This is a genomic window from Bacillus lumedeiriae, assembly GCF_044891285.1.
GTDB classification, from domain to species: domain Bacteria; phylum Bacillota; class Bacilli; order Bacillales; family Domibacillaceae; genus Pseudobacillus; species Pseudobacillus lumedeiriae.
The window spans coordinates 1-57,006 of the sequence record NZ_JAUIYO010000002.1 but is presented as its reverse complement, the minus strand read 5'-3'; the positions used below and the strand labels follow the sequence as shown (position 1 = coordinate 57,006).

The following is a 57,006-nucleotide window of genomic DNA, read 5'->3' as shown; positions in this document are numbered from 1 at the left end:
TTCCTACTGAAAAACGAAGCAGGCGGTTACAGACTCCGTTTTGTATTCGCACTTCTTCCGGAACATCCGCATGTGTTTGTGTAGCCGGATAAGTAATAAAACTTTCAACCCCTCCAAGACTTTCAGCAAATGTAATCAGCTGCAAGTTTTGTAAAAAAGCATCGACCCATTCCGCAGATTCCAATCGGAAAGAAAGCATGCCTCCCCGGCCCGGATAAAGAACATCCGTCACTTCTGGACACTCCCCTAAAAAAGCAGAAAGCTGTTTAGCGTTTTGCTCATGCTGTTTCATACGCAAGCTTAACGTTTTCATTCCGCGCATTAATAACCATGAATCAAGCGGCGACAAAACAGCCCCGGCCGCATTTTGCATTTCCCCGACTTTAAGAGCAAGCTCTTCTCCTTTCACCGCGATCAGTCCAGCCAGCACGTCATTATGACCGCCTAAATATTTCGTAGCACTATGGATCACGATGTCGGCCCCTTGCGTTAACGGGCGCTGCAATAGCGGTGTATAAAAAGTATTATCAACAATCAATAGTAAGCCGTGCTCTTTTGCGAAAGCTGCTACTGCTTCAATATCTACTTCCTGCATTAGCGGATTCGTCGGTGTTTCTAAGAAAATGGCCTTCGTTTTCTCTGTTATCTTCTTTTTCGTTTCATCGATATGTTGAAAACTATCGTATGTAAACGATAATCCAAACTTTCTCCAGCCTTTTTCAAACAACCGGTATGTACCGCCATATAAGTCGGCTGAAACGATCCATTCCTCTCCTGGCTCTGCCAGCGCAAGAAGCGTCTGAATAGCTGCCATTCCCGATGAAAATGCAAAACCAGCGTCTCCGCCTTCTAAATCGGCAATCGCCTGTTCTACAATTTGGCGTGTCGGATTCCCCGTCCGTATATAATCATATCCCGTTGACCGTCCAATTCCTTCGTGACGATAAGCAGTTGAAAAATAAACAGGGGCGTTCACTGTTCCTGTCGCTGTTTCACTGCGGTTTCCAATTTGTGCTAACAGTGTGTCAATGTGTGTATGTGTCATGTTTTTTCCTCTCCTTCTATCTCCGTGACAAAAAAATAAAAGCCTTCTTAAGAAGAAGGCTTTTTTTATGATCTTCTCCTCATCTATCGGGGTGAACCCGCTGGAATTAGCACCTTGACTTTACATAGCCGGTTGCTGAAGCATCATAGGGCCAGTCCCTCCGCTTCTCTTGATAAGAACTTATAAAATTTTGGCTTTTTTTAAATGTACAGTAAAAAGATCAAAATGGCAAGAGTTTTTGTAATATTTTATTTTTTCGCAAATTGTTTATCGATCAAAGCTGAAAACTCAGGCTTTGTCTTTAAAAACTTTAAGTCATAAGAAGAGTCAGCAAACTGCTGTACGACTTCTTCATTTACATCAGATGTATACGTAATTCGTTTCCATGCACTATCTACTACGTCTTTTGCTAATTCTTGTTTCGTATCCTTTTTAATGGAATCAATCGTTAATTGCTTCGCTTCTTCCGGATTTCCATTGATAAAATCGATCGCTTTTTGGTGAGCATTCACGATTTTCTGCACAAGTTCCGGATCTTCCTTAATTAGCTTGCCGCTCGTCGCAAGGACAGAGTTAGGCAGCGTCGTACCGAAAGAAATTTCATCGCTGTCTACAATGATTTTTGCTCCTTGTTCTTTAACGAGTAAAGATCCCCAAGGCTCAGGAACAGCCGCTAAATCCACTTTTCCTGATTCAAATAAGCCGGCATATTGAGCTGGTTTTCCAGTTGTATGCTTCATACTGCCGCCAATACGGTTAGATTCAATGCCAAAATCTTTTACAAATGTTTCCATTTGAACGTCATGTGTACATCCTACACCAGGAGTGATAAATGTTTTTCCTGCAAAATCTTTAACAGACTTAATGCCGCTGTCTTTGCGCGCAACGATGACTGTTCCGCCTGAAGAACCTCCGGCAACAATTTTCACATCGGCTCCATTTGTAAAGTTATTCATTACCGGTCCAGGACCGACAAGCCCGGCATGAACGTCTCCTGTTTTCAATGCAACCATAAAGGCACCGCCATCTGGAAACGATTTATATTCGATATCCACATCTTCACCAAGCGCCTCTTCATAATAGCCCTTTTCTTTGGCAATCATTGCCGGCACGTGGTCAAGGTTTGGAAAATACCCGATGACCACTTTCTTCTTCTCTTCTGCTTTTCCTTCTTCTGCTGAGCTGCAGCCGGCTATTGCCCCGACGAGCAAAATCAATATAAAACTCAAATACCCCAGTTTCTTTTTCATTTGTTTTCCCCCATTGACATCAATTAGTTCGTTTCAAGGCCCCAGCGCCGCATAACATTTCTCTCCACCTTTTGAAAGAAAGCATAATCAACGATCGTTCCCACTACTCCGATTAAAATCATAACAGCAATGACTAAGCTCATATCTCCAAAGTCAGAAGCGTATTTTAACGTATAGCCAAGACCTGGTCCTGTACTTAAAATTTCACCAGCCATTAAAGCGCGCCAAGCAAAGGCCCAAGCAAGTCTAATTCCTGTAACTGCGTAAGGAATAGCAGCCGGAAAGATGACCCTTACGAATAAATCTAAGCTTCGTGATCCCATTGTCTGTGCCGCTCGAATGTACAGCGGAGCCACATTCTTTATCCCCATCCGCATATTGATCGTCATAACGAGCGTGCCGCCGAGAACAACGATAAAAATGACTGCTTTCTCATTCAAACCAAACCACATAATAGCAAGCGGCAGCCAGACAATACTCGGTACGCTTTGAAGAGCTAGTATGAGTGTGCCGAGCGTTTCATCTGCTGTTTTGGACTTAGCAAGCAAAATACCAAGTCCAATTCCTAACAATAAAGAGATGAACAAACCGACAAATAAACGCTGAAAACTAGCAGTTAAATCGAATATGAGTGTTCGATCTTCAAAGCCGCGGACAAGCGCCTGCCAAACATCTGTCGGCTTCGGCATCACATCTGCCGTCCATCCGCCTGCACGTACAATCCCTTCCCAAATAATTATCAATACGATAAAAAAAACAAGTTGTTTACTGATTCGCTGCATAAGCCAATTCCTCTTTTACGACTTTATCAATTTCATTTTTCAACAGCAGGTTGATTTTCTTCTCAAGCTGAATAACTTCTTTTTGATCGAATCTGCGCGGTCTTGGCAGGTCCACTGGAATATCCGCAATAATGGTTCCCGGCTGCGTTCCCATGACGATGATCCGATCGGACAATTTAATCGATTCTGAAATACTATGAGTGACAAATAAAATAGTTTTTTGTGTCTCTATCCAGATTCTCTCAAGCTCTTTATGCATCCGAGCTCTCGTTTGTTCATCCAGCGCTCCAAATGGTTCATCCATAAGCAATACTTTCGGATTCATTGCCAGCGCCCGCGCAATGGCTACACGCTGCTGCATACCCCCTGATAATTCATGCGGGTAATGAGAAGCGTAGTTAGACAGCTGCACCATTTGTAAAAATTTACGTGCTGTTTCCTTTGCTTCTTTCTTTTTCATTTCTTTTTTCAAAGGAAACATGACATTTTCTTCTACATTCAACCAAGGAAATAACGCTGCCTGCTGAAACACCATTCCCCGCTCTTTTCCTGGCTTTTTAATTGTTTTTCCTTCTAATTTAATTTCTCCGGAAGTCGCTTCACTCAAACCGGCGACCATGGACAGTAACGTCGATTTTCCGCAGCCCGAAGGCCCTAGTATAGAAACGAATTCGCCTTCTTCAATTGTTGCATTAATATCGACTAATACATCATTGACAACTTTGTTGTTAATAAATTGCTTATTTATACGATCTATGTGTAAAAACATCATATCACCATCTTTTCAATTATTCATATTTGTTTGATAGGATTTATTAGTATTATATACTGTATGTGCGTAATGTCAATTGTTTACTTAAAATTCTCGTAAAATAGTTAATTAAATTTTCTGACAGTTGTATTGATTATCTTTTTAGTATGTTATAAACTCTTCAATATGTTCTAAATTAATAGGCTATGTTAATGACTATTGTTTATTTTATCCCTTTGTTGATTGGAGCGCCTCTAGAGGAAATCAACAGAGAAGTTTAACAAAGCCAACTAATAAAGAGAAGGGGTCAATATGAAAACTTTAAAAGAAGAAGCATTGGAAATTCACCGCAGCCACCAGGGGAAATTGGAAACGACAGCTAAATTAAATGTAAGAAATTTAAAAGATTTGAGTTTGGTTTATTCACCCGGTGTCGCTGAACCTTGCCTGGAGATTCAAGCGGACAGTGAGAAAATTTATGAGTATACGATGAAAGCCAATACAATCGCTGTCGTTTCTGACGGTACGGCCGTTTTAGGGCTTGGAGATATTGGAGCAGATGCTTCTTTGCCGGTTATGGAAGGCAAAGCCATCCTTCTTAAGAACTTCGCCGGGGTAGATGCGTTCCCTATTTGCCTTGACACGAAAGATCCTGAAGAAGTGATTAAAACAGTAAAATTGTTAAAATCATCTTTTGGAGGAATTAATCTAGAAGATATAAAAGCGCCTAACTGCTTTCTCATTGAACAACGTTTAAAAGAAGAGCTTGATATTCCTGTTTTTCATGATGATCAGCATGGCACAGCGATTGTTACACTGGCTGGTTTGATTAATTCTCTTAAACTTGTTAATAAAACTTTCTCGCAAGTTAAAATTGTCATCAACGGAGCTGGCTCAGCGGGTATTGCCATCGCTAAACTGTTACATAGTTTCGGCGTAAAAGACATTATTATGTGCGATACAAGAGGAATCATTTACGAAGGACGCCCATTTGGAATGAATGCCATTAAAGAGGAAGTGGCCTCGTTCACCAATACGAACCAATTAGAAGGTACCCTTGAAGATGCAGTGAGAGACAGCGATGTCTTTATCGGTGTTTCCGCCCCAGGAGCGCTGACAGCAGAAATGATCGACACGATGAAGAACGATCCAATTGTATTTGCCATGGCTAACCCTCATCCGGAAATTACTCCTCCCGAGGCAAAAGCAGCCGGGGTAAAAGTGATCGGTACTGGACGGTCGGACTTTCCAAATCAAGTAAACAATGTTCTTGCGTTCCCTGGTATTTTCAGAGGAGCACTCGATACACGCGCTTCGGACATTAATGAAGAAATGAAAGCAGCGGCTGCCTATGCAATTGCTTCTCTTATTTCTGACAGTGAACTTTCAGAAGACTATATTATTCCTTCTGCCTTTGATGCCCGGGTCGCTCCTGAAGTAGCGGCTGCCGTTGCTCAGGCTGCTATGGATTCGGGTGTTGCCCGCAAACACATCGACGTTGATTCTTTACGGACGAAAACGTATCAGCTTTCAGCTATTCAAGTAAAACCAGCGGAAGTCATTTTAAATTAGGATCAATCACAGCAAAATAACCGGCGGGAAATGATCAAATCACTTCCCGCCGGTTATTTTTTCATCTTCTTCGCTTCTAGGAGAAATGTTCCGTCTGATCATTGAAGGCCGATTTAACCATTTCTAACCCATCAGCTGCTATATCCGAGCCGTTTAGATATATCTCGTCCGGCTTGAATCATGCGTTCACTTAAGTCCTCTATTCTTTCATCTGTCATCCGCAGCGTCGGGCCTGAAATACTAACAGCTGCTGCCACGCTCCCAGTATGATCAAACACCGGTGCAGCAATGCAGCGAATCCCCTCCTCATTTTCTTCTAAGTCAAGGGCATATCCTTTTCTCTTTACCTTTTCCAATTCTTTCAAAAAATCATCCTTTTCCACAATCGTATGAGAAGTATGAGGCGAGAGCCCTTTTCGCTCAATAATATCGAGCACGTCATCTGTCGGCAAATGAGAAAGAATCGCTTTACCGACAGATGTACAATGAACAGGAGCCCGCTTGCCGACCTTCGAATGCATCCGCAGCGTTTCACTGCCATCTAACTTTTCAATATAAACGACCTCTCCTTGGTCATAAACGACAAGATGAACCACCTCATTCGTTTCCTTTTCAAGCCCTTTCAATATCGGACTTGCTTCCGTGCGTACGTCAAGTGAATCAAGTAATTTTGAACTAACCGCAAGAAACATATAACCAAGCTGGTACTTTCCTGTTTCCTTATGCTGTTCGATATAACCATACTGACTTAAAGTAGCTAGTATACGAAAAACTGAACTTTTATTAATATCCATCCTCTTAGCAATTTCCGTTACACCAAGCCCCTGCTTCGAACTGCTCACAAGCTCAATGACATCAAGAGCCCTCGCCACGGACTTCACTACGTTTTCTCTCTCCAAAAACCTCTCCTTCTTTCCTCATAGAATGTTTTTGTTTTTTCGTCCGTTTGATAGCCCAAAATGATGAAAGAGGCTGGCCGTTAACCGGCCAGCCTTTCCTCCTTGCTCACAACGCGTTTTATTGAACGACACGGTGTTTATCTTTCGCTTCAAGACGACGTTTATGCAGAATAGGTTCCGTGTATCCATTCGGCTGCTCGTATCCTTTAAACACGAGGTCGCATGCTGCCTGGAACGCAACGGAATCATCATAATTAGAGGCCATTGGCCGGTAATCAGGGTCACCTGCATTTTGCTCATCAACGACTGTTGCCATTCGTTTCATCGTTTCCAGCACTTGCTCCTGTGTGCAGATGCCATGGTGCAGCCAATTAGCGATATGCTGGCTGGAAATACGGAGCGTAGCCCGATCTTCCATCAAACCAACATTGTTAATGTCAGGCACTTTTGAGCAGCCGATACCTTGCTCTACCCAACGAACAACGTAACCAAGAATACCTTGAGCATTGTTATCAAGCTCCTGCTGTATGTCTTCTTTACTCCAGCTTGGATTGTTTGCAAGTGGGATTTGTAAAATGTCATCCCTATAATCTTTCTTCTGTTGTTTCAGTTCATTTTGTACTTGCTTCACATCCACTTGATGATAATGAAGCGCATGAAGAACAGCTGCTGTTGGCGAAGGAACCCATGCAGTATTGGCTCCGGCTTTTAAATGGCCGATTTTTTGTTGGAGCATATCTGCCATCAAGTCAGGCATCGCCCACATGCCCTTCCCAATTTGCGCATGTTTTTGAAAACCTGCCTCAAGCCCTGCGGCTACATTCGATGCTTCATAAGCAGACAGCCAAACAGAAGATTTTATGTCGCCTTTTCGAATGACCGCTCCTGCCTCCATCGACGTATGGATCTCATCTCCTGTTCTATCAAGGAAACCAGTGTTAATAAAAGCAATTCTGTCTTTCGATTCTCGAATACAATTTTTCAAATTCAAAGACGTGCGCCTTTCTTCATCCATTACACCGATCTTCAATGTGTTTCTTTCCAAGTTCAGCAAGTCCTCGATTCGATCAAATAACTCACAGGCAAATGCTACTTCTTCTGATCCGTGCATCTTTGGTTTCACGATATAAATGGAGCCTTTGCGGGAATTGACAAGTTTCTGCGCATAGGAAATTGAATGCTTCGCAATCGCGCTCGTTATCACTCCATCAAGGATTCCTTCAAACACTTCATCCCCATTTTCATCAAGAATCGCATTAATGGTCATTAAATGACCAACATTCCGAACAAACATTAAGGAACGCCCCGGCAATTCAAATGTGCTTCCGTTCACTGACGTATAACGGCGGTCTTCATTCAGCCGGCGTGTCATTTGCTTTCCATTTTTCTCGAATGAAACGCTTAAATTTCCATTTATTAACCCAAGCCAGTTGCGGTAAACGAGGATTTTATCCTCTGCATCCACAGCGGCTACGGAGTCTTCACAGTCCACAATAGTCGTAAGGGCTGCTTCCATTAAGATATCTTTGACACCAGCCGCGTCCTTTTGGCCAATTGGGTCATGTTTATCAATTTGAATTTCAAAATGCAGCCCATTATTTTTCAGCAGGATCGCAGATGGCGAATGCGCCGTTCCTTGAATGCCTTGCAGCTGCTCTTGATGTTTCAGCCCTGTTTTACTTCCATTCTTTAATATGACGGCGAGTTTTTCTCCATCTACTGCATATTTGACTGCTTCTTTATGAGATCCGTTTTGGAGCGGCGCTGCTTCGTCTAGGAATTTCCGTGCAAAGGCGATAACTTTTTCTCCCCGTATTGGATTATAACTTCCCTTTTTCTCCGCGCCTTCCTCTTCAGAAATAGCGTCTGTTCCATAAAGAGCATCATACAAACTCCCCCAGCGCGCATTCGCCGCATTGAGGGCATAACGGGCATTATTCACTGGTACGACGAGCTGCGGACCAGCCTGTAAAGCAATTTCTTCATCAACATTTGCCGTTGTTACAGTAAAATCTTCACCTTCCGGCTCGATATAACCAATTTCCTCCAAGAAAGATTTATAGTTGTTAAAATCAAGTTCGTTTTCTTTATGCCACTCGTTGATTTTTTGCTGCAGATCATCACGTTTTTTCAACAGTTCGCGATTTCTCGGTGTCAACTCAGCGACAATACTGCTAAATCCATTCCAAAAATCCTCTGTTTCTACCCCTGTTCCTGGCAGTACTTCGTTGTTAATAAATTGGAGCAATTGTTGATCGACTTGCAAAGACCCTGCTTTTACATAGTTTTTCATTATTCTTCCTCCCTGTTTCTTATTACACAACGGTGTTTCATAAGTGTTATAAAAAAAGAGTAGCATAATAATCTGAAAATTTCAACTATTATAAAATAAAGGCTTATTTTGTAGAATATTTCCGATCCATTTTCCCGCACAGGGACCGAACAAGCAAGCCTTAATCACCACAAAAAAAAATGTCCCAAAGCCAAGCTTTTGGGACATTTTCTCAACCATAACGTCTTATCGTATTTACAACTTTACCCTTCTTTAACATTTGTTAAACACAAAAAATCACCTTTATGTGAACATTCATTCCGTTCATACAACATTACAAAACCACTTTTGACCGCCCATGATTATTTTCTAACGCCCCTTCCTGTTGCTCCAGGTGATAAATCTGTATCCCCCGGTCCATTGACACGCTCATCGTCAACTGCCGGTGTTTCTTTTGTGCTGCCGACATAGACAGCTTTGTGCTTCGCCTGTTGCTTTCTAAAGGATTCAAAGTCCAAATTTACCATTTGTTACGTTCCCCCTCTTCCTCTACATAAGGATCATGTTCAAATGCCGGCAAATCGCCAAATGTCGTCATAATCCCTTCCTCATCCAGTTCTTCCTCATACTTCTCATGTTGTTCATTCGGATAGATGGTGATATTCTTACCATTTATATCGACACCTACAAAGTTCTCATAGTCTTCTACGTATCCAATGTTCTCGTCTGAATCAATATACATATCATCATAGTGAGAAGGCGGGTCAACCAGGTCAGATGGCGTTTCTGATGTTCCCCAGCTCGCTACCTCCTGCCAGCTGTCTTCTGCGTCAAAAGCAACTGATTCATCTAAACTGTCATCAAAGTCAAACTTTCCAAATGGCGGCATAAGTACTTCTTCCTCAATTGGCCTGTCATGCGATACATTCTGTTCTGGTGAATGCTCAATACAATAAGTGGTGGCGGGCAGTACTGCGAGCCGTTCAAACGGAATCTCCTTCCTACAGACCTCGCATTTTCCATAATTTCCTTGATCCATCACTTCGAGCGCTTTATCAATATTCGCTAATGCCGTCTCTTCATGCTCATTTAACGCAATGTCTTTTTCTCTTTCATATAAGGCCGTTCCCTCATCAGCTGGATGATTATCATAGGTGGAAAGCTCTCCCATTGATTCTTTGTAATGCGTCCTTTCTAAATCAAAATGATCATTCATTTTAAACCGTTCTTCCAGCTCTCGCTTTTCCTTCTCCAGCTGCAGGCGCAACCTGGATAATTGTTCTTCCGTCATCGTATTGCACCCCCTTTTTTTGAAATGCTCAATCATTATGTAGTATGAGTAAAAACGGGTAACTTAATCAAACGCTTTGTTAAACCCCCGCTATTGATTTTCACTGGGAGTGCCCGGTTTCTATAGCCTAATCAAAAAGCTAAACGGAGAACAAAACGACCCTGCGTACAATCAGATGAATGTTTTGAAAAGATAGATCCAAACTAATAAAGTGAAATTTTGATGACAGAGGGGGGCTTTTTTTGCACGAAGCTTTCTTACACGTAAAACATAGACCTATTCCGCTGCCTCGTTCTCCGTGGATCATGACACAACTATGGACCGACTTATTATTTATGCATTGGGCTGTGGATCCACAAGCTTTAAAGCATGTTATCCCTGCCCCTCTGCAGCTCGATCTTTATGAAAAATCCGCATGGCTTGGAATCGTTCCCTTTAGAGTAGCCGGCATGCGCGCCCGAGGACTGCCGCCTCTTCCGTTTCTTCATTCATTTCTTCAATTAAATGTGCGCACATACGTTACATATAAAGGGGTTCCTGGTGTTTATTTTTTCAACCTGGACGTCAACCATTTACCATCTGTTTTTGGTGCCAGAGTTTTGTATTCATTGCCGTTTCGCTTCGCAAAAATGACAGCCTCCATAAATAGCAGCTGTCATTTTCAAAGCCTTTATTCTTTTGGAGGCAAAAAGGACGAACTGCATGTTTCATACAATCCTGTCTCTGATCCATATTTCGGAGAACCTGGAACATTTGAATATTGGGCAGCAGAACGCTATTGCCTCTTTACTGAAAGAAGAAACAAGCTATATCGCGGAGACATCCATCATACAAAATGGACACTTCAAAAAGCAGCTGCCGTTATTCACCGCAACACAGCTGCTTCCTTCCTGCCGCATACATATTTTCAGCAGGAGCCCATTCTCCATTTTTCCAAAAGCAAGCAGGCTTTCTTTTGGCCGTTACAAAAGGTATAAAAAAGAAGAGAGCAGTTTCAGTATTTGCTCCCTTCTTCTTTTCATCAATGTTCATTGGCCAGCGGCAAAAGAACGAATGCCGTTGTTCCTTCTCCTTCTGTGCTGACGAAATGAATGGTGCCTTGATGATTTTCCATAATTTTATAACACATCATTAATCCCAGGCCCGTTCCTTTTTCCTTATTCGAGTAAAATGGTTCGCCAAGCCGCTCCAGCCGTTCCTTCGGTATCCCAGTCCCTTCATCCCTCACTTCAATTGAGATCTGCTTATTAGATGTTACGGATGTTGTTATATAAATGCTGCCTCCCCCTGGCATCGCTTCAATCGCATTTTTTATTAAATTAATAATCACTTGTTTGATTTGTTTCGGTTCACAATAGACAAGAGGAGACCGCTCACAAAAAGAAGTATGAACTTCCACGTTGTGTAAAAGCGCTTCAGGCTCCATAAATTCCACGACCTCCTGCAGCACTTTATGAATGGCACTCAATTCTAGACGCATCTCTTGATGAGGCTTAGCCAGCATTAAAAATTCATTCATAATAAATTCAATTCTTTCCAATTCTAACAGCATAATATTCGTGTATTTATGATTCGTTTCTTGTGCCAGCAGCTGCATAAACCCTTTCACTGATGTAAGAGGATTTCTAATTTCGTGGGCAATACCAGCTGCAAGCTGCCCTACTGCATTAAGCTTATCCCATTTCCTAATCATCATTTCCCTTTTCTTCGAATCGGTAATATCCCTAGTAATACTAATATAACGATTAAACCTTCCATCCGCATCGGCAATTGGCGTGATCTTCGTACACACCCACCTTGGTTCGCTCTCTTTATTCCTTATGATCCGATATTCAAGTTCCCTTGGTGTATTCGTTGACATCGAAAAAAATTGAATTAGCTTTTGCACGTCTTCTGAATGGCAGTTCTCTAACATGATATGGGGATTTTCATAGAGGTGATCTATATCCGTGTCGAAAAGCTCCCCATATGATGGACTAATATAAAGAAATTTATTTTGTTTTAAATCAAAAAGAGTAACCATTTCAGTAATATTTCGAGTAATGTTGCAAATCAGTTTCTCCCGCTCAGCAATTATTTGATTTTGTTGTTCTATTAATCTTTTTGTTTTAAAGTCTTCTGTCAAGTCTTTCGTTGTAGTAAAGCATAGAAAGACACGGCCCGATCGTTCGTATATAGGAGACAATGTAACGGCTGCCAGAAATGTTTTTCCGTCCTTTTTCATCCTCATCGTTTGAAAAGTAACAGGCTTCTTTGTTTGGCACATTTTATCAATCATCCTGCGCCATTCATGCTGATATTGTTCTGGTATCGTCGGAAAAGTCTTTCCTACTATCTCTTTTTCTGTCCATCCGTACACTTGTTCAAACATTTCATTGATCACAAAAACCCGCCCGCATAAATCGACGGCTTCTCCCGGTTCTTCTGTATGGTTAACGATGAAATGCAGCCAACTCCCGTCTTCTTGGCAGCTGGGGTGCTTGCCTTCAAGAGACTCGGCTGCGACTAGAATCCAGCCTTGTTCTGTTTTTTCTGCCCGCTGCCAAAGTAAATGGCCGTATCCTCCGTCTTCATGAAAGTACCGGCTTGAAAATGAATTAAACTTGGATCTTTTCTCCAACAATAAAAGCCGTCTAGCCGCCTCTTCTCTATCTTCCTCATGAATCAATTGAAAGAGATACTTATTACCAGGTACCTTGAAATAGGATGGCATAAGCTTGTTAAACGCTGCATTGGCATATTTAATAATCCCTTGTTCATCTAACAGCAACAGGATCTCTCTTGCTCCTTCTACAAACCATGTTGCTATTTCATTTTCAATAGCCTGTTCCGCACCCGCTTTATTCATCGCCTATCCCCCTTTTTCTTTATTATGTAGGAATTCCCACCAGTTATCAGTATAAGAAATTCGACAAAATTAGACATAATCTTCAAACTCCCATAATAAAAAAACAGCTTCAAATAAAGAGAAGGCCTTCTCTTTATTTGAAGCCAATGAACCGTTTATGCCAGATTTTCTAAAATCACTTTCTTTAATTGATGGGCTGCTTCTTTTGCTGATTGGGCATGGCTGATGGCCGTGATGACGGATACACCATCTGCACCATTGGCTGCTACACTAGCCGCGTTATCAGCATGAATACCGCCAATTCCGACAAGCGGCACCGAAATGGAGGCTGCTCGAATGGCTTCAATTAATTTCGTTCCTTGTACCGGCTCCGTATCAGTTTTCGTTGATGTAGGAAAGACGGGACCTATTCCTAAATAATCTGCTCCGCCTTTGATGGCTTCTTGGACTTCTTCCAGCGTATGGGCAGAGATCCCTACGATTTTTCCAGGCATTTTTTCACGGACAACCGAAAGTACTTCATCGTCCTGGCCAATATGCACACCATCTGCTCCTAATTGAATGGCTAATTCTATATCATCGTTGATGAGAAATGGAATCGAATGGCTGCGGCAAATGGCTTGCAGCTTAGAAGCGAGCTTCAACTTTTCTTCTCCAGCCAAGGCTCCGGGCCCTTTTTCTCGGAATTGGAACAGCGTAATCCCTCCCGCAATCGCTTCTTTCAGCGTTTCCTCGGGATCTTTCACACAGTTAGGGCTCCCCATAATAAAATATACCCGCAGTCGTTCTTTCATCTTTTCTTCACTTATGCGCTGCATAATTGTCCGCCTCTTTTCTCTTAAACGCCCAATGATTCGTAGGTCCATGCCCTTGTCCGATATGCAAGTCCATTTCAATGGCTGCCTGCACATATTGCACAGCGATTTCAACGGCATCTTTGACCGCTGTTCCTTTCGCTAATTCAGCCGTAATAGCTGCTGCAAATGTACAGCCTGTCCCGTGTGTATTTTTCGTCGGAATACGACGGCTCGTAAATTGGAAAAATTCTTTGCCATCATATAGCAAATCGATCAATTCATCCCCATCATCCGCATGTCCGCCTTTAATGACTACATTTTTCACTCCTAAGCTATACAGCTTCTCTGCCGCTCGTTTGCGGTCATGGAGTGACTGAATACTCATGTCTGCCAGCACTTCCGCCTCTGGAATATTGGGTGTAATCACCATAGCAAGCGGCATTAAATGTTCTTTCAGTGCTTTGACGGCTTCTTCTCGTAATAAAGAAGCACCTCCTTTAGCGATCATGACCGGATCCACAACGACCTGCTCCCAGCCGAACCACGCAATCTTCCGTGCAGCGGCCTCAATAATTTCTCCGCTGAACAGCATGCCCGTTTTCAATGCATCAGTTCCCATATCCTGCCCAATCGCTTCAATTTGTGCTTCCACTGCTTCTGCCGTCATTGGATACACACCGTGCACACCGAGTGTATTTTGTGCGGTGACCGCAGTTAATGCAGACATCCCAAATACACCAAGCTCTTGAAACGTCTTTAAGTCTGCTTGAATGCCAGCACCACCCCCGCTGTCAGAACCAGCAATTGTCAATGCTTTACTTACTATCATTTCCTCCACCCCCGTCAATAATTATACAACTTGCTCAAATTTAGCTCCTGTTTCGATTTGTTCTTCGCCAACCTTCGCCAGCTGATTTAAAAACTCTATTTGAAAGCTTCCCGGTCCTTCTTCTCCCCGGATTTTCACTGCTAATTCAGCTGCTGTTCCATATACAGTTACTGCGGCCAAAGCCGCCAATGACACCTCTTCTTCCACCGCAGCAAACGCCCCGATCACAGAGCTAAGCAAACAGCCGGCTCCCGTTACCTTTGTCAATAAGGGATGTCCGTTATGAACGAGGAAGACAGAGTCCTTATCCGCGATGACGTCTGATTCTCCTGTAATCACAACCGCCGTTTTCCATTTTTCCGCTGCTTCTTTCGCAATGATCACTGGATCACCGTCAGACTCTTCAGCGTCAACCCCTTTAATTCCCCACTCTTTTCCTGTCACATGAGCCACTTCAGCCGCATTTCCCCTTAATACAGCCACTTTCACTTCTCTCATGATTCTTCGGGCCGCTTCTGTCCGGTAAGCAGTCGCTCCGGCCCCAACTGGGTCAAACACGACGGGTACACCTGCTTCATTAGCAGCTTTTCCCGCTAAGATCATCGACTGTACTTTCTCTTCATCAAGCGTTCCAATATTTAACACGAGCGCTCCCGCTAACTTTGCCATCTCTGCCACTTCTTCTTTCGCATAAGCCATCACCGGCGACGCTCCAAGTGCTAAAAGCCCGTTTGCTGTGAAGTTAGTCACAACCACATTTGTAATGTTATGTACGAGCGGACGTTGTTTTCTTACTTCTGCAAGCATGCGGGTAATTTTACTTTTATCCATATCCTCCATCCTTTCTAAAACAAAAGTCTTTGTTAAACCCACCTGATGATTTCCACTGGGGCACCGGGCGGCCCTGGAGCTTTCCGCGCTGCTGTCGCGTCTGCGGGATCTCCCGTGGACACGCTTTTCCCGCAGGGGTCTTGCGCCTTCCGTTCCAATCAACAATAACCATTAACATGGCCAAACAAAAAAAGCACAGTGCCGGCGCACGTGCTCTAAATTCTTGTCACATTCCCTGCGCTGGCATTATCCAACAGGTTCACACGGTCTGCAGCGGGATAGCTGCACTCTCAGCCGGCGTCCGCCAGCTCCCGGTTCACATTTTAGTTGTATTCAAATTGTACCTTGTATGTTTGAAATTTTCAATCTTTTGACAACCCGGCTGAATTTTAATAGGAAATCCCTCACCAATTGCAGGCAAAAGCGATTTTAGCGTGAAACTATCATTCTATAAACTTGGATATGCTTCCTGCTCTTGATAATATCGTGATAATTTCATAATCATTGCACCCATCCGCTCAAGTTCAGGCACGATCATGCGGGACACTCCTTCTTCCGTCAGCGCTTCCGCTGTCACTTTTCCCACTGCTCCGGCTAACGTATCAGAAGCAAAAGCAGCAAGCAGTTCATCCTTACGTCCTGTCTCTTTTGCATAATGGAATAAAAAACGAACTTGCACAGCTGTCGTAAAGCAGACGGCGTCTACCTCTTTGTCAATGATTTCATTCAGTGCTTTTTTCACCACTTCTTCTTCAGGAGCATGATGACGGTAAGGTAGCAAGCATTGAACAACTGCTCCTTTTCCTTCTAAAAATGCGATTAATGACGGTGCATTTTCTCCATGAAGCTGAACAGCCACGCGTTTGTTGGCAAAGTCTTCTTTTTCCAGTGCTCGGATCAGTCCAGCTGTCGTGCCGTCATCATCCACTGCAAGCGGTACAATTCCCAGTTTCTTTAAAGCGGCAAAAGTTTTGTATCCCCTGGCAGCCGCTTTTGCTCGTTGGATCACTTGTAAGAATTCTCCTTGTACTCCTATTTTTCCAGCTGTTTCGACTAACGCCTCTGTACCGATGCCTGTTGTAAAAATGACCCAGTCGGCCTGGCTGCTGATCAACTCTTTGATTTCCCCGCCGACCTGATCTTCCGCCAAAAATGCTGTTCCCTGTAACGGACGGACAAGCGATGCTCCTCCTTGTTTTTCAATAATTGCGCTCATTTCTTCTGTTTTTCTAGAGCCGGCAATAACAATTCTCTTTCCTTCAAGCCCTTTTCCCATCTCTCTTTCCCCTCTCATATGATCTATGATTCTATCATAACACAAAAACCCCACTAAATCGCTAGGTATACAGAGATTCAGTGGGGGTTATTTCTTTATTGAGCAATGTTGACAAACATATCCTCTAACTTCGGCTCATTTTTGATGAGTCCAGCTTTTTTCATCCAGTCACTCGTTTCTTGCCATGGCTGCTTTGACTGGCTGCCAAATCCTTCTTCTGATTTCATTTTTGGAAGCAGGATACTAAGGCTTTGTTTTTCTACTTCTTCAACAAGCGGAAAGTTTGCTTCATCTTGTTTGCTTAATAAAATCTGCAGCGCTTCATCCGGGTGTTCTTCAGTAAAAGCAAAGCCTTTCTCTGCAGCCCGCCAAAATGCTTTAATCGTATCTTGCTTCTCTTCCCACGTTTGATCACTTGTTACAGCTACAAGTTCATAAAAGCTTGGTACACCGTATTCTGTTGGATCAAAGTTACGCGTTTCAAAGCCTTCATGTTTCAATAGAGGGACTTCATGGTTAATGTAAGCACCCACGACTGCGTCCGCTTTTTTCGTAGTAATAGCTGAATTTAATTCAAATCCTACGTCCAGCATCTTTACTTTTTCCGGATTTCCTTTATCCTTCTCAACCATCGTATCGATAATCGCTTCGTTTAACGGGATACCCGTAAAGCCGACTGTTTTTCCTTCCAAATCTTTTGGTGTCTTAATCGGGCTGTCTTCTAGAAACATTACGTGGTTTAACGGCGAACGGACGATAGCGCCAACGGACTTCACATTTACCCCCTGGTCCGTCCTTGCCATGATGACATCAGGCTGATAAGAAATGCCAAGCGTTACTTTCCCAGCAGCGGCTAAAGTAATCGGGTCTGTCGGATTTGCTGGAAATTGAATATCGACATTGATTCCTTCTTCTTCAAAATAACCTTTTTCTTCTGCTGCATATAAAAAGCTGTGAACGGCATTTGGGTACCAATCAAGCATAATCGTGACATTTTCTTTATCTTTCGCCCCCTCTTCTGCTACTGTTTCTTTTTTATCCGTACCACCGGCATTACAGCCTGCAAGCAGTACAGCGAGTATAAGTACTAACCACTTCTTCATCCTGATTTCCTCCATTTTAATGATCTATTTTCTATGATTTTGACGATGATGAACAACACAATGCCAATAGCTGATAACAACACGATAGGCGCGAAAACCGCAGCTCCATCAAACTGTGTCATCATTCGCCGGCTGAAATACCCAAGCCCAGCCTGCGCCCCGAGCCATTCGCCGATTGCAGCACCGATCACACTTAATGTAACAGCTACTTTCACTCCCGAATAGAAGTGCGGCAAAGAGGATGGAACGAGCAATTTGATAAAGACCTCTTTTTTCCCCGCACCCATTGTCATCATTAGTTCTTTCAATTCTTTACTCCCAGATTGCAGTCCATCATATGTATTCACCGTGATAGGAAAAAACGTAATCAACACAGTTACGACTACCTTGCTCCAAATGGAGTAGCCGAACCAAAGAACAAAAATCGGCGCAAGTGCAATGATCGGAATCATCTGTGAGGAGATAATAATCGGGTAAAGCGCTTTTTCCACAGTCGGACTGATGCTCATCCAAACAGCGATCCCCGTTCCTAATAAAATAGAAATAGCCAGGCCTATGATGATAATCGCCAGCGTAGCAGGCAGATGTTCGAACAATAGCGGCTCTTTCAATTCCCATAACTTACTGAGAACGCCTGTCGGCGGCGGAAGAATAAACATCATGTTCATCCCCCGCGCTGCAGCTTCCCAAATGAACAGAAAAGCCGCAATTAATAAGGCTGCCGGCAGCATTCCTTTTACCTTTCTCACACTGTCACCTTCCCTCTCAGCTGCTCAAGCAAATGCTCCCTTAGCTCAATCATGTCCGGTTGATTTAAGTCTTGTAAATCTCTCGGTCTCGAGAGGGGCACGTTGACTTCTTCAAGTGTGTGAACAGGTTTTTCAGAAAAAACGAAAATGCGGTCAGATAGAAAAAGCGCCTCATTGACATCATGTGTAATAAATATGATCGTGTTTTTTCGTTTCTCCCACTGAGCCATCAGCCATTCCTGCATTGACAGCCTCGTAATGGCATCAAGTGCACTGAAAGGCTCATCAAGCAATAGTACATTGGAGCCGCTTAACGACGTACGCAAAAAAGAAACGCGCTGCCTCATGCCTCCTGATAATTCATGAGGAAAGCGATTCTCCATTCCAGCTAATCCGAATTCTTCAAGAAGAGGAACAATCTGTTTCCGGGCTTCTTCTTTATGAATGCCTTTTAATTCAAGGGGCAGGGCTGCATTTTCGAGAACCGTCCGCCATGGCATCAATAAATCCTGCTGAGGCATGTACCCGGCTTTTCCAAGCCTGCTTTCATGTATCTGTCCATTAATAAAAATCTTTCCTTCATCGGGATCTTCAAGTCCGGTAATTAATCTGAAAAGTGTACTTTTTCCTGACCCGCTCGCACCTACAATCGTAATAAATTCCTGATCATAAATATCTACATTTAAAGATTGAAGAATAGGGACAGAGCGCCCCTGCTTTTTTTCTTTATAGGAAAAAGTCACATTCTCAAACTCTAGAACTTTTTTATTCATCTCCAGGCCACATTTGCTCATTGTATGCCATATCCCAGAACATATACTCATAGCGGGTCGTATTTAGAAAGATTTCTTCCAATCGATCAAGCTCTTCTTCACTCTTTCCGGCTGTGTGTTTATCTAATAGTTCGATGCACCATACAGCCAGCTCGCCGAACTCTTTCGATGAGTACATTTTTATCCAGTCACCATACAGCTCATGTTCACTTGCACCTGGAATTTCATTCAGTTCCTTTCCAATCTCCCAGTAACTCCATGCACACGGCAACAGTGCAGAAATCAGCTCAGCAAGGGTCCCATTCTGACTGACATGGAGCATATAATGTGTATACGCAAGTGTAATTGGAGATGGCTTCGCCTGCTCCAGCTCTTCCTCTGAAATACCAAACCTAGCTGCATACTGGCGGTGAAGCGACATTTCGAAATTAAGAGTCTCATTCAATAAGGACGCAAACCTTCCCATCGTCTCCACATCCGTCGCTTTAACAGCTCCAAGCGCAAACACCTTGGAATAATCGATTAAATATAAATAATCCTGAACCATATAAAAACGGAATTTCCGCTGATCAAGCGTTCCATCGCCGATCCCCTTTACAAAAGGATGCTTATGATTTTGCCTCCAGATCGGTTGTAATTTCTCATGTAACCTTTCACTAAACTTCATTGATATACACTCCTTAGAATCTATTAATTGCAATGCCTAACTGCCTAGAAATGCGTATAGACGTTTGTTCATACATTTGCATGCGTTGTGCATCATTCCGGATTTTTTGTTCACACTTTTAAACCTTTATCCATCGTTAGAACAATAAAAAAACTGCTTCTCACAGGGAGAAGCAGTTTTATAAGTTCTTATTTTGCTGCAATGACAAAAAGAATTGCAGCTTAACATACTCACAATGCCTCTTCCCTACGCTGGCATGACCCAGTTCAGGTAATAAGGGTTAAGGTATTTCACCTTTCTCAGCTTATTAAAGCACCCCCAAGGATCAAACTATTTAATTAGACTTTACTTAGTTGTAACATACTTATAGCCTTACATCAATAAAATTCTGAATTTTTAAATAAATTAAAGCGATCATTTTATTTATCATTCACATGTATATTAATAGAAAGTTCATTTGCGGAAGGAGCTATGCTGCTGTGTATTATTTTTATCCGTATGGGCGTCCCTATGCTACTACATTTACAAATTATGATCTTCACCAAGCATTCATAAGACCTTATCCTACAGTCAATACAGTCTTCTTTAAACAGTCTGCCCAATCAATGAAAAGGCTCTTGAATGAAACAACTCTGCTTCTAAACAAGATAACGACTGACAATGATTTTGCCTTTCGCTTAATGGCTGCTGCTCAATCTTCTAACCGACAAGAAGTAGAACGGCTCATCCGATCGTCCGGAATGCTCACAAAAGCGGCTATTTCTTTTAATCCAGATTTTTTTCGGCTTGAACTACAAACAGATTCAGGGAATTTGCAATGTTGTAAGCTGGCCGTTTCGATTCGTTGGAATCAATGATTAGGACGATATTTCCAGACTTTCATTTTGACGATCCGTTTCACTAAAACAAGGCCAATCAATGATCCGGAAAGACTGCTGACAAGAAACGCAGGCAAAAAGAAAAAGGCGCCGACTGTCGTTCCCATCAAAATTTTTGCATAAGGCACAGCGAATAAAGAAGCAATTAGTCCCGTACCAGTTATTTCTCCAATAGAAGCCCCCCAAGCATGTCTCGTTTTTTGATAAATATATCCGGCAAGAAAAGCTCCAATCATTCCGCCTGGAAAAGCTAATAACGAGCCTGTCCCCATAAGGTTTCGAAGCAATCCAGTTACAAATGCGATAATAACCGCAGGCCCTGGGCCGAGCAGCACACCGGCCATCACATTGACCGCATGTTGAACAGGATATGCTTTGGCTATTCCAGCAGGAAACCAAATAAGAGAAGAGCCGAACGTCGCGATGGCCGTAAATAAAGCCATGTATGCCAGTTTTTGCACTTGGTTCATATACATTCCTCCATTATAAAAAGCCGAACCCTTATCTAGGCTCGGCTTTTGTAAGTGAAATAGTTTATGAATATACTACTTTCCTACGCTGGCATCACCCAGATCAGGTTCAAAGAGTTGAAAAACAATTCGCTTTTCTCTCAGCCTTTAACAGGCACCTCTAGTAGCTTTCCTATTAAGTTCATTTTCTATTATAGAATGAATTATATTGAATGGGAAGGTCTTGGCAGTGTAATTTTTCATTTATTGCGACATCTTCTTATATAAAGGCTTTGTTGATTCTCGCCTTCCTCGGGTGGTCCGGGAGCCTCCTCGCCGCTATCGCGCCTTCGAGGTCTCATGTGAACGCACAGTCTCCCGCCTTCCTCCAATCCACAATAGTGATTGACATAACCTATATAAAAAGCATGAGTACGGCTACCTGTGTCTTGCTTCTCTAAACCGTCGGCTTACTTCATCCCAGCAGACAACATTCCACCAGTTCTCTATATAATCCGCTCTTTTATTTTTATATTTTAAATAATAGGCATGTTCCCACACATCAAGAACGAGGAGCGGAACAATATCCCACTGACTTAAGTTTTGATGTTTTTCCGCTTGCAATATTTCCATCCGCTGTGCCTGCGGCGCCCACACAAGGATGGCCCAGCCTCCGCCTTCCACATGCTGCGCTGCTTGTGAAAATTGATTTTTAAATTCAGCGAAACTGCCAAATGAACGGGACATCTCACGCTCTAGCTCTCTTGATGGCTTTCCTCCTCCCTGTGGACACATCACTTTCCAAAAAATCGAATGCAAATAATGGCCTGCACCGTTGAACGCAAGCTCCCTTTCCCAATGTTTAACAAGCTGAAAATCATTCACTTTCCGTGCCTTCGCTAATTCTCGCTCTGCTTTATTTAAGCCATCTACATAGCTTTGGTGGTGCTTATCATGATGAAGCCGCATCGTTGGTTCATCAATATATGGTTCCAGTGCATTGTACGGATAAGGAAGCGGAGGAAGCCGATGACCGCCGATTGGAACTTGTTCCACTCTGTTCTCCTGCCCCTCCGAATCACAATCTGTAAACAGTTTTTCATGAAACTGTTGCCATTCTTGTGCCAATGCCCGAACCTCTTTTTCTACTTTATAACATTCTGTCTCATTAAGCGGCCCTGATAACCACTCGTCAATCTTTTCAATTTGTTCTTCCCAGTTTTTAATGAGTGCAGGATCGATAACTTCATTCTCCCAATTCGATAAATCATCACACCACTTTTTCGCTTCTTGCAAATAATGCTGGTACCGCTCCAACTAAACTCCTCCCTTCACCTGCTATTCTCAACATATGCATGCGCGGCATTTACGTTCTTATCGTCTTTTCCAAGCTTGATTATTTCTGATTCTTCCATTTCAAAAAAGCTGTCTGGCAGCCAACATACAGTTGACTGCCAGACAGCTTCTTAAGTGGGATATCCCTTCATCTCTCCCTGGTTTCTAAAAGCCTGTGCACCGTTCTCCTCAAAATCATAAAGAATGTACTTTTTCTTTCAACGTGAACTTTTTGACTGCTTCCAAATCCATATCGTAGCCAATCCCTGCTTGATCCCTAACTTGTATGACACCACCCTGTACAGTTACTTCCGGCTGAATAATATCCCTCTCCCAATAACGCGAAGAAGCTGCGGTGTCTCCCGGCATCGTAAAATGACTCAAAGTCGTAAGCGCAATATTATGCGCTCTTCCCACTCCCGCTTCCAGCATGCCTCCACACCAGACAGGTATACTGTTCTCCTTACAAAGATCGTGAATCTTCTTAGATTCTGTTAATCCGCCGACACGGCCAATTTTGATATTAATAATTTTACAGCTTCCAAGCTGCAGGGCTTTTCGCGCATCTTCATAAGAGTGGATACTTTCATCTAAACAAAGAGGCGTCTGCAATTCTCTTTGAAGCACAGCATGATCGACAATGTCATCCGATGCAAGTGGCTGTTCAATCATCATTAACTGAAACTCATCCAACTTCTTTAGTTCTGGAAGATCTTCCAGCCGATAAGCTGAATTAGCATCTGCCATCAGCAGAATATCTGGAAAAGAACAGCGGATTTCCCTTATGACATCAACATCCCAACCTGGCTTAATTTTTACTTTTATTCGTTTATATCCCTCGTCTACATGTGTTTTTATAATATGTAAAAGGTCATCAACGGTTTCTTGAATCCCGATACTAATCCCAACATCAATCGTTGTATTTTCTCCCCCTAAAGCTTGATAAAGCGGAATGCCTTTTCTTTTAGCATATAAATCCCAAACGGCTCCTTCGATCGCGGCTTTCGCCATATTATTTTTTTTGATTGGTTCAAATAAAGAGGTAATTTCATCTGGATGGGAGATATCTTTGTCTTTTAATAAAGGAATTAAGAAGTCTTCTATCATGTGCCAATTTGTTTGGAGTGTTTCCTCACTATAAAAAGGAGACGGAAAAGCAACGGACTCCCCCCAGCCAGACAAACCTTCTTCATCTTTCACCTCTACTAAAATAAACTCTTTGTTTTTCATTGTTCCGAAGCTCGTTGTAAACGGGAACTTCATTTCCATTTGTAAATGACGCAGTACGATTTCTTTTAATTTCATTGTTTTCTTCCCTTCTCGGCGTTCAATAGATGAACCTCATCACCTTGCCGTTTTCCTCACCCTCTCCTCTTATTGTACATAAAAAGAAAACAGACTGCCAAAAAGTCAATACTCCGCTGACTTTTAGACAGTCCCAAATAATATCTATGCCAGCGGCTTTTCTTCCTCTATAATTTCTTTTATCAGAACATTACGCTTTGCCATTTCTTCTATATATTTATCTCCTGGAACGATTTGCTCCGGCGGGTAGACACCGGTCTTGTCAATCGTTCCCTCAGCAATCATTTGTGCAACAATGGAAATCGTATTTGCCGTCGCTCTAGCCATGGCGGTTACGTTATGAACCGTATCCTTATATGTCGTCATTTCATATGTGCAGGCCGTCTTCCTTCCATCCTTGATTCCCTTTGTCTCTACTCTTAACAGAACAACATCTACTTTGTCTTTTAAATCGACAATTGGATCAAGTGCTTTCAACAAAACATCACGCGGTCTCACTTGAGTGCCGTTTACTTCTACAAAATAATCAGAGCGGGTTAAGTTTAAATCAACGAGCAATTTAAATTTTTCTGCATGCCCCGGATAGCGAATGGTTTTGTATTCTAAACACTCAAGATGCGGATACGAATATGAAAGTGTCGATGTTCCACCTGCTGTATGAAATGCCTCGAGCGGGCCAAACTTCTCAAAATGAATAGTTTCTATTTCAGACAAAGAAGGAATCTCTTGTTTTTTTCCACTCCTAATAATAAGAGATGGGTCTGTGTAATGATCGAACACTCCCTCCATCGAAAACACATGATTGTATTCAAATGGCGGTTCCGGGCGAAGCGGAATGCCTCCTACGTACAATTTAATCGATTCGACTTGATCAAGTTTGCCGGCACCATATCCCGCCAAAATATTAATCATCCCCGGTGCGACACCAAGATCCGGAATCAGCGTCACTTTAGCAGCTTTCGCTTCTTCCTTCATTTCCAACACCCGATCCGTTGCATGACCGATATGCCCGCCGAGATCGACCGAATGTACACCCGCTGCGATGGCCGCTTTAGCAACATCTACATTGAATGAATAAAATAACGCATTAATCGCAACATCATGCTTCTTCATTAAAGCAACGAGCTGATCTGTATTTGAGGCATCAACGAAAATCGCGCTTAGTTTTGGGGATTGCAGAACCCGGCAAGTTTGTTTCGCTTTTTCAACATCATAATCAGCTAATGTGACCTTAGCTACCCCTTTACATTGGACTAAATCCCTTGCCGCTTCTTTTCCCATTAGCCCCGATCCTAGTACGAGTACTCGCATGTTTCATTCCTCCCCATTTGGTTATTATTCTGTTTATGTAGTAGTATATGAAAGAAAAACCGGTTTCTTGATTCCTGTATGAAGACACAAGTAAAAACAGCTTCCTCTGACGCAGGAGGAAGCTGTTTTTACTTGTGTCTGTTAAATAATATTGTCGATTTAATAACAGTTAAGTTCGGTCACCTGGTACATCACAGCCTTCATCTGTGCAAACCGTGTCAGGGGCACCATCCCCAGATAGGTCTTGCAGCACCGGTTTCTCGTTTTCTTCTTCCCATACTTTTTGCAAAGCAGCAGTAAATGCTTCAACCGGCTGTGCTCCAGAAATAGCATACTTATCATTAAATACAAAAAACGGAACACCTTGTACACCAATCCTGCGAGCCTCTTCTTCATCTATCCGCACTTCTTCAGTCAAACGGTCAGTTGCCAAAAATGAAATCACTTCTTCTTTATTTAATCCGGCCTTCCCGGCGATTTCAGCCAGCACAAGATGATCACTTATGAGCAGAGAATCAGTAAAATACGCTTGCAGCAGCCGTTCTGTTACTTCCGCTTCTTTGCCTTTTTCCTCCGCAAGTTTCGCAAGACGATGGGCATCTAGCGTGTTTGCCGGCTTCATCTCATCAAAATTAAATGTTAAGCCGGCTAATGCCGCCTGTTCACCAACATTTTGATTCATTGCTTTTGCCTGTGCAATGCTCATCCCATATTTTGCAGCAAGCGCTTCATGAATACTTTTGTCCGTTTTCTTTGCAGCATCCGGAGCCAGCTCAAAGCTTTTAAACTGAATCGTTACTCCATCTTTGTGAGGAAACATGTTCAGCGCTTCTTCTAATCGACGCTTGCCGATATAACAGAACGGACAAACAAAATCTGACCATACACTAATTTTCATTATTACACCTCTTTTGAGAAGTCTTTGTTAGCCCCCTTGTTGATTTCCGCGAGAGTCTCGCGCCCTCCGCTCTAATCATCAAAGAGACAAGTCATTCACATAGCCCTTAAGAAAAAAGAGAGGAGTACGTATACTCCCCCCTTCTTCATTTATATTTATTCGTCAACTACTGTAACGCGCTCCATCACGTCGCCATTTTTCATTGCACGAACAGCTTCCAGACCAGAAGTTACTTTTCCGAAAACAGTATGTACTCCGTTCAAATGCGGCTGCGGCTCGTGAACAATAAAGAACTGACTGCTGCCGGTATCCTTGCCAGCATGAGCCATAGACAAGCTGCCTGCTTCGTGCTTATGCGGGTTTCCTTCTGTTTCACATTTAATCGTCGTTCCGCTTCCTCCCATTCCTGTGCCAGTCGGATCTCCTCCTTGGCTCACAAAGCCTGGAATGACGCGATGGAATATAACGCCGTTATAAAAACCTTCATTCGCTAACTTTTCAAAGTTCGCCACTGTATTTGGCGCTTCGTTAGGATATAATTCAAACTCAATTGCTTCTCCATTCTCCATTACAATCGTTCCTTTTTTCGCCATAAAAACCTCTCCTTTTTTACATAAAATGTTGTCAGTGTCTATCATACCGGACGAGCGATATAAAGGAAAGTAAGAGGTCTCAGTCATAAGGCAATTTGTAATATCCACATATACATCATTAGTATCTCTTGGCAAAATTAAGAAATTCTATTATTATCTTACTTTGAGGATAAAACGATATAACCTTTTTCTCATGAATGAAAGAAGGAAGTAATTCTATGAAAATATCTTTAAAATATTTAATCTTATTAGTTGTCCTCTTTTCCGTATTGCTCACACTTTTCAGCAGTTTATATGCCGGTTATCAGTTGGAAAGAGAAACACTAATCGAAAATACATTGGAAACAAATCGCGTATATGCGGAGAAACTGGCCAATACGACAGATGATTATTTAACATTCACTTTGCAGACATTAAAAATCAGTTCTGAAATCCTCGCTCCTTCTATGAAGAGAAATGAAGAAGCCCTTTTAACTGAAGTCAATCAGTTAAAATACCAATCGAATATGTTTAATTCTGTCGCTGTCGCTGATCAAACCGGTACTGTGATAGCTGTTTCACCTGAGAGTTTAGAAATTAAAAACAAAAAATTAAATTCCCCGGCAGCACTTCAAGCATTGAATGAAAAAAAACCGCTCATTTCTAAACCTTTCATATCAATCACTGGGCGGCTCGTTATTTTCATTTCACATCCCATCTTTGACCAAAAAGGGGATTATCTTGGTTTTGTAGGCGGAACGATTTATTTGAAAGAAAAAAGCATTTTAAATGAATTGCTGGGTGAACATTTTTATGATGATGGATCTTATGTATACGTTGTAGATGGTGATGGGAGGATTATTTATCATCAATCCCCTGACCGTATTAATGATGATGGTTCTACAAATCCTGTCGTTCAAAAGCTGATGAAAGGAAAAAACGGAGCCCAGCGAGTAATTAACACGCAGGGAAAAGATATGCTGGCAGGGTTTGCAGCGATTCCTACAGCTGAATGGGGGGTGGTTTCGCAGCGCCCCTCTGCCATGGCTCTCGCTCCTTCAAATGCCATGATAAAGAGCATGATCATAACTGCCTTGCCGCTCATTCTTATATCATTAATCATTATCTCACTTCTCCTAACAAAGATTATCCAGCCTTTGCAGCAACTTGCTTCATTAGCCGAACATAGCTCCCAGCATGATCAGAAACAAGATATTGCAAACATTCATGCCTGGTATTATGAAGCCATTCAGTTGAAAAAGGCACTACTGAGCAGTTTTCGCATTCTTCACGAAAAAGTAAGCGATTTTCAGCAGCAATCATCCACTGATCCTCTCACCGGACTACGCAATCGGAGAGCAATGAGTGAACATCTTGCTACACTAGCAGAGGGAAAGCGTCCTTTTGCTGTCATCCTTTTAGATATTGATTACTTCAAGAAAATAAATGACACATACGGACACGGGGTTGGCGATGAAGTGCTTATTTTCCTTGCCAGACTCATGAAAGAAACAGTCCGAGAAGGAGACATCTGCTGCCGTTATGGAGGAGAAGAATTTCTAATCATCCTTCCAGAAGCGGACACTTCATTAGCCGAACATGCAGCGGAAGAACTGCGGATTCACTTAGAACAAACGATCAGTCCAACTAGTGAAGTCATTACCATTTCAGCGGGAGCAGCTGCCTTTCCTAATGATGCGTCTACTCCTGCTGAACTAATTAACTTAGCTGACCAGTGCCTCTACCAAGCAAAACAAACGGGCAGAAACAAGGTCATCATACCGACCTTCTGATCACAAAAAAGCCTAAGACCAAAGGGGCCGCCCTCATAATAACAATACAATGGCTGGTGAAATGAGTAACAGCCATCTAATATATTATACGAGGAGTAAGACCTGGCCCTTTTGAGTCAATGCTAGGCTTCTAAACCATCCTTATATCCCTGCCAATATTCTTTTTGCTTTTTGCTTCTTATCCGGTTTTATAGCCCACAGTGTATAAAGAGCGGCAAACAAGCTTAAAACCGCAAACACGAAATATAAAAACCCAGGAATACTTTTTAGTAACACTGCTGTGAGAGGCGGGCCTGCTGCTACTCCTAAAAAACGCATGCTGCTATAAAAAGAGGTAATCGTTCCTCTTTCTTCTTTTGAAATGCCATCTGTAATTAGCGCGTCCAAACAAGGCAAGGAAAGACCGATTCCAATACTAGCTGCTGTCAGCAGCATAATCATGAAAACTAGTCCTATCTCCTGATTTATAAAAGCAAGTGCTATGGCTCCACCTCCGTTGCTAAATAATATAATGGAGCGCATGGTGGTTTTGTTACCGCCAATTTTCTTGCCGCACATGTAAGAAGCCAAACAAAGGAACAGCAAAGGGATCGCCAAAATGAACCCTTTCATAATACCCGTAATGTCATATTCACTTTCAAGGAGTGTCGATAAATGAAATAAAAAACTAAACAAAATAAACATATTCACACAGCCGATAACAAATACAGCCACCAGCCAGCGTCCATTGTGTTTAAAAGTATCTTTCATACCATCAATAAATTGCCGAAAGCTCTTTTTTTGCTTTTCTCCGCTATTTTCGGGTGTCCTTACAAATTTCATAATGAGAACAAGTGAGAGGAGAGAAAGTATAGGAATAGAAACAAACGGAAGATACCAGATCACCACTGCCAGCGCAGCCCCCAAAATAGGGCTTAACACTTTCCCGAACGTATTAGCTGTTTCAATAATCCCTAATCCTTTGCTCATTTCTTTTTCTTCCTTAAACATATCGCCGACCGTCGGTAAAACAACAGGAAAGGCACCAGCGGCACCGGCTCCCTGCAGAAACCTGCCAACTAGAATCATTACATATGGATCTTCCAATTTCCAGGCGGCCCATGCGGAAATAACTCCGCCTGCCGCAGCTAGAATTAAACTAGGTATCATAACTTTCTTTCTGCCGATCCTGTCAGATAAATACCCCGCTAGTGGAATAAGTACAATGGCAATTACTGAGTAAACAGTAATAATTAAACTGGCTTGAAACGCGGAAATACCCAGCTTCTTTTCCATAACCGGCAAGACGGGGATAAGGGCGGAATTCCCTAGTGTCATGGCTAACGGTATCGATGCTAGTGCAAAAAGATCCCACTTTTTTTCCTTCATAACGATCCTCCATTGCTTAAAATAAAATACCTAACACAGGAAGGTATTTCTTGTGATTACTGTCTCCTTCTATAGGGGAAATATACTGAACCCAAAACAACTAAAATTAAAATTAGTTAGTCCATATCAAAAAGCCTCATCCCTGCAGCTGCATAGCAGGAATGAGGCTTTCATTGGACTAACTTCAGTGCCCGGCCCCTCGAGGTTATAAGATGCACTGATTGCATGGCTGAAAAGTGCCATTTCATCAGTTCGGCTTATACTGGCCGGGGCTAAGAAGGCGCTTACGCTTTTCTTAGTTGATCGAGTGCTTGTTTTAGATCTTCCCAGATGTCTTCTTTAGCTTCGAGGCCGATGGATAGACGGATAAGCTCATCGGATATCCCCATTTGATTTCTCATTTCTTCAGGGATTCCTGAATGTGTCATCGTTGCCGGATGCTGAATCAGTGTTTCGGCATCGCCGAGACTTACCGCTATGTTGATAAATGATAAATCATTAAGCAGTTTTTGTGCCTGTTTTTTGCTGCCGTTAATTTCAAATGAGATTAAGCCGCCGCCCTTTCTCATTTGCTTTTGCATAATTTTATAATCATGACTTGCCTCATCACCTGGATAGAATACGTTCTTCACGGCTGGATGCTTTTTCAATTGTTCGACAATATAGGCCGCATTCTCGCAATGACGATCTAAGCGGACATGTAAAGTTTTCAATCCTCTTAACAAAAGCCACGCATCGAACGGGGAGAGCACACCGCCCACATCTTTTAACGTCGTTTTGGCAATTGTATTCATCATTTCTTTCGTTCCTGCTGCAAGGCCGGCAATCACATCTCCATGACCGCCAATGTATTTCGTGGCGCTATGCAAAACAATATCACAGCCGGATTTCAACGGCTGCTGCAAGTAAGGAGAAGAGAATGTGTTATCCACGACGACCGGGATACCGTGTTTCTTTGCCGTCTTCGCTACTAGCTCTAGGTCAATTAATTTCATCGTCGGGTTGATTGGTGTTTCTACATAAATACAAGTCGTTTCAGGACGAATTTGCGCCTCAATCTGCGCTTCTGTTTCCATCGCGCAAAAATCATGGGTAATTTGATACTTTTCGGCCATTAATTCCAGCAGGCCGAACGTACATCCATAAATTCCTTGTGAACATAAAATGTGATCGCCGCTCTTTGTTAAGGCGATTAAGATGGCGGAAACAGCTGCCATTCCCGAACCGAAAGCAAGCCCTGCTTCTGCCCCTTCAAGCTCAGCAATTCTTTCTTCTAATGCCCGCACCGTCGGATTTCCGATTCTTGAGTAAATATAGCCGTCTTCTTCCCCAGCAAAGCGCCTCTCTCCTTGCTCAGCGCTGTCAAATGAAAAAGTAGATGTTTGAAAAATAGGAGTGGTGAGACTGCCTAAATGTTCTTTTGCATCGTAGCCCGCATGAATCACTGCTGTTTCAATATTTTTGAACTTTTCTTTCATGTTTTCCGCTCCCTTAACTAAGTCGTACACTTAAAAATTTCCATTCATTTTTATTTTATATCAAAATTGTAAATTTGACATTGTTTTCTCCTATTTAAAAGGCTATGTTAAACTCCCCTGCTGATTTCCACTCCAATCGACAAAGGGCAAAATCAATAATAACGATTAACACAACTTTAAAAAAAGAGGTTAACTCAACTCCTTCTTGGTTTTGAGTTAACCTTTCTTGTCTAGTTTTCATTCATTGATAGCCAGTCATTTTCACTTTTTTTCGTACTTCTGCGATATTTTTCATTTTATTATCCCAGCAGGCCTGGCTTAAATCAACAGGGTATTCTTCAGGATTAAGCGACCGCTTATTCTCTTCCCACAGCAGCTGTAGATTTTCTTTGGCAAATGCTTGGATTTCCTTGATGTCCGGCTGAACGTACACCAGCTGCCCTTCCTTAAAGATATATTCATGCAGTTCTCTTACTTCAAAGTTCGTTACAAACTTGCTGATGAACGTATGCACCGGGTGAAACATTTTCAGTCGTTCTTCTTCCGCTGGATTTTCATATTCCATCGCTAAATAATCGCCTTCCGACTTGCCATTTTGCTTGTTAATAATTCGATATAGACGCTTTAGACCAGGGGTTGTCACTTTTTCCGGGTTTCCGGAAATTTTAATCGTATCTTCCATGATTCCTTCTTCATTTTCAATGGAAACGAGCTTATATACAGCCCCTAAAGCTGCCTGATCAAAAGCTGTGATCAGCTTCGTACCAATTCCCCAGCCATCAATTTTGGCTCCTTCTGTTTTTAAGCTCATGATAGTGTACTCGTCTAAATCATTAGATGCAATAATTTTTGTATGGTGAAAACCGGCAGCATCAAGCATTTTTCTTGCTTCTTTTGATAAATAAGCTAAATCGCCGCTATCTAAACGAATCCCTACAAAATTAATGCGGTCCCCTAGTTCTTGTGCTACTTTAATGGCCGTTGGTACACCTGATTTTAACGTGTCATACGTATCCACTAAAAACACACAGTCTTTATGGCGCTCAGCATATTTGTGAAATGCCGTATATTCATCTCGATACGTCTGAACAAGTGAATGGGCATGTGTGCCAGAAACCGGGATGCCAAATAATTTTCCAGCTCTAACGTTGCTCGTACTGTCAAAGCCGCCGATATAAGCGGCTCTCGTTCCCCAAATAGCAGCATCAAGTTCATGAGCCCGGCGGCTGCCAAATTCCATGGCTGTTTCTTCACCAACCACTTGTTTAATCCGGGAAGCTTTCGTTGCGATCAACGTCTGATAATTAACGATATTCAGCAAAGCCGTTTCAATAATTTGCGCCTCAGCAAGCGGAGCTTCTACTCTCAGGATTGGCTCGTTTCCAAACACCATTTCTCCTTCGCGCATCGCTTTGACTGTGCCGGTGAATGTCATTTCTTTCAAATAAGCAAGGAATTCTTCTCCATAGCCTAACTCATCACGCAAATAGTCAATATCACTCGCTGAAAATTTGAAATTCTTTAAATAATCTATGATTCTTTCTAACCCTGCAAAAATGGCATACCCGTTACCAAACGGAATCTTCCTAAAATACAATTCAAACACAGCTTTCTTTCCGTGAATGCCATCCTTCCAGTAAGTTTCAGCCATATTGATTTGATATAAATCTGTATGTAAAGCCAATCCATCGACTTCAAAACGTTTATCCATGTTCGTTCCCTCCACAATTCAATCGCTCTTGCTGCTAAACAATCTCAAAATGCCGCAGCGGTCTATTTAGTCCATCTTTTATGTGATGTTTTTCACTTATAAATGCTCTTAATGGGGCTATATTCATTGAATCGATACAATGTCGTTTTAAACTTAGAATTCCTCTGTGTTGTTTTAGGTTTCCCATCTTCATCAAGTACTTTCTCTAGAAATGGGAGTTTCGGTGCTTTGCGCCAAAAAAACGGCTCGGATTTTACCACTTCTTCTACAAGCTCTCCCGATACACATAAAACAATATGACGAAGTTCCGATAATGTAAATTCGGCAGGAAGGAATTCTTTTGCAAGTGTTGTTTGCAGCATTTCGAGCTGAATTTTCTTTAATGCATCCTTAATAATGAGTTTATGATCAAAAGCAAGCGCCAGCTCAAGCGCTTCTTGAATGTTAAATAATTGAATATCCATTGCATCATCGCCTGCTCTTCTGTCCGCTAACAAATGTTCCGGCACCGCTGCATAATGAGCATTGGAAATCAGCCATCCCCGCGGGTCACGGCCGTCCTTATCATACACCGCATAATGCTTTAAATGAATACCGCTTAAACCCGTTTCCTCTTCTAACTCTCTCATCGCCGCTTCAAGTGCTGTTTCATCCGGTCCAACAAATCCTCCCGGTAATGCCCACTTGCCGCCTTCAATGTTCGGCTTTCCTTCACTGTTCTTCAAAGCTCTCTTAATAAGCAGCAATTGAAGCGAGGTGTCGAATGGTGCACCCTCATCCTGCTTAATCGTAAAAATAACAATATCACTTGTGTATCCATCAGGTGTACGATACTGTTTACTATCATACTCCTTTAACGCTTCTTTGTGGGATATAAATTGATTCAACGTCTATTTTCACCTCAGTTATTATCCGCAAAGTATTAATGATTAATAAATCGTTAATCAAAATATACATAAAAGAATGGATAGAAACAACCTTTATTCAGTTTGTGTAAAAGAATTAGAACAGAAAATGCTGATGTTTTTGCTCGTATTAAATGAGCTCTGTCTCCATGAAATCTAGCAAAAGACTCCGTTTCGGACGAAATGAGTCAAAAATCGTTTTATTCACGCGGTCATTTAACATATCATTGTAAAAAAAGACAAAAAAAACGAGGCCTCTATGCCTCTATTTCCATCATTATGCACCTTTTTTTATTTTTGGGCGTTGACTGATCGCTCTTAATATTGATAATTTATCTTGAACCGTTAACATTCTCCAGCTTTTCACTTTTATTTTCATGCTGAATCCCACCTTTATATGAAATGATGAAATGTTTGACTTGTCCATGTTCGATCGTTTGCTGCTTCATCGCTATTTTATCCTCTTATTCTATAATTACTGTTTTTCATCAAAAATAAAACAAAATTCGTTCCACAAAAATTGACGAAAATCCGCAAAAAATTCAAAATCTTCTAACTAAAAGAAAAAATTAGGATTTGAAACACTGTGTATATGACCAACATGTTCTATATTCAGTGCTCCTGCATAGATTCGACAAGTACAGCTAAATCTAACATCTACTCTTCATTTCACCATTCAACGTTCCTAGTAAATACCAACGATATTCACTATCTGAAATAATCCCTCTGTTTTTTTTCATCTGAAAAGGGTAAATTAAAATTATCTATCATTTATTTTCATAATAGCCTAAAAAATTTGCCTTTAAACATTATTTCAGTAAGGAGCTTATTACTTATGACACTTACAAATGAGCAGCGGATTGAATTACATGGATTTAATAATTTAACGAAAACACTCAGTTTTAATATGTATGACATCTGCTACACAACAACAGAGGAAGAACGGACAGCTTATATCGAGTACATTGATGAGCAGTATAACGCCGACCGGTTGACGAATATTTTAAAAACAGTCGCAGATATGATTGGGGCTCACGTATTAAATGTCGCAAAGCAAGATTATATTCCCCAAGGAGCCAGCGTCACACTTCTCGTATCAGAAGGACCGATTGTGGAAGTGTCAGCGGAATCACTTGATGAATCGCCGGGACCGCTTCCTGATTCTGTTGTTATGCATCTCGACAAAAGCCATATTACCGTTCATACGTATCCTGAGTTTCATCCACACGAAGGCATCAGTACATTTCGAGCAGATATTGACGTCTCTACTTGCGGCGAGATCTCTCCACTGAAAGCATTGAATTATTTAATTCATTCTTTCGACACAGATATTATGACCATTGATTATCGAGTAAGGGGATTCACAAGGGATACGAGCGGATATAAACTTTTTATCGATCATGACATTAACTCGATTCAAAACTATATTCCAGACGAAGTCAAACAGCAATATGACATGATTGATGTAAATGTATATCAGCAAAACATTTTTCATACGAAATGCAAACTGCGAGAGTTTGACCTGGATAATTACTTATTTGGGCATACGACGGATGAGCTGTCTCCGGATGAAATAAAAGAAATCACAGAAAAACTAAAAATTGAAATGGATGAAATCTTTTATGGACAAAACATCCGGCAAGCAAAAGGGGTGCTGGATTAAGCAAAAAATAAGCCGCTGTTTCTCCTCAGCTGCAGGATGATAAAATGATTTTCGGGGCTGTTTAACACAAAAATTTGCAACGCTTATAAAACAGCTCTGAAAATCAGCAACATTTCATAACATAGCTTTCTCTTCGGAAAACAATAACTGTTTTATAGTAATCTGCTTCTTTTAAAGAGGGCATCATGCGGACTGCCACTGCTAGCTTTTCTCATACATACCGGAAGGTCGAATCAACTTAAATGTCCCTGTTCCCTTTGCTAACAGTTTCCCATCTTTATCCTTTATTGTTCCTTCCACAAAGGCCGTCTTGTATCCTCTGGAAAGAATCTCTGCCTCAGCAAAGAGCTCTCCACACGTCACTGGAGCTATATAATGAATCGCTAAATTAGTCGTCACACACCGCGTCTTCGTGACTGACCTCAATTGCATACTTTGAATGAAATCAAGGACAGAAGCGTACACCCCGCCATGCATTGTGTTGTTCGTATTTAGTAAATACTTTTTCACGTCCAGTTTAATTTTGACGTTTCCTTCTTCAAATCGGAGAATGTCCAAACCAAGATGATGAAGAAATGGACACTCCTTAAACTCTTGCACAATATCCTCAAGCTGCATGCTGCCATCCCCTTCGTTTAATCTTCTAATATGTTTTTTCCACCCTTATCCTACCTTACCTTTCCAAGTATGAGAATACAAAAAAAAGCATCCTTAGAGGACACTTTTTTACAGTACTTTGCTTAAAAATGCTTTTGTACGTTCATGCTGCGGATTGGAGAACAGCTCGGCCGGCTCATTCTCTTCGATAATGTAGCCGTTATCCATAAAAATGACACGGTCACCTACTTCACGGGCAAAGCCCATTTCGTGTGTGACAACAATCATCGTCATCCCATCTTTTGCCAGCTGCTTCATTACTTCAAGTACTTCGCCAACCATTTCAGGGTCAAGAGCAGATGTCGGTTCATCAAACAGCATGACTTTCGGCTCCATGGCCAGTGCGCGGGCAATAGCAACCCGCTGTTTTTGACCGCCGGATAAAGAATCAGGATATGCGAAAGCTTTCTCGGCGAGCCCTACTTTTTTAAGAAGAGCCATTGCTTTTTGTTCCGCTTCTTCCTTTTTCATTCCCTTTACGTTCATCGGAGCAAGTGTCACATTTTGCAGAATCGTTTTATGCGGGAACAAATTAAAATGCTGAAACACCATGCCGACCTCTTTGCGAATTTCATTGATATTTGTTTTTTTATCGGTTAAATCTTTACCAGTTACATACACCTGTCCGCCAGTGACTGATTCTAGCAGATTCAGACAGCGGATAAACGTTGATTTACCAGAACCGGATGGACCGATAATTACAACCACTTCCTGCGGTTTCACATCGAGAGAAATATCTTTCAGCACTTCATTGTCACCAAATGATTTTTTCAAATGTTTAACGGAGATCATTCTGTGTTCATTCTCCTTTCGATGTAATTCATTAAATAGGTCAGCGACAGTGTTAACACGAGGTAAATGGCCGCTACCGTAATGTACGGCTCCCATACTCTAATATACTGTCCCTGCGCCGCGCGTCCCCAATACATAAGCTCAGGCGCAGCGATAATAGCAGCAAGCGATGAATCTTTTAATAATACGATGAATTCATTACCAAGTGGTGGAATCATCCGTTTCACTGCTTGCGGCACAATAACAAGCTTCATTGCCTGAACGTGGGTCATACCAAGTGAACGGGCTGCTTCCATCTGCCCCTTGTCAATCGATTGAATGCCGGCGCGGAAAATTTCCGCAATGTACGCAGAAGCATTTAACGAAAGTGCGATAATAGCGGAGACGATCGGATTAGATGGAGATATAAACAACGGAACGACACCAAAATGAATGAGTAAAATTTGCACAAGAAGCGGAGTTCCACGGAAAAAGTTTACGTACCAGACAAATGGAAAGCGAATCCATTTGTTTGTTGACATTTTACCCAATCCGATAAACAGACCAAGAATGAGACCAATCAAAATTCCAGCAAACGATAATCCTAATGTTAAGAGAGTTCCTTTAATAAATAATGGCATATACTCTACGATAATATCTGTACGAAAATCCATTTACACTTCCCCCTTTCCAAGAAAAAAGCTGTCCACAGCCATAAGCCTAAAGTGGACAGCCATTCTCCCTTACTGTTTGGCCGCTTCTTTTAATGAATCTACATCGGGCTCTTTCCCAAACCATTTTTTGTAAATTTCAGCATATTTTCCGTTACTATATAGTTCATTCAGTGCTTTATCAAAGTCCGCCTTATATTGACTTCCTTTCGGGAAAACAATACCGTAATACTCTGGTTTGAACTGCTGATCATCGCTGACTGTTTTCACACCGCTGTCCGGATTGTTTTTCACGTATTCAAGAGCAACAGCAATATCAGTCACAGCCACTTGTACGTCACCGCTTTGTAAAGCCTGGAACATCAGTGCCGCTGTTTCGTATTTAGAAATAGACGGAGAATTTTTTCCAACGACCGATTCTGCGGAAAACTGGCCCGTTGTTCCATTTTGAACACCGATTTTCTTACCTTTTAAATCCTGAGCATTTTTAATATCTGTTCCTTCTTTAAATGCCATCATACTGATTGATTCAAAATAAGGAACAGAAAAATCATAGGATTTCTTCCGTTCGTCATTAATTGTGACACCGGCCATACCAATATCAAGCTGTTTGCTTTGCAATCCAGCAAACATAGCATCCCAACCGGTATTTTCAATATTTACTTGATAGCCTGCCTCATCCGCTGCTGCATTTAAAAGATCGACATCGAAGCCGCTCACTTTGCCTTTATCCATAAATTCAAACGGCGCAAACGTTGCTTCTGTTCCTACTTGTAACACTTTCTTCTCTTCTGATGTTTGTTTCCCAGCTGAATCTTCTTGTCCTCCTCCACATGCAGACAATACGAGTGCGCATCCTGCCGCCAGTGTTAAAAAGGACTTTTTAATTGAAATCTTCATGTTATCAACTCCTCTGATTATTTTACAAACTCTTTATCACCTGACAAAATAATAGCTTGCACAATAATAATTTTCAATGTTTTTTTATTTCTAAAATTTATATTTAAAAGGAATATTGTATTTCTATTCACTCCTCATTAATTATAATACTATAACGAAAATGCGCAAGTTCTTTCGGTTATTTTTTACGCTTTTCCTCTTCAGGAAAAAAAGAGATGAACTATAATCATCCACTTAAGATACAAGTAGTAGTTCTCTTATTGCCTATTTCCCCATACGCGTTATTCATCCATCTTCTTTACCCATTTATAATGTGCATTAAAACGAGCGTTTTATGAGGAGGGATCGAACAATTAAATACTTAAAAAAATCTGTAGAACACCATATATCATTTCAACATGAAGCATTCTCAATATTCATTTTCTATTCTCAGTTGTAATAACGGTAGACATCGTTCTTTTTCTTCGTTCAGGGGCTGGTTCGTTTTGAATGAGTTTCATCATTTCCTGCCCGATGGCCGTCACAAAGTGATGAAATTCAGCATCGCTTGCATAAAACACAGCCTGCCGGTAACCGGCTCCATCTTTTACGAAGTCAAATGACGGCTGATTGACATACCCTTCAAAATCAGCCAGCACCGCAGCCATAAATTTAATAAAGTAACTGACATGTTCCTCCTTACTTAAACGTAAAAACTCCTCCGCTGTCGTTTCATCAAAGGCCTTCGGGAGCATATAGACTTTTTCGATCGTGCCTCGAACTTGATTCTCTTCTGCCACAGCAATCAAATCGGCATTCACAAGTTTTTTCAAATGTCTATATAAAGATGCCTGAGGCACATCCGGCAGCTTTTCACTCATCTGTTGAACCGTCAGTCTTCGGCCATTGACGAGCGTCTGAACAATTTTCATGCGGACGGGATGAAGAAGTACTTCTCCTTTTGTTTCTTCCATCATTGATTCATTCCTTTCTATTATCATTATCAATAACGATAATGTTATTGATCTTAAATGTAAAGTGTTGAACAAATGACTCCTTCGTATAAACTTTTTTTAATCCACTGTTTTCTGAATACAAACAGATCGGCCCGAAAATACACCTTATTCTGGGCCGGTCTTTTAGTTACAATGATCACCATTGCATGAATGGTCAGAAAGATCAATTTGAATGGTCGTATGTTCAATATGAAATTGATCATGGAGCTTTTCTTGTGCTTCCCTAAGTACCGATTGTCCATCCACACCGGGATCAATAACGATGTGACAACTCAATGCGGGAAAATCAGACGTAATAGCCCACACATGTAAATCATGAATATCATTGACACCAGGCAAATTGAGTAAAGATTCTCTCACCTCAACCACATTAATATGCCCAGGTACCCCTTCCATCAAAATATGAATAGAGTCCTTTGTAACACGGATACCGCTAATAATGATTAAAATAGCAACAATCGCACTGGCAATCGGGTCAGCCATGTTCCAGCCAAAAAACATAATCATTAATGCGGCCGCTATCGCCCCAACTGAACCAAGAAGATCGCCGAGAACATGTAAAAAAGCACTGCGTACATTTAAATTCTCGTCTTTGTCTCCTTTCATTAAAATATACGCAGCAGCAATATTAACGAATAGACCAATAATTGAAACGATCAGCATCCCTACGCTCATCACTTCCGGCGGAGCCAGCATTCTTTTATACGCTTCCCATAAAATATAAATAGAGATCACAAGCAGAGTGAGTCCATTAATGAAGGCCGCTAGAATTTCAAACCGTTTATAGCCAAATGTCTTGGATAAACTGGCTCCTTTTTCACCAAATTTTAAAGCCAAGTAACTAAGACCAAGTGCCGCTGCATCACTCAGCATATGACCCGCATCTGACAATAATGCCAAACTGTTCGTCAGAATTCCCGCAACTACTTCCACGACCATATAAACAGCGATCAGCATAAACGACCACTTTAATGCTTGTTTATTATTGCTTGAATGATGATGCCCGTGGCTATGACTGTGATTATGGCTATGTGAATGACCCATTGAAACTCCCCTTTATATGAATATATGCTCATATGTGTATGTTATTTCAAACATCTCTTTGTTGTTCAAGCTTTTTTAAATCAATACGATACTTTATTTCCACTCGAAAGCCGCCGGTTAGTCATAGTTTATCCAATCTTTCCTTACTATAAAGGAATAGAATCTATTCATATATCTACAGATAAATGGGATTCAATAACCTTTTCAGGGGAAAATAAATTCAAAAAGGAGTGTGGAATCCTATGACAAATGAAGATAAACAAACATCTGAAGGTTTGAATCAAATCTTTGAAATCATTAATGCAAAAGGGGACGAAGGAGAATTAAAAAGAATTGTGAGTAAGGGCCATGAAGAGCCTATCGTTTGCAGTGACGAACTCTTTTATAAAGATTTAAGAGCTATTGTCGATGATACAGTCCGCGAAAACGAATGAACAAAGAGACAGCGAGGTGGAATTTGTGTACAAACTGCTGACCCATAATGATTTAGATGGTGTTGGATGCGGTATTTTAGCGAAGCTCGCTTTTGAAAAGCAAGTGCAAGTCCGCTATAATTCCGTCTCTAGCCTCAATTATGAAGTAGAATGGTTTTTGGAAAACGGGGATAAGAAGACTTTTTTATTGATTACGGATTTATCCGTAAATGACGACAATAAAACAAGGCTTCACGAATTCCATCTTTCCGGGGGCAAGCTGCAGCTGATCGATCATCATAAAACCGCTCTCCATTTTAATGAATATGATTGGGGGCATGTTGTTGTAGAAGATGAAGAGGGAAAATTAACATCTGCAACTTCGTTATTTTATGAATACCTTATCAAACATAAATTAATTGAACCTTCGCAGGCCATCGCCGAATTTGTAGAACTCGTTAGACAATACGATACGTGGGAATGGGAGAAAAATGACAATCAGGAGGCACGAAGGCTAAATGCCCTCTTCTTTTTAATTTCCATAGAGGAATTTGAAGAAAAAATGATCAGCCGCCTTCAGTATCATGATCGTTTCTTTTTTGATGAATTTGAAGAAAAGATCCTCGATATGGAAGATGACAAAATCTCACGCTATATCCGCCGAAAGAGACGAGAGCTCATACAAGCCAAAATTAATCAATCTTTCGCTGGCGTTGTCTATGCAGAATCATATCATTCAGAACTGGGAAATGAACTCGGAAAAGAAAATCCGCATCTCGATTATATAGCAATTTTAAATATCGGCGGCAAGCGGATTGGATTCCGTACCATTCATGATCACATTGATGTATCCGAGATAGCTGGTCAATATGGAGGAGGCGGTCATGCGAAGGCCTCCGGATGTCAAATGACAGAAGATGCGTACAAAAAATTTGTGACCGAAACGTTTCACCTCACACCATTGCGTGAAGACGCTAAAAGAAATCGTTATAATGTAAAAGAATCTTCATTCGGTGCCCTTTATGAAGATCCATCAGGAAGCACTTTCCTTCTTCATTGCCTCAATGAAGAGAAATGGGTGATTCATCATGAGGATAAAGTGTTCGAGAATACTTTCCTAAGCTTCCAAGAAGGAGAGAGGTTCCTAAAAAGACAGTATGAAGCCGCCCTTGCAAAGGATGATGTTTTTGTCGATTACTTGAAAGCGCTAATCAGAAAAAAATAAATAACATACCTAGGCAGACTATTGATAAACGTTCGCTTTCTTCGCTGCTCTCGGAAAGCGATCGCATGCAGCGGGATTCAACAAGGGAGTTTAATAACCGTAAAAATCCCTCTAATTGCCGAAGCCCTAGTGGCTTTTCTTCTCATTTATGGTACTCTTGTAAGGAAGAATAGGAGCGATAACAAATGATAAAAATTGAAATTCCACAGCCTGACCTTATAATTATGAAAAAAAACCAAGAAGGAGATACGAGTGAAGCCGAAATAGCTAGAGAATACGGCTTTATTGACTATCATAAAATTGCCCGCGACAAAGGCGGCGTGTACATGTTTTACGATATTCACGATGAGCTAATGTTCGTTGGTAAGGCAAGAAAACTGCGAATGAGAATCCGCAAAAGTTTTGAAGATTCAGTTTCACCGATTAAAATGCATAGAGATGACGTATATAAAATTGCTGTTTGCTATGTCGACGACCCGATGGAGCGGGAAATCTATGAGACGTACATCATTAATGCACTCAAAGCAAAATACAATATCGACAAAGCTTTTTTTAGATAAACTACATGTTCGTATGAGAACAAGCCCGCCTGTGAACTGCAGGCAGGCTTGTTTATTTTTGTGCAGCAATCCAAACGATTCATATTTATATTTATAGACTGTTGTCAATAAACGCTGTTGTTTGGTCATTATTTTTCAATTCGCGGCAAGTAAATACTGCACCACGGCCGGTAATTTATCGGGAACAACATTCGTTATATTGGTTAATTAACCTCTTTTCGACAAGTTTCATTTGTCGAAAAGAGGCATTTAACGAATAGTGTCGATAAGTTCCCTATTCCTTTTCTTGCCTTTCTTTACAGCGTCTGTTATCGTTAAGAAGAATTATTTTTGTTCGAAGAAGAAGAATAAGTGGAAATACTTTTCGTCTAAAGATTTGAGCAAGGATAGTACCATAGATGTGCTAGGCACACGAGGAGGAAACGTAAATGGAACAAGGTAAAGTAAAATGGTTTAATTCAGAAAAAGGATTTGGATTCATCGAACGCGAAGGTGGAGACGATGTATTCGTTCACTTCTCAGCTATCCAAGGTGAAGGTTACAAAACTTTAGACGAGGGTCAAGACGTTACTTTCGAAACAGAACAAGGCCAACGCGGCTTACAAGCAGCTAACGTTCAAAGAGTATAATTATTAACAATGATCTTGTTCATTCCCCACTCTCATGTTGTCATTCAGAGTGGGGAATTTTGTTTGTTTTCTTATAGTAATCTTTTATGCGATCGCATTGGGAGGAGATGATACTTGTTGTCATTCATATTAACCATCCATATTGCTACAGGTGTTATTTGTCTGCTGACGGGATTGTTTTCTGGATTTTCTAAAAAGAAAAAAGGAAAACATACGCTATTTGGCCAAATTTACTTTTGGTCTTACTCACTTGTTTTCCTCTCGGCTGTCATTATGGCCATCCTTCATTGGGAAGAAAGTGCCTACCTCTTTTATATCGCCCTTTTTTCTTTTTCACTTGCTTTACTCGGCTATTTCTCCGTGAAGAAAAAATGGAAAAATTGGCTAAGTACACATATTGGCGGCATGCTCGGTTCTTATATCGGCATCGTAACAGCTACGCTCGTCGTTAACAGCCACCGAGTCCCTCTTTTAAATGAAGTGCCTATACTTATTGTTTGGCTGATGCCGACGATCATCGGCACTCCAATAATTATTAAAATTGGCAGCAAATACACTCCTAAACGCAAAAAAAATAGCATGTTGATGTGAGCATAACAAGTGATAAGTTCATTATCCTAAATGGAGAAACTTTGTTGTTTTTTTGTTAACAAAGTGCAAACTGTTATTTTCCACTAAGTTGATTGTAGAGGAAGGCGCAAAGACTCCTGAGGGAAAGCAAAGCGCCTGGGACGGAAATCAACAGACACGTTTAAAAAACCATACAAAAAAGAGAATGCCCCTAAAAGTCATATTCTTGGGACATCCTCTTGTTGACTATTAACGAGCAATCACACCGCACGCAATGCGATCTCCAGCATCGCCTGCCGGCTGAGACTTTCCATCATCTGGCTTTGCGTGGATAACAAGAGCAGAACCGTCTTCATCTAATAAGGAATTCTCTTCCCCACTGACCAACGTAACATGTTCTGCCGTTACTTCTGTTTTCACAGTACCGTCTTCACCTACTTCAAGGTTTGGCAAATCGCCAGCATGAGATCCTTTCTCATGATCCATTCCATGACTGGCACCTGTCGGATTAAAATGTCCTCCAGCTGATTCAAAGGCCGGTCCGTCACATTTTCCTGTCTCGTGAATGTGAAAACCATGAGCACCCGGAGGTAAATCAGAAGCTTCCACTTTAATCAACACCCCTGTGTCTGCCTGCTCCAATTTAGCTGTACCAATTTTCTTGCCGTCACTGTTATTTAAATCAATCGTTAATGAGTCTGTTGTGCTTGCCTTTTCTCCTCCTATTTCATCTGCTCGTTCTTCCATAGTTGTCGTATCCGTTTCCTGTGTTACTGCCCCCTCGTTTTTGTTTGTGTCATTCGCTGCCTGATCGTTCCCCTTGCCGCAGGCACTAAGAACGAACAACATCACCAACACGAACGTAAAAAAGAACATTTTTTTCATGCTTATCCCCCATTTACAATAAATTATGTACACATAAGCACTTTACACGCTTTTACTCATATTTAAACATATTTGGATTAATATCCCTCATATTAAATAACTTTTTATTTCTCTTCTTTGACACACGCTCTTATTCATTTATCAGCATTTACAGTATTTCTCGCTCATATAAATAAGCTGAGGTGAAAATAATGACAGTGACAAACAGCTATTTATTTACAAAGGAAGAGATGACTAACCCTGATTTAGTACCAAGGTGGGTGATAGAAGAGTATCAAAACTTTCATAATGTCGTGACAAACCGAACATTCCCCTGCACGTTTGGCATGTCAGCTCAAAAAAAGGGGGAGCTGCGTTATTCGTATATTAGTCACGATGACTGGTCACATCTGCCGCAGGCACTAGAAGCATTCATTTCGTTATTCGGCAGCACAAAGCCCCTAATCCGTCATGGCTTCTTCTTATTTGTTGAACCGGAAAAAGAAGAAAAGCCACTTACTTACTATCGAGAATATTTTTGGAACATTTTGCAGTTCTTACATGAGGCAGACACAAAGCCTTGGCCGGGCAATTATCCAAAAGATCCTGACCATCACCTATGGGCCTTTTCCTTTGCAGAAGAGCCATTTTTCGTATTTGGCAATACACCTGCTTACAAACAGCGGAAAACGCGTGACCTTGGCAAAAGTCTCATTCTTGGATTCCAGCCGCGCAGAATTTTTGAAGGCCTAGAGGGAACCACACCAAATGGCATTCTATCCCGCGAAAGCATAAGGTCGCGTGTGGAAAAGTGGGACAATCTTCCGAAACACCCAAATATCAGCCACTATGGAGACCCAGAGCATCGAGAGTGGAAGCAATACTTTATCGGCGACGACATTCAGCCAATAGAAGGCAAATGTCCCTTTCATCATAAATAAAAAACGAAATACATCAGAAATTTTCATTGCTTTTGACTATAAGCCTTCAACCTTTCCACTATATGGTCTAATGTTCTTCTTTGCTGCAGAGGATTATTTTTAGATGAAATAAGGTAAAGTAAAATGAGGTGATGTCACATGAAGCAGACACAAACTTTAAGCGAGTTTATTGAGTTTGCTCAATCTGCAAGTAAAAACGGGCAATTATTTATTAGCCAGCAGGAAAACTATCCATCAGGGGTATCGCTTGGGGATGAAGATATGGGAGGCATCGGCGTTGAGATGCATGTCGACATGCTGCTAGCCGCTCCCGAAAAAGCGATTCATTTTGAGAAGACGTATAACGACCTCAATGAATACGAAGAAACAATTATGCAAATAAAAGCAATTGAACAATCACTCCCTTCGCAAAGAATAAATTCTTCTGATATGGAAAAGGTGATACAAAAACATTCGCAGTGATGATGACGTGTAAATAGGATAGATAGAACGACAAAAGAGAAGAGGTTTCCTAAAAAGATTTTGGGACACCTCTTCTTTATTTTTTATCCAGACTATGTCAGCACACCGTCCGGTAGTTTTTAAAGTTTCACGTGCACTTTCTAATAAAAACAATGTTACACTTTAATCGTTAAGGAGGGATCTGAAATGAATCCAATTATTTTATTTGATGGCGAATGCCACTTTTGCGATTCCAGCGTACAATTTATTATAAAACATGATCCCGAAGAAGCCTTTCGTTTTGCGTCCCTGCAAAGCGACACAGGTAAAAGGCTGTTAGCAGCATATCAGGTGCCGCCTGACATAGACAGCATGATTTTAATTGAAAAAGACAAAGCTTATCAAAAATCAGCCGCAGCCCTCCGCATCTGCAGGCATTTGAAAGGCGTCTGGAAATGGTTATACGTCTTGATTCTCATTCCCCGTCCGATTCGAAATACCATATATGACTTTATTGCAAGAAACCGCTACAAATGGTTTGGCAAAAAAGAAAGCTGTATGCTGCCATCCCCAAGTGTACGGAAACGCTTTATATAAGTAGGCACGTATCCACAAGGCAAATCAACCATCCTGTGTAACAGTGACGAATACAACAGCGAAATTCCGCATAATAATGATGAGAACTTCATTTGGGACAAGGAAGGAAGATTCGTCATGAACAGTAAACCTAATGTTTTTCTGCTAACTTTTCTTTTCGTTATTCTTATTGCTGCATTCAGCTTCGATTTTTCTTCCCGTGGATTTTTAGATAGCAAAAAAATGACCTTTCAAGATAGTACACCTGCCATGGCTGAATCAAAAGAACAAGAAGAACCCTATCAATCTAGCGACTTTGAATTAGAAGAGAAAATAGTAAACGTTGAAGAAGTAAATGGTTACACAATAGAAACTTATCGTGAATATGAAATCTATAAAGACGAAAAAGGAAACGTCAAACAAAGTATTCCTACGTCAAACTTTAACTACATCCGTTACAAAAACTAAAAAGAACCAAAGTACGTTCACTTTGGTTCCACGTATGATCGAATTAGGCTTTTAATTTGATTCGCTGCAATCTTAATGCGTTCAACACAACAGAGACAGAACTTAATGCCATTGCTGCGCCAGCAACCCACGGAGCCAGAAAACCGAATGCCGCGACTGGAATGCCGAGCGTATTGTAGCCGAACGCCCAAAATAAGTTTTGTTTAATGTTGCGAATCGTCATTTTGCTCATATAAATGGCATCCGCAATGCTGTTTAAATCGCCGCGGATCAATGTAACATCAGCGGCTTCCATCGCTACGTCTGTACCAGTGCCGATCGCCATACCGATATCTGCGACAGCCAAGGCCGGTGCATCATTTATTCCATCCCCGACCATTGCTGTTTTCTTGCCCGCCTGCTGCAGTTTCTTTACTTCCTCCGCTTTTCCTTCGGGCAGCACTTCAGCAATGACATGTTCAATTCCTACTTGGTTAGCGATTGTCTGTGCCGTCTCTTTGTTGTCGCCAGTAATCATGATCACGTCAAGCCCCATGCTTTTTAAACGGGCAATCGCTTCCCTAGATGTCTCCTTCACCGTATCAGCTACAGCAATAATCCCGGCAAATTTGTTATCAATAGCGCCTAACATGGCTGTTTTCCCTTGTTTTTCTAATCCCTCTACGTCTTTTAGATAGAAGGTTACATCTACATTCTCTTTTTCCATCAGTCTGCGTGTACCGACGAGCACATCATGCCCTGAAACTTTCGCTCGAATACCGAAGCCTGGCACCGCTTCAAATGTTTCTGATGATCCTAATGCCATTCCTTTTTCTCCAATGCCTTCAACAATCGCTTCAGCCAGCGGATGTTCAGATTTCCTTTCAGCTGCCCCAACAAGCTTTAAAAACTCGGCTTCCTGCTGTCCTTCAGCTAAAATAATGTCTGTTAACACTGGCTTTCCGTTTGTCACCGTTCCTGTCTTATCAAGAATAATCGTATCCAGCCTATAAGTTGTTTCTAGGTGCTCGCCGCCTTTAAATAAAATGCCATATTCTGCTGCCCTTCCTGATCCCGCCATAATAGATGTTGGCGTAGCAAGACCAAGTGCGCATGGACAAGCAATGACAAGAACAGCAATCAATTTTTCAAGCGCTTCTGCAAAATCACCAGGTACGACAAGGAAATACCAAATAAAAAAGGTAATAAGCGCAATACCAACAACAACCGGCACAAAGATTCCCGACATTCGATCGGCCAGCCGTTGAATGGGGGCTTTAGAACCTTGTGCTTCTTCAACGACCTTTATAATTTGTGCAAGCGCCGTCTCTTTACCGACTTTCGTTGCTTTTATTTTCAAAAAGCCATTTTTATTCAGCGTTGAACCAATCACAGCATCCCCTGCTGATTTATCGACCGGCACACTCTCTCCTGTAATCATTGATTCATCGAGAGCTGAATGTCCTTCAATGATTTCACCGTCCACTGGTACCTTTTCTCCCGGTTTGACAAAGACAATGTCATCTATAACGACTTCTTCAACAGGAATAACCATTTCGACTTCGTCTCTAACGACCGTTGCTGCTTTCGCCTGAAGCCCCATTAATTTCTTAATCGCTTCTGAAGAACGCCCTTTCGCCTTTGCTTCAAATAACTTCCCGAGAACAATGAGTGTAATCAACACAGCACTCGTTTCAAAATAAAGAGAAACGATATGTCCATCTGATCCGATCGACCCAATACTTAAATAAAGACTGTAAAAATAAGCTGCAGACGTACCGAGTGCGACAAGGACATCCATGTTGGCACTTTTATTTTTTAACGCTTTATAAGCGCCTATATAAAATTGGCCGCCAATAATGAACTGTACAGGCGTCGCCAAAGCAAGCTGCATCCATGGATTTAAAAATAGATCCGGTACCCAAATAAATGATGTAAATGTAAAGTGGCTAACCATTGCCCACAATAACGGCAGGGATAAAACGGCGGAAAAAATAAATTTTCTCGTTTGCCGCTGAATTTCTTTCTCCTTATGATTGACCTCTTTACCCGACTGCTCTTCCTTGCGGGTAAGTATATAACCGAGCTTTTTAATCGCTTCTTCCATGTCTGAAACAGATACTTCTTCGGGATTGTAATTCACAAGTGCTGTTTCTACTGCAAAATTGACACTCGCATGATTTACGCCTTCTACTTTATTCAGCCGCTTTTCAATTCTTGCAGCACAAGCAGCGCACGTCATGCCCGAAATAGTGAATTCTACTTTGTCATTGATCACTTCATATCCTAATGATTCGATTTTCTCTGTAAACTGCTGCTTATCTATTTTGTCTGGGTTATATGTAACCTTCGCTTTTTCTAAGGCAAGATTGACGTTTGCTTCTTCCACCCCGTCCATCCGATATAAGCCTTTTTCAATTCTCGCCGCACAAGCCGCACACGTCATTCCGGCTATTTGAAATTGGACCTCTTTCGTACCAGTCATTCTTCTCACTCCTTTTCATTATACAGGGGTAGGGTATATTTTCGTTCAAAAGAAATCGTGCTATTTTCAGCACGATCTCTTGTTACGATTGTTCGACATCAAACCCTTGTTCTTCGATTTCATTTGTAATGTCCTTAATAGAAACCACTTCAGGGTTGAATGATACACCTACTGTTTTTTTATCTAAATGAACTTTAACAGATTCGACTCCATTTAATTGCCCAACATTTCCTTCAATCGAGTTCACACAATGACCGCAAGACATCCCTTGTACGTTTAATGTAACTTGTTCCATTTTTTTCGCCTCCTGATTCTTCTTTATGTTCACTTTACTATACCCTTGTAGGGTAAAAAAATCAACATATTCTCATTATAGTTATTCCCTTTTAAAAAATGAAATAAACTAGGCTGCTTTTTTTATGACTTGGAAAACCGTTCAAATACTTCCATTAATTCAGCAATCGCTTCCTGGCCATCTCCCTGTTTAATAGCGTCTGATACGCAATGATTCGTATGTCGCTCCAGCATACCCATGCTTACTTTTTTCAATGCTGCATTAATCGCTGAAATTTGCACAAGAATGTCTACACAATATCGGTCGTTTTCAATCATGTTTTGAATTCCCCTTACTTGGCCTTCAATCCTTTTCAAACGATTAATGAGCTGCTCTTTTTCTATCTTGTTCCTGTAAGTGACCGTCTTCATTTCTTCGTGATGATCTGTCATGCTAGCTTTCACCTCACTTCATTTCTGTTTATCTCTATTTACCATATGGGGGTATTATAACCTTTGAGGAAATTGTATCACAGCAAACGGAATAATGCACGTCGAATATCATTGTTCCTAATAACAGAAAAAACGACTGCCCCTTGACAGTCGTTTTGACGTAAAACAGTTACCGATGAGACGTGCGATCAATTTCACCATGCTTATTCAAAAGATCTGCCGTATTAGAAATACGTTCCACCATCGTATGGAATTCTTGGGCACTGGCTGATTGTTCTTCTGTTTGAGCAGCGATTTCATGGATTGATTCATGAATCTTCAAAATTTCAAGCTGGGCTAGTTCCAGCTGCTTTTGAATATCTTCTGCTGCCGAATTACTGTTGGCTGCCATTTTACGTATTTCATCAGCTACGACCGAAAAACCTCTTCCATATTCTCCCGAACGAGCCGCTTCAATCGAGGCATTTAACCCTAAAATATTAGACCTTGAAGCAATTTCCTTCACTTGTTGAATAACTCTTTCTACATTCTTCATATTATTTTTCATCGTCTCTGATTGTTGAGACAGTTCTTGAAGTTTATCGGCAGAAGCATTCGATGTAGCCGCAATTTCTTCTGAAAAAGATGTCATTTGGTTAATAACCGAGCCAAGCTCTTCCGCTCCTTTTCGAAAATCTGCCATCTTTTGATTAGAAACAACGGCCGAGAAAGCACCAATCACCTGACCATTTTCCTTAATAGGGGTGCAGGTTGCTATATAAGGGATACCCAGCAAGTCCGCAGAGACCTCTTCGCGGAGTTTTTGTCCCGTTTGTAACACCCTGTAAGCGGCGGATTTTTTATACTTTTGCATACTTTCTCCCACTTTTAGCTTTAAATCTATGACCTCTCCTGGTACATACCCAATGATGCTTTCCTTGTCCGATAAGATCAAACATGTATCATCGGGATAACTTTGTTGAATAGTTGGCAAATGATCCACCATTTCTTTTAATTTATGTGACAATACGTTCTACCCCCTTGCTAGTTAATTAAATATTAACACGATTCAACCGGCAAATCCACGGAATTAGACGCACTCAAATAGACCTATTTTCATAGATATGTAACAGTCGTTATCCCCTGCTTCCGAAGTCTATCTACATGACGACGCCGCGCTTTTCCATTCGTATCGGGCTTACTTCTGACCAGCCTTTACTTTTAATTCCATCACAAAAGTATAGCGAAGCAGGCCGCCATAGTATTCCTTTAAACTCGAAATATTAAATAGTGCAACGGTGTTGCAGACGTATGAATAAGTCGGATTTTGTTTTTGTAGCTGCTGCATGATGAGAGCAGCCAGCTGTTTCTGGAGCAGATTCCCTCCATCATTCGGATAAACACTCAATATTTCCTGGTAAATAATACTCGACAATTCTTTCTCTGACATCTCATTGTCCCATCCCAAATGCTCTTGATCAATTGGATATTCATATATGCACATCGCCTGATATTGACATAAAGAAATCCCCTGCCTTTATGGAAGGGGAACACTTTTTATCGCTTCGTATTGCTATGCTTGGCTCGATCCTCAAGCTGGGATTTCGGGCTCATATCCCTGCTTCCTCCATCTGCATACCCTTGTGGATTCACCCCGCTGAATGCTTTGTTGCCTCGGTTTTTATTTTTGCTCATAACAAGACACCTCCTGCTATTACTATTTACGTAAAATGCCGGCGATAGTACGGAAATTTATTACACTCTGCTTTCAAACATTGGCTTTGATAATCAGAACTAAAAAGGGCTAAACTAAGGTCCACGATAGGTTTTTTATTAACTGTCGCAAGGAGAGGATCTACATGGCAACGAGACAATCAGTAGAGGATTGCTTACAACAATGCAGAAATGCACTTGAGTATGCAGCACAGCAGTATCAACAAGCTTCTATGCAGGAACATGACAATGATGGAAACTTTGTTCAAGGCCAGTTAATGCTTGAAGAAGCTTACAATGATTTAGATAAGCTTCTTCTCAGCGCAAATGAACAGCAAAGAGAACAGCTTCACCGAATGAGATTACAGATCCAACAAATGCAAAACAACATGATCTTATTGAATCACTAAAAACCAAGACAGACCCAAATACAAGCTGTCAGACCCTGCATCAACAATATATTGAGGGCGGGGTCTGACATATTTAGGTCAACTTTATTGAAGGAGAAAATGATGAATATCAATCAGATGATGGATCAGACAAAAAAGACATTCAGCCAGGCTGTTGCTTACGTAAAAGAAAAAACATTTGAGTTAACCGGCACACCTGCCGCCTCTGTTTCAGAATTGGCAGCTTTTATCCCTACTCACCATGACACAAGAAAAGCAACTAAAACTTTTTTAGGCATGAATTTTACCTTGTATGAATTAGAAACAATGGGCATTCGCTATTATTTAGAAATGAAAGGTCCGCGTATTTTGCAATTGGATGCAAATACAATGGATCATAACATCGTCTCTTATCGTTCGTATAGAGATCAACATACGCTGCATACCCCAATTAGATTTCCCTAAAGACGCTATGGGATGCACTCAAAAAAGAGACTGCCTCGCAATGGGTTCGATCCCGCTAACGATATACAATATATCACTAGTACGGAATCAAACACTCTCATTGGAGTCGGTCTCTTTCTGTTAAAAATTATTATAAATTCCCTATTGCTTTTCTTCAGGAATCAGTAAATTTAAGAGGACTGTCGCTAGAGCCCCTACTGTAATTCCTGAGGATAAAATATAATTCGCCCAATCGGGAACACTATACAATACATCCTTAGGCAAAGTGGATGCAGCAATCGTTAATAAAATCGGTATACCGATAACGATCATATTGCGGTCATCAATCACAATCGGCTGAATAACTTTCATTCCGTTTGTGACAATGGCTACACAGACGATTCCAAAGATTCCGTTAATAACAGGTTCCGGAATACAAGTAATCGCTGTAGATAATTTAGGAATAAGACCGAGGCAGACGAGAATCAATCCACTGGCCATAATGACCATTCTACTTGCTACACCAGTAATAGCCAGAAGTCCAGCGTTAGATGAGTAACCAGTCATCGGTGTACTTCCAAAAAGCGAACCGACAAAACAGCCAAGACCTTCTCCAAAAGAAGCGCGGTTTAAACGTTCTTCATCAAGCTCTTTGCCTGTAACAGTAGATACAACAAACCATGTTCCTGTCGTTTCCATTAAAATAATAAAATAAACAAGGATCATTGTAATAATAGCACTTACATCAAATACTGGCTTTCCGAATGGGAACAATGATGGTAAAGCAAACCAACTAGCTTCTTTAACAGGTGAAAAATCAACACCACCGAAGAAACTTGCCGTAATCGTACCAACAATAATTGCAATAATAACAGAAACTAAACGAAAGAACGTACCAATGCCGCGTTTTTGACGGCCAAACAGCATACAAATAACTAGCACTACAGCGGATACTGCCGCTACAAGAATGTTTTCGCCAATATTGCCTGGCGCGTTATAAACATTACTTAAACCGATTGGCATTAAGGCAATTCCTACGATAATAATAACCGTGCCCCCAACGAGAGGCGGAATAATTCTTCTTACTGTTTTAGCAAACCATTTTAACGGATAACCAAGAATGGCAATAATAATAGCGCCCGGAATGAGACTTCCGGCTATCGCACCAAGTCCAAGCTTCCCGCCGATGGCTGCTATAGCGCCGATTGGTACATAAGATGGGCCTTGAACGACAGGCAGCTTGATTCCCATACCCGTTTGAATCAATGTAGCTAAACCTGTTGCTAGAAAGCACATTTGAATAAAAAATGAAGTATTTTCCGCGCTTAATGCAAGGAGTCCCGCAACGATGATCGGTGCGATATACAAATCCATCGCCAATACATGCTGTAAACCAAGCACAAAGGCTTTTCCATAGCTGACCTTATCATCTACGCCGATAATAATATTATTTCCTGCTTTATTTTCCAATATAAACCTTCCTTTTGTTTATGTTTTTTATTTGCAAATGGATTATATAAAAAAAATACTTGTTTGTATACAAAAAAAGCGAACATTTTTTTGCTTTTTATTTTTTAAATTCGTGTTTATTATTGACCAATTGCACAATTGTTATTAAAATGAAGGAATGAATTTGATTCGGAGGGATAAAACAACATGTTGCAAGACGACGTACTGTTGCAGGACTGGATTGTAGCCTGCCGTTCAGAAGACGTAAAAGAAAAACCTGTACAAATTATTCTTATGGGAGAGCGCCTGGCCATTTTTAGAAACAGCGAAGGCGTGCATGCTTTTAAAGATTTATGCATTCATAGAGGCGCTGCTTTATCACTTGGAGAAGTGAAAAATGATTGCCTCGTTTGTCCTTATCATGCCTGGGAGTATAACGCTCAAGGCGAATGCGTGAAAATTCCACAGCTGCCAGAAGGAAGAGCGATCCCTCAAAAAGCAAAGGCTTCTTCTTATGCTTGTATGGAGAAGTATGGATTTATCTGGGTGAATCTAGCCAACAATAAACCAGATTTATTCCGCTATGAAGAAATGGAAGGCACAGACTTCCATCATGTCATTTGGGGACCGCAATCCGTGCAGGCTAAACCTCCACGGGTTGTAGAAAACTTCCTTGATGTCGGCCACCTTGCAATTGTTCACGAAGGATCTTTAGGAACAGAAACTCACCGTGAAATTCAGGACTACGCTGTTCATTGGGAAGACGGCCGGATTTACTCTGATGAAATCGCCATTTTCCAACCTGACCCAGATGGTTCCGGTACACCAAAATATGTGTATTATACGTATGAAATTATGCGTCCATTAACGGTGAAATTCACAAAAAGAGATCGTGAAAAGGATACGTTAATGACTATTATGCTGACAGTACGCCCTGTTGATGAGCATTCGTCTGTTGCTTATGGCATTCTTTCCTTTAACTATGATACAGGGTTAACAGATGAACAGATCATTAAATTCCAAGACGATATCTTTGCTCAAGATAAACCAGTTGTTGAAAACCAAAAACCAGAAGAGCTTCCACTTGATTTACAAGTTGAACTTTCTCTTATCTGTGACCGTGTGAGTATCGCTTATCGACAATACTTGAAGAAACTCGGCGTCGTTTTAGGAACATCTTAATCATCAACAAAAAAATCGGACATGCGTCCGATTTTTTTGTTTTTAAACGCCTTATTCATTCAGACTCTTTATCTTTTCGTTCCCTTAAAATATCTTGAATGATTTCAATATGAACAGATGCCCATGACTTTTCATGAAAATGAAGAATCACACTAATCACAATGACAAAAATGTAAATGAAAATAAAAACAATCCAAAGCACACTTCCTTCATTAAAGAGAAACTGCTGTAATTGTTTAGAAAATAGTAAGAAAAGCCATGGAATCGTCGATACAAAGATAGGAATTGTCCCCGAACCATTCTTCTCTTTAACCACACGATAAAAAATTTTTCTTAATGTCCCGCTGTCAATCGAGCGATAAAGAGTTTGAATTTCATCAATTTCTGCTAATTCCTTCATGTGCTGAAATGATGGATCCTTCTTAGATTCTTTTCTTAGCCGAAGGTACATCTTGTGAACATCCCCACGAAAAGAAAACATCTCTCTATCCCCCTTTACATTCATTCTTAGTAGAAGACTTTCCATGTGCGTTTTCATTTATTCAGAATTCAATAAACAAGTACGTTCTTTCAAAATAAAAAAAACGGAACATGATCCGTTTCAGCAAAAAAGTATCTTTATGAATAACTACCTTGTTATCGTATCAAAATAACCATTACGGGAAGAACTGCACCCTTTGAAAATGATCTGTAATCATTCATATTTCAAAAAGCCTTTTGGCAAAGACAAAAGGCTGCTCTAAATTACTTTTTATAGAAAAAGCGATCGTTTTTCTATAAAAAACACTACAGGGAGGATTCATCATGAACAAAGAAAAAAACTTTAATCGTAAAAATCGGAAAAAAGAATTGAATACAGACAATTTAAACGTGGAGTTTGCACAAGAAAATGATGCACAGTTTCTAGATAATAACATTAGAAATAATCGGAAGAAAAACAACTTAAACAATCGTTAAACCATCGTATTAAAACAATTGAAAGCAGCCAACAAATTAGCTGAACTTGACCGGCAAAACCATGCATAGCGAATGAGATGAATTCCGTAATTATCAAGTGAAGGTTCAAAAGCTTTCAGCTTTTGAACCTTTTACACCTATATTTACATATAAAATGCTATTTATTTTTTGGCAGAGATTTTTTATAACGCTGATGAATATTGTTCTGTTTGTACGTGCCTGTCTCACTGAACTCGATCAATTCCATCGACAGTGCTAAATAACGTTTTGCAAACAAGTCAGAGAAATGCTCTTTCATAATATCAAACAGTTCATCGCATACCGTTTTTTTGACACCTTCTGGACGTCCAGCGCCGATTTTCAACGCGGCATGGACGAACGCGTCGTCTTCTGTCCCGTCAGCCACGCAGTAATCATGCAGTTCAATCGCACGGGAGCGGATGCCTCCAATCGGAAACACACCATCGTGAGAAATCAGCGATTGATTAATTTTTTTAAGAAGAGCCGGAATGTCCGCCTCCGCTTTAATGTTATCTGTATATTCGATAATAAAATGCGGCATGGAATCTTCCTCCCT

Annotated in this window: 61 protein-coding genes and 3 riboswitches (1 of these 64 only partly in view); of the genes, 18 read left to right on the top strand and 43 right to left on the bottom strand. The window is 41.2% G+C overall.

Going from position 1 to position 57,006, the window contains the following annotated elements:
* From QYG89_RS03840 to QYG89_RS03825, 4 genes are all read right to left on the bottom strand, one after another.
* On the bottom strand, positions 1-1,045 hold the 5' portion of the coding sequence (locus QYG89_RS03840; RefSeq protein ID WP_404314749.1) for a methionine biosynthesis PLP-dependent protein. 62 nt of this gene lie to the left of the window's left edge; only the first 1,045 of its 1,107 coding nucleotides appear in the window; its start codon is at positions 1,043-1,045; the stop codon falls past the left edge of the window.
* A 76-nt stretch (positions 1,046-1,121) separates the two neighbouring features.
* Positions 1,122-1,224, bottom strand: a riboswitch (SAM riboswitch).
* Positions 1,225-1,293: 69 nt separating this feature from the next.
* Positions 1,294-2,295 carry an ABC transporter substrate-binding protein gene (locus QYG89_RS03835; RefSeq protein ID WP_404314747.1) on the bottom strand — a complete coding sequence of 334 codons (1,002 nt, stop codon included), beginning with the start codon at positions 2,293-2,295 and terminating at the stop codon, positions 1,294-1,296.
* Between the two features lie 23 nt (positions 2,296-2,318).
* The gene (locus QYG89_RS03830; RefSeq protein WP_404314745.1) at positions 2,319-3,077 is read right to left on the bottom strand and encodes an ABC transporter permease; all 759 of its coding nucleotides are present in this window, start codon (positions 3,075-3,077) and stop codon (positions 2,319-2,321) included.
* Entirely contained in the window at positions 3,061-3,846 is a 786-nt protein-coding gene (locus QYG89_RS03825) for an ABC transporter ATP-binding protein (protein ID WP_404315615.1), read from the bottom strand. The genes QYG89_RS03830 and QYG89_RS03825 overlap by 17 nt, the downstream gene beginning before the upstream one ends.
* Before the next feature lie 294 nt (positions 3,847-4,140).
* Between QYG89_RS03825 and QYG89_RS03820 the strand changes: the two genes are divergently transcribed.
* Positions 4,141-5,400 carry an NAD(P)-dependent malic enzyme gene (locus QYG89_RS03820; RefSeq protein ID WP_404314743.1) on the top strand — a complete coding sequence of 420 codons (1,260 nt, stop codon included), beginning with the start codon at positions 4,141-4,143 and terminating at the stop codon, positions 5,398-5,400.
* 131 nt (positions 5,401-5,531) lie between these two features.
* Here QYG89_RS03820 and QYG89_RS03815 read toward each other — a convergent pair whose 3' ends face one another.
* The 4 genes from QYG89_RS03815 to QYG89_RS03800 all read right to left on the bottom strand — a co-directional run bounded on the left by QYG89_RS03815 (position 5,532) and on the right by QYG89_RS03800 (position 9,862).
* Positions 5,532-6,299, bottom strand: a complete 768-nt coding sequence (locus QYG89_RS03815; protein WP_404314741.1) for an IclR family transcriptional regulator — start codon at positions 6,297-6,299, stop codon at positions 5,532-5,534.
* Positions 6,300-6,417: 118 nt separating this feature from the next.
* Positions 6,418-8,592 carry a malate synthase G gene (locus QYG89_RS03810; protein ID WP_404314739.1) on the bottom strand — a complete coding sequence of 725 codons (2,175 nt, stop codon included), beginning with the start codon at positions 8,590-8,592 and terminating at the stop codon, positions 6,418-6,420.
* A gap of 341 nt (positions 8,593-8,933) precedes the next feature.
* Positions 8,934-9,098 (bottom strand): hypothetical protein, encoded by a 165-nt coding sequence (locus tag QYG89_RS03805; protein ID WP_404314737.1) that lies wholly within the window; start codon positions 9,096-9,098, stop codon positions 8,934-8,936.
* Positions 9,092-9,862 carry a TraR/DksA C4-type zinc finger protein gene (locus QYG89_RS03800; protein WP_404314735.1) on the bottom strand — a complete coding sequence of 257 codons (771 nt, stop codon included), beginning with the start codon at positions 9,860-9,862 and terminating at the stop codon, positions 9,092-9,094. The genes QYG89_RS03805 and QYG89_RS03800 overlap by 7 nt, the downstream gene beginning before the upstream one ends.
* A gap of 242 nt (positions 9,863-10,104) precedes the next feature.
* Between QYG89_RS03800 and QYG89_RS03795 the strand changes: the two genes are divergently transcribed.
* Positions 10,105-10,839: a YqjF family protein gene (locus QYG89_RS03795; protein ID WP_404314733.1), complete on the top strand. Its 735-nt coding sequence runs from the start codon at positions 10,105-10,107 to the stop codon at positions 10,837-10,839.
* A 44-nt stretch (positions 10,840-10,883) separates the two neighbouring features.
* Here QYG89_RS03795 and QYG89_RS03790 read toward each other — a convergent pair whose 3' ends face one another.
* The 9 genes from QYG89_RS03790 to tenA form a co-directional block, all read right to left on the bottom strand.
* Positions 10,884-12,710, bottom strand: coding sequence for a PAS domain S-box protein (locus QYG89_RS03790; protein WP_404314731.1), 1,827 nt, complete (start codon positions 12,708-12,710; stop codon positions 10,884-10,886).
* Between the two features lie 155 nt (positions 12,711-12,865).
* Positions 12,866-13,528, bottom strand: coding sequence for a thiamine phosphate synthase (thiE, locus tag QYG89_RS03785; RefSeq protein WP_404314729.1), 663 nt, complete (start codon positions 13,526-13,528; stop codon positions 12,866-12,868).
* A complete protein-coding gene (thiD, locus tag QYG89_RS03780) occupies positions 13,512-14,336 on the bottom strand; it encodes a bifunctional hydroxymethylpyrimidine kinase/phosphomethylpyrimidine kinase (protein WP_404314727.1) in 825 nt (274 codons plus the stop codon). The genes thiE and thiD overlap by 17 nt, the downstream gene beginning before the upstream one ends.
* A gap of 21 nt (positions 14,337-14,357) precedes the next feature.
* Positions 14,358-15,167 carry a hydroxyethylthiazole kinase gene (gene thiM, locus QYG89_RS03775; protein ID WP_404314725.1) on the bottom strand — a complete coding sequence of 270 codons (810 nt, stop codon included), beginning with the start codon at positions 15,165-15,167 and terminating at the stop codon, positions 14,358-14,360.
* A 448-nt stretch (positions 15,168-15,615) separates the two neighbouring features.
* Complete coding sequence (locus QYG89_RS03770) at positions 15,616-16,443, bottom strand: uroporphyrinogen-III synthase (protein WP_404314723.1); 828 nt, start codon at positions 16,441-16,443, stop codon at positions 15,616-15,618.
* A 95-nt stretch (positions 16,444-16,538) separates the two neighbouring features.
* Positions 16,539-17,546 (bottom strand): ABC transporter substrate-binding protein, encoded by a 1,008-nt coding sequence (locus tag QYG89_RS03765; RefSeq protein ID WP_404314721.1) that lies wholly within the window; start codon positions 17,544-17,546, stop codon positions 16,539-16,541.
* Positions 17,543-18,277, bottom strand: a complete 735-nt coding sequence (locus QYG89_RS03760; RefSeq protein ID WP_404315613.1) for an ABC transporter permease — start codon at positions 18,275-18,277, stop codon at positions 17,543-17,545. The genes QYG89_RS03765 and QYG89_RS03760 overlap by 4 nt, the downstream gene beginning before the upstream one ends.
* A 14-nt stretch (positions 18,278-18,291) precedes the next feature.
* Positions 18,292-19,068 carry an ABC transporter ATP-binding protein gene (locus tag QYG89_RS03755; protein ID WP_404314719.1) on the bottom strand — a complete coding sequence of 259 codons (777 nt, stop codon included), beginning with the start codon at positions 19,066-19,068 and terminating at the stop codon, positions 18,292-18,294.
* Entirely contained in the window at positions 19,061-19,735 is a 675-nt protein-coding gene (gene tenA, locus QYG89_RS03750; protein WP_404314717.1) for a thiaminase II, read from the bottom strand. Before tenA ends, QYG89_RS03755 begins: the two co-directional genes overlap by 8 nt.
* 226 nt (positions 19,736-19,961) lie before the next feature.
* A riboswitch (TPP riboswitch) is annotated at positions 19,962-20,065 on the bottom strand.
* 149 nt (positions 20,066-20,214) lie between these two features.
* Here tenA and QYG89_RS03745 point away from each other — a divergent pair.
* Entirely contained in the window at positions 20,215-20,592 is a 378-nt protein-coding gene (locus QYG89_RS03745) for a hypothetical protein (RefSeq protein ID WP_404314715.1), read from the top strand.
* On the opposite strand, the gene thiW is transcribed toward QYG89_RS03745, so the two are convergent.
* The 6 genes from thiW to QYG89_RS03715 all read right to left on the bottom strand — a co-directional run bounded on the left by thiW (position 20,586) and on the right by QYG89_RS03715 (position 26,504).
* Positions 20,586-21,083: an energy coupling factor transporter S component ThiW gene (gene thiW / locus QYG89_RS03740; RefSeq protein WP_404314713.1), complete on the bottom strand. Its 498-nt coding sequence runs from the start codon at positions 21,081-21,083 to the stop codon at positions 20,586-20,588. The genes QYG89_RS03745 and thiW overlap by 7 nt on opposite strands.
* Positions 21,084-21,146: 63 nt before the next feature.
* Positions 21,147-21,255, bottom strand: a riboswitch (TPP riboswitch).
* Between the two features lie 245 nt (positions 21,256-21,500).
* A complete protein-coding gene (locus QYG89_RS03735) occupies positions 21,501-22,379 on the bottom strand; it encodes a superoxide dismutase (protein WP_404314711.1) in 879 nt (292 codons plus the stop codon).
* A 213-nt stretch (positions 22,380-22,592) separates the two neighbouring features.
* Positions 22,593-23,702, bottom strand: a complete 1,110-nt coding sequence (menC, locus tag QYG89_RS03730; RefSeq protein WP_404314709.1) for an o-succinylbenzoate synthase — start codon at positions 23,700-23,702, stop codon at positions 22,593-22,595.
* A 144-nt stretch (positions 23,703-23,846) separates the two neighbouring features.
* Positions 23,847-25,013 carry a saccharopine dehydrogenase family protein gene (locus tag QYG89_RS03725; RefSeq protein WP_404314707.1) on the bottom strand — a complete coding sequence of 389 codons (1,167 nt, stop codon included), beginning with the start codon at positions 25,011-25,013 and terminating at the stop codon, positions 23,847-23,849.
* Positions 25,014-25,182: 169 nt separating this feature from the next.
* Positions 25,183-25,911, bottom strand: coding sequence for a DsbA family oxidoreductase (locus QYG89_RS03720; RefSeq protein WP_404314705.1), 729 nt, complete (start codon positions 25,909-25,911; stop codon positions 25,183-25,185).
* 155 nt (positions 25,912-26,066) lie between these two features.
* Complete coding sequence (locus QYG89_RS03715) at positions 26,067-26,504, bottom strand: peptidylprolyl isomerase (protein WP_404314703.1); 438 nt, start codon at positions 26,502-26,504, stop codon at positions 26,067-26,069.
* Positions 26,505-26,722: 218 nt separating this feature from the next.
* On the opposite strand from QYG89_RS03715, the gene QYG89_RS03710 reads away from it, so the two are divergent.
* Entirely contained in the window at positions 26,723-28,276 is a 1,554-nt protein-coding gene (locus tag QYG89_RS03710) for a sensor domain-containing diguanylate cyclase (protein WP_404314701.1), read from the top strand.
* A 141-nt stretch (positions 28,277-28,417) separates the two neighbouring features.
* Here QYG89_RS03710 and QYG89_RS03705 read toward each other — a convergent pair whose 3' ends face one another.
* The 4 genes from QYG89_RS03705 to QYG89_RS03690 form a co-directional block, all read right to left on the bottom strand.
* Positions 28,418-29,644 carry an MFS transporter gene (locus QYG89_RS03705; RefSeq protein ID WP_404314699.1) on the bottom strand — a complete coding sequence of 409 codons (1,227 nt, stop codon included), beginning with the start codon at positions 29,642-29,644 and terminating at the stop codon, positions 28,418-28,420.
* A 284-nt stretch (positions 29,645-29,928) separates the two neighbouring features.
* Positions 29,929-31,122, bottom strand: a complete 1,194-nt coding sequence (gene megL / locus QYG89_RS03700) for a methionine gamma-lyase (RefSeq protein WP_404314697.1) — start codon at positions 31,120-31,122, stop codon at positions 29,929-29,931.
* Between the two features lie 241 nt (positions 31,123-31,363).
* Complete coding sequence (locus QYG89_RS03695; RefSeq protein ID WP_404314695.1) at positions 31,364-32,833, bottom strand: nicotinate phosphoribosyltransferase; 1,470 nt, start codon at positions 32,831-32,833, stop codon at positions 31,364-31,366.
* A 92-nt stretch (positions 32,834-32,925) separates the two neighbouring features.
* The gene (locus tag QYG89_RS03690; protein ID WP_404314693.1) at positions 32,926-33,720 is read right to left on the bottom strand and encodes an NUDIX domain-containing protein; all 795 of its coding nucleotides are present in this window, start codon (positions 33,718-33,720) and stop codon (positions 32,926-32,928) included.
* An 853-nt stretch (positions 33,721-34,573) separates the two neighbouring features.
* Between QYG89_RS03690 and speD the strand changes: the two genes are divergently transcribed.
* Positions 34,574-35,401, top strand: a complete 828-nt coding sequence (gene speD / locus QYG89_RS03685) for an adenosylmethionine decarboxylase (protein WP_404314691.1) — start codon at positions 34,574-34,576, stop codon at positions 35,399-35,401.
* Positions 35,402-35,602: 201 nt separating this feature from the next.
* On the opposite strand, the gene QYG89_RS03680 is transcribed toward speD, so the two are convergent.
* The 6 genes from QYG89_RS03680 to QYG89_RS03655 form a co-directional block, all read right to left on the bottom strand.
* Positions 35,603-36,019 (bottom strand): PaaI family thioesterase, encoded by a 417-nt coding sequence (locus QYG89_RS03680; RefSeq protein ID WP_404314689.1) that lies wholly within the window; start codon positions 36,017-36,019, stop codon positions 35,603-35,605.
* A gap of 108 nt (positions 36,020-36,127) precedes the next feature.
* A complete protein-coding gene (locus tag QYG89_RS03675; RefSeq protein WP_404314687.1) occupies positions 36,128-36,850 on the bottom strand; it encodes an amino acid ABC transporter ATP-binding protein in 723 nt (240 codons plus the stop codon).
* Positions 36,847-37,503 carry an amino acid ABC transporter permease gene (locus QYG89_RS03670; protein WP_404314685.1) on the bottom strand — a complete coding sequence of 219 codons (657 nt, stop codon included), beginning with the start codon at positions 37,501-37,503 and terminating at the stop codon, positions 36,847-36,849. The genes QYG89_RS03675 and QYG89_RS03670 overlap by 4 nt, the downstream gene beginning before the upstream one ends.
* Positions 37,504-37,572: 69 nt before the next feature.
* The gene (locus QYG89_RS03665; RefSeq protein ID WP_404314683.1) at positions 37,573-38,400 is read right to left on the bottom strand and encodes a basic amino acid ABC transporter substrate-binding protein; all 828 of its coding nucleotides are present in this window, start codon (positions 38,398-38,400) and stop codon (positions 37,573-37,575) included.
* Between the two features lie 416 nt (positions 38,401-38,816).
* Complete coding sequence (locus QYG89_RS03660; RefSeq protein WP_404314681.1) at positions 38,817-39,356, bottom strand: helix-turn-helix domain-containing protein; 540 nt, start codon at positions 39,354-39,356, stop codon at positions 38,817-38,819.
* Between the two features lie 162 nt (positions 39,357-39,518).
* Positions 39,519-40,439 carry a cation diffusion facilitator family transporter gene (locus QYG89_RS03655; RefSeq protein WP_404314679.1) on the bottom strand — a complete coding sequence of 307 codons (921 nt, stop codon included), beginning with the start codon at positions 40,437-40,439 and terminating at the stop codon, positions 39,519-39,521.
* A 242-nt stretch (positions 40,440-40,681) separates the two neighbouring features.
* Between QYG89_RS03655 and QYG89_RS03650 the strand changes: the two genes are divergently transcribed.
* From QYG89_RS03650 to QYG89_RS03630, 5 genes are all read left to right on the top strand, one after another.
* A complete protein-coding gene (locus QYG89_RS03650) occupies positions 40,682-40,873 on the top strand; it encodes a hypothetical protein (RefSeq protein ID WP_404314677.1) in 192 nt (63 codons plus the stop codon).
* Between the two features lie 25 nt (positions 40,874-40,898).
* The gene (locus QYG89_RS03645) at positions 40,899-42,077 is read left to right on the top strand and encodes a DHH family phosphoesterase (protein WP_404315611.1); all 1,179 of its coding nucleotides are present in this window, start codon (positions 40,899-40,901) and stop codon (positions 42,075-42,077) included.
* Between the two features lie 185 nt (positions 42,078-42,262).
* On the top strand, positions 42,263-42,637 hold the full coding sequence (locus QYG89_RS03640) for a nucleotide excision repair endonuclease (RefSeq protein ID WP_404314675.1): 375 nt from the start codon (positions 42,263-42,265) through the stop codon (positions 42,635-42,637).
* Between the two features lie 428 nt (positions 42,638-43,065).
* On the top strand, positions 43,066-43,266 hold the full coding sequence (locus QYG89_RS03635) for a cold-shock protein (RefSeq protein ID WP_404314673.1): 201 nt from the start codon (positions 43,066-43,068) through the stop codon (positions 43,264-43,266).
* A 114-nt stretch (positions 43,267-43,380) separates the two neighbouring features.
* Positions 43,381-43,857 carry a DUF2306 domain-containing protein gene (locus QYG89_RS03630; protein WP_404314671.1) on the top strand — a complete coding sequence of 159 codons (477 nt, stop codon included), beginning with the start codon at positions 43,381-43,383 and terminating at the stop codon, positions 43,855-43,857.
* Between the two features lie 228 nt (positions 43,858-44,085).
* On the opposite strand, the gene QYG89_RS03625 is transcribed toward QYG89_RS03630, so the two are convergent.
* Positions 44,086-44,721 carry a superoxide dismutase family protein gene (locus QYG89_RS03625; RefSeq protein ID WP_404314669.1) on the bottom strand — a complete coding sequence of 212 codons (636 nt, stop codon included), beginning with the start codon at positions 44,719-44,721 and terminating at the stop codon, positions 44,086-44,088.
* A gap of 191 nt (positions 44,722-44,912) precedes the next feature.
* On the opposite strand from QYG89_RS03625, the gene QYG89_RS03620 reads away from it, so the two are divergent.
* From QYG89_RS03620 to QYG89_RS03605, 4 genes are all read left to right on the top strand, one after another.
* Positions 44,913-45,641 carry a YqcI/YcgG family protein gene (locus tag QYG89_RS03620; protein WP_404314667.1) on the top strand — a complete coding sequence of 243 codons (729 nt, stop codon included), beginning with the start codon at positions 44,913-44,915 and terminating at the stop codon, positions 45,639-45,641.
* Between the two features lie 138 nt (positions 45,642-45,779).
* Positions 45,780-46,103: a hypothetical protein gene (locus QYG89_RS03615; RefSeq protein ID WP_404314665.1), complete on the top strand. Its 324-nt coding sequence runs from the start codon at positions 45,780-45,782 to the stop codon at positions 46,101-46,103.
* Positions 46,104-46,289: 186 nt separating this feature from the next.
* A complete protein-coding gene (locus QYG89_RS03610; protein WP_404314663.1) occupies positions 46,290-46,679 on the top strand; it encodes a thiol-disulfide oxidoreductase DCC family protein in 390 nt (129 codons plus the stop codon).
* Positions 46,680-46,796: 117 nt separating this feature from the next.
* A complete protein-coding gene (locus QYG89_RS03605; protein WP_404314661.1) occupies positions 46,797-47,126 on the top strand; it encodes a hypothetical protein in 330 nt (109 codons plus the stop codon).
* Between the two features lie 43 nt (positions 47,127-47,169).
* Here the strand turns inward: QYG89_RS03605 and QYG89_RS03600 are convergent, their stop codons facing one another.
* From QYG89_RS03600 to QYG89_RS03575, 6 genes are all read right to left on the bottom strand, one after another.
* Positions 47,170-49,590 (bottom strand): heavy metal translocating P-type ATPase, encoded by a 2,421-nt coding sequence (locus tag QYG89_RS03600; RefSeq protein WP_404314659.1) that lies wholly within the window; start codon positions 49,588-49,590, stop codon positions 47,170-47,172.
* An 82-nt stretch (positions 49,591-49,672) separates the two neighbouring features.
* The gene (gene copZ, locus QYG89_RS03595) at positions 49,673-49,885 is read right to left on the bottom strand and encodes a copper chaperone CopZ (protein WP_404314657.1); all 213 of its coding nucleotides are present in this window, start codon (positions 49,883-49,885) and stop codon (positions 49,673-49,675) included.
* Positions 49,886-50,007: 122 nt separating this feature from the next.
* A complete protein-coding gene (locus tag QYG89_RS03590) occupies positions 50,008-50,295 on the bottom strand; it encodes a metal-sensing transcriptional repressor (RefSeq protein WP_404315609.1) in 288 nt (95 codons plus the stop codon).
* Positions 50,296-50,485: 190 nt separating this feature from the next.
* Positions 50,486-50,863: a methyl-accepting chemotaxis protein gene (locus QYG89_RS03585; RefSeq protein ID WP_404315607.1), complete on the bottom strand. Its 378-nt coding sequence runs from the start codon at positions 50,861-50,863 to the stop codon at positions 50,486-50,488.
* 630 nt (positions 50,864-51,493) lie between these two features.
* Positions 51,494-51,745, bottom strand: a complete 252-nt coding sequence (locus QYG89_RS03580) for a hypothetical protein (RefSeq protein WP_404314655.1) — start codon at positions 51,743-51,745, stop codon at positions 51,494-51,496.
* Between the two features lie 107 nt (positions 51,746-51,852).
* Positions 51,853-51,990: a small, acid-soluble spore protein L gene (locus QYG89_RS03575; protein ID WP_404314653.1), complete on the bottom strand. Its 138-nt coding sequence runs from the start codon at positions 51,988-51,990 to the stop codon at positions 51,853-51,855.
* Positions 51,991-52,148: 158 nt separating this feature from the next.
* Here QYG89_RS03575 and QYG89_RS03570 point away from each other — a divergent pair, with 158 nt between their 5' ends.
* The gene (locus tag QYG89_RS03570) at positions 52,149-52,418 is read left to right on the top strand and encodes a YtzC family protein (RefSeq protein ID WP_404315605.1); all 270 of its coding nucleotides are present in this window, start codon (positions 52,149-52,151) and stop codon (positions 52,416-52,418) included.
* A gap of 102 nt (positions 52,419-52,520) precedes the next feature.
* Positions 52,521-52,862, top strand: a complete 342-nt coding sequence (locus QYG89_RS03565) for a hypothetical protein (protein ID WP_404314651.1) — start codon at positions 52,521-52,523, stop codon at positions 52,860-52,862.
* 141 nt (positions 52,863-53,003) lie between these two features.
* Here QYG89_RS03565 and QYG89_RS03560 read toward each other — a convergent pair whose 3' ends face one another.
* Complete coding sequence (locus tag QYG89_RS03560; RefSeq protein WP_404314649.1) at positions 53,004-54,311, bottom strand: uracil-xanthine permease family protein; 1,308 nt, start codon at positions 54,309-54,311, stop codon at positions 53,004-53,006.
* Between the two features lie 186 nt (positions 54,312-54,497).
* Here QYG89_RS03560 and QYG89_RS03555 point away from each other — a divergent pair, with 186 nt between their 5' ends.
* Entirely contained in the window at positions 54,498-55,472 is a 975-nt protein-coding gene (locus QYG89_RS03555; protein WP_404314647.1) for a Rieske 2Fe-2S domain-containing protein, read from the top strand.
* 55 nt (positions 55,473-55,527) lie between these two features.
* On the opposite strand, the gene QYG89_RS03550 is transcribed toward QYG89_RS03555, so the two are convergent.
* The gene (locus QYG89_RS03550) at positions 55,528-55,953 is read right to left on the bottom strand and encodes a hypothetical protein (RefSeq protein ID WP_404314645.1); all 426 of its coding nucleotides are present in this window, start codon (positions 55,951-55,953) and stop codon (positions 55,528-55,530) included.
* A gap of 323 nt (positions 55,954-56,276) precedes the next feature.
* On the opposite strand from QYG89_RS03550, the gene QYG89_RS03545 reads away from it, so the two are divergent.
* Positions 56,277-56,429: a hypothetical protein gene (locus QYG89_RS03545; protein ID WP_404314643.1), complete on the top strand. Its 153-nt coding sequence runs from the start codon at positions 56,277-56,279 to the stop codon at positions 56,427-56,429.
* 157 nt (positions 56,430-56,586) lie between these two features.
* Here QYG89_RS03545 and QYG89_RS03540 read toward each other — a convergent pair whose 3' ends face one another.
* Positions 56,587-56,991, bottom strand: coding sequence for a 5-carboxymethyl-2-hydroxymuconate Delta-isomerase (locus tag QYG89_RS03540; protein ID WP_404315603.1), 405 nt, complete (start codon positions 56,989-56,991; stop codon positions 56,587-56,589).
* Positions 56,992-57,006: the final 15 nt, after the last annotated feature.

What these genes read in the sequence shown, in the direction of transcription:
- QYG89_RS03580 (WP_404314655.1), bottom strand. Translation starts at nt 51,745, where the DNA reads ATGTCAGAGAAAGAATTGTCGAGTATTATTTACCAGGAAATATTGAGT.
- QYG89_RS03810 (WP_404314739.1), bottom strand. Translation starts at nt 8,592, where the DNA reads ATGAAAAACTATGTAAAAGCAGGGTCTTTGCAAGTCGATCAACAATTG.
- QYG89_RS03555 (WP_404314647.1), top strand. Translation starts at nt 54,498, where the DNA reads ATGTTGCAAGACGACGTACTGTTGCAGGACTGGATTGTAGCCTGCCGT.
- QYG89_RS03575 (WP_404314653.1), bottom strand. Translation starts at nt 51,990, where the DNA reads ATGAGCAAAAATAAAAACCGAGGCAACAAAGCATTCAGCGGGGTGAAT.
- QYG89_RS03820 (WP_404314743.1), top strand. Translation starts at nt 4,141, where the DNA reads ATGAAAACTTTAAAAGAAGAAGCATTGGAAATTCACCGCAGCCACCAG.
- QYG89_RS03770 (WP_404314723.1), bottom strand. Translation starts at nt 16,443, where the DNA reads ATGGGAAAAGGGCTTGAAGGAAAGAGAATTGTTATTGCCGGCTCTAGA.
- menC (WP_404314709.1), bottom strand. Translation starts at nt 23,702, where the DNA reads ATGAAATTAAAAGAAATCGTACTGCGTCATTTACAAATGGAAATGAAG.
- QYG89_RS03650 (WP_404314677.1), top strand. Translation starts at nt 40,682, where the DNA reads ATGACAAATGAAGATAAACAAACATCTGAAGGTTTGAATCAAATCTTT.
- QYG89_RS03760 (WP_404315613.1), bottom strand. Translation starts at nt 18,277, where the DNA reads ATGCTGCCGGCAGCCTTATTAATTGCGGCTTTTCTGTTCATTTGGGAA.
- QYG89_RS03550 (WP_404314645.1), bottom strand. Translation starts at nt 55,953, where the DNA reads ATGTTTTCTTTTCGTGGGGATGTTCACAAGATGTACCTTCGGCTAAGA.
- QYG89_RS03765 (WP_404314721.1), bottom strand. Translation starts at nt 17,546, where the DNA reads ATGAAGAAGTGGTTAGTACTTATACTCGCTGTACTGCTTGCAGGCTGT.
- QYG89_RS03665 (WP_404314683.1), bottom strand. Translation starts at nt 38,400, where the DNA reads ATGAAGATTTCAATTAAAAAGTCCTTTTTAACACTGGCGGCAGGATGC.
- thiM (WP_404314725.1), bottom strand. Translation starts at nt 15,167, where the DNA reads ATGGATAAAAGTAAAATTACCCGCATGCTTGCAGAAGTAAGAAAACAA.
- thiD (WP_404314727.1), bottom strand. Translation starts at nt 14,336, where the DNA reads ATGATAGTAAGTAAAGCATTGACAATTGCTGGTTCTGACAGCGGGGGT.
- thiW (WP_404314713.1), bottom strand. Translation starts at nt 21,083, where the DNA reads ATGAACCAAGTGCAAAAACTGGCATACATGGCTTTATTTACGGCCATC.
- QYG89_RS03655 (WP_404314679.1), bottom strand. Translation starts at nt 40,439, where the DNA reads ATGGGTCATTCACATAGCCATAATCACAGTCATAGCCACGGGCATCAT.
- QYG89_RS03755 (WP_404314719.1), bottom strand. Translation starts at nt 19,068, where the DNA reads ATGAATAAAAAAGTTCTAGAGTTTGAGAATGTGACTTTTTCCTATAAA.
- QYG89_RS03805 (WP_404314737.1), bottom strand. Translation starts at nt 9,098, where the DNA reads ATGGTAAATTTGGACTTTGAATCCTTTAGAAAGCAACAGGCGAAGCAC.
- QYG89_RS03720 (WP_404314705.1), bottom strand. Translation starts at nt 25,911, where the DNA reads ATGAAAATTAGTGTATGGTCAGATTTTGTTTGTCCGTTCTGTTATATC.
- QYG89_RS03835 (WP_404314747.1), bottom strand. Translation starts at nt 2,295, where the DNA reads ATGAAAAAGAAACTGGGGTATTTGAGTTTTATATTGATTTTGCTCGTC.
- QYG89_RS03670 (WP_404314685.1), bottom strand. Translation starts at nt 37,503, where the DNA reads ATGGATTTTCGTACAGATATTATCGTAGAGTATATGCCATTATTTATT.
- tenA (WP_404314717.1), bottom strand. Translation starts at nt 19,735, where the DNA reads ATGAAGTTTAGTGAAAGGTTACATGAGAAATTACAACCGATCTGGAGG.
- QYG89_RS03800 (WP_404314735.1), bottom strand. Translation starts at nt 9,862, where the DNA reads ATGACGGAAGAACAATTATCCAGGTTGCGCCTGCAGCTGGAGAAGGAA.
- QYG89_RS03680 (WP_404314689.1), bottom strand. Translation starts at nt 36,019, where the DNA reads ATGCAGCTTGAGGATATTGTGCAAGAGTTTAAGGAGTGTCCATTTCTT.
- QYG89_RS03675 (WP_404314687.1), bottom strand. Translation starts at nt 36,850, where the DNA reads ATGATCTCCGTTAAACATTTGAAAAAATCATTTGGTGACAATGAAGTG.
- QYG89_RS03710 (WP_404314701.1), top strand. Translation starts at nt 26,723, where the DNA reads ATGAAAATATCTTTAAAATATTTAATCTTATTAGTTGTCCTCTTTTCC.
- QYG89_RS03620 (WP_404314667.1), top strand. Translation starts at nt 44,913, where the DNA reads ATGACAGTGACAAACAGCTATTTATTTACAAAGGAAGAGATGACTAAC.
- QYG89_RS03830 (WP_404314745.1), bottom strand. Translation starts at nt 3,077, where the DNA reads ATGCAGCGAATCAGTAAACAACTTGTTTTTTTTATCGTATTGATAATT.
- QYG89_RS03615 (WP_404314665.1), top strand. Translation starts at nt 45,780, where the DNA reads ATGAAGCAGACACAAACTTTAAGCGAGTTTATTGAGTTTGCTCAATCT.
- QYG89_RS03605 (WP_404314661.1), top strand. Translation starts at nt 46,797, where the DNA reads ATGAACAGTAAACCTAATGTTTTTCTGCTAACTTTTCTTTTCGTTATT.
- QYG89_RS03545 (WP_404314643.1), top strand. Translation starts at nt 56,277, where the DNA reads ATGAACAAAGAAAAAAACTTTAATCGTAAAAATCGGAAAAAAGAATTG.
- QYG89_RS03600 (WP_404314659.1), bottom strand. Translation starts at nt 49,590, where the DNA reads ATGACTGGTACGAAAGAGGTCCAATTTCAAATAGCCGGAATGACGTGT.
- QYG89_RS03715 (WP_404314703.1), bottom strand. Translation starts at nt 26,504, where the DNA reads ATGGCGAAAAAAGGAACGATTGTAATGGAGAATGGAGAAGCAATTGAG.
- QYG89_RS03590 (WP_404315609.1), bottom strand. Translation starts at nt 50,295, where the DNA reads ATGAAGACGGTCACTTACAGGAACAAGATAGAAAAAGAGCAGCTCATT.
- QYG89_RS03825 (WP_404315615.1), bottom strand. Translation starts at nt 3,846, where the DNA reads ATGTTTTTACACATAGATCGTATAAATAAGCAATTTATTAACAACAAA.
- speD (WP_404314691.1), top strand. Translation starts at nt 34,574, where the DNA reads ATGACACTTACAAATGAGCAGCGGATTGAATTACATGGATTTAATAAT.
- QYG89_RS03540 (WP_404315603.1), bottom strand. Translation starts at nt 56,991, where the DNA reads ATGCCGCATTTTATTATCGAATATACAGATAACATTAAAGCGGAGGCG.
- QYG89_RS03625 (WP_404314669.1), bottom strand. Translation starts at nt 44,721, where the DNA reads ATGAAAAAAATGTTCTTTTTTACGTTCGTGTTGGTGATGTTGTTCGTT.
- QYG89_RS03585 (WP_404315607.1), bottom strand. Translation starts at nt 50,863, where the DNA reads ATGAAAAATAATATGAAGAATGTAGAAAGAGTTATTCAACAAGTGAAG.
- QYG89_RS03660 (WP_404314681.1), bottom strand. Translation starts at nt 39,356, where the DNA reads ATGATGGAAGAAACAAAAGGAGAAGTACTTCTTCATCCCGTCCGCATG.
- megL (WP_404314697.1), bottom strand. Translation starts at nt 31,122, where the DNA reads ATGAAAGAAAAGTTCAAAAATATTGAAACAGCAGTGATTCATGCGGGC.
- QYG89_RS03705 (WP_404314699.1), bottom strand. Translation starts at nt 29,644, where the DNA reads ATGAAGGAAAAAAAGTGGGATCTTTTTGCACTAGCATCGATACCGTTA.
- QYG89_RS03610 (WP_404314663.1), top strand. Translation starts at nt 46,290, where the DNA reads ATGAATCCAATTATTTTATTTGATGGCGAATGCCACTTTTGCGATTCC.
- QYG89_RS03695 (WP_404314695.1), bottom strand. Translation starts at nt 32,833, where the DNA reads ATGGATAAACGTTTTGAAGTCGATGGATTGGCTTTACATACAGATTTA.
- QYG89_RS03790 (WP_404314731.1), bottom strand. Translation starts at nt 12,710, where the DNA reads ATGAATAAAGCGGGTGCGGAACAGGCTATTGAAAATGAAATAGCAACA.
- copZ (WP_404314657.1), bottom strand. Translation starts at nt 49,885, where the DNA reads ATGGAACAAGTTACATTAAACGTACAAGGGATGTCTTGCGGTCATTGT.
- QYG89_RS03565 (WP_404314651.1), top strand. Translation starts at nt 52,521, where the DNA reads ATGAATATCAATCAGATGATGGATCAGACAAAAAAGACATTCAGCCAG.
- thiE (WP_404314729.1), bottom strand. Translation starts at nt 13,528, where the DNA reads ATGCAGCGCATAAGTGAAGAAAAGATGAAAGAACGACTGCGGGTATAT.
- QYG89_RS03725 (WP_404314707.1), bottom strand. Translation starts at nt 25,013, where the DNA reads ATGCGAGTACTCGTACTAGGATCGGGGCTAATGGGAAAAGAAGCGGCA.
- QYG89_RS03640 (WP_404314675.1), top strand. Translation starts at nt 42,263, where the DNA reads ATGATAAAAATTGAAATTCCACAGCCTGACCTTATAATTATGAAAAAA.
- QYG89_RS03635 (WP_404314673.1), top strand. Translation starts at nt 43,066, where the DNA reads ATGGAACAAGGTAAAGTAAAATGGTTTAATTCAGAAAAAGGATTTGGA.